Raw genomic sequence first — 57,671 nt, 5'->3', positions numbered from 1 at the left:
TTTACTGAAAAAATACTTTATCTACATTGTATTTCGCTTTCAGCGTATTCACAATATACGTTTCGTAAATTTCTCTCTCCATTGGATCATCTACGATGCACACTTCGATTTTAGTTACTTCGTTTCGATGGTTTTTCATAACTGAGACGTTATCTTCAAAGTGCTTTTTTATTCGCTGTCTGATCTTTCTTGCTTTCCCAACAAACAAGAGCTCATTGTCGGCATTATAAAACATAAAAATGCCACCTTTTTCTCTCGTAATTTGATGGAAATCCGTGAAACCGTAAATATTGCTAGCTTCTGGATCTACTTTTTTGAAAATAGTAAGATCTGGTTTAGGTATTGTAATTTTAATCACTTGCGCTCACTTCCTCATTCATTATTCTTCTAGATACTACCATATATCATTCTTGAACGCCAATGCGCTTCAAAGGGAATGCGTTAAAAACCTTTAGCAAGATCCACTTTATTAAGGAGCACCTCGTTCTGCTCCAGCTTATCGAACGTTTCTAAAAAACAATCGATTCCTTCTTCTGCAGTAGTGATCGCTGAAATATGAGGTGTGACAGTGACTTTCGGATGTGTCCAAAAAAGATCACTTTCTGGAAGAGGTTCTTCTTGAAAAACATCTAAAATTGCCCACTTCACATGCCCTTTAGCCAATGAATGAATCAATGCTTGATTTTTCACTGACTCTCCTCGTCCTACATTAATAAATAGGACGTCATTACATGAATGAAGAACCTCCTCATCGATCATCAACTTCGTATCCTCTGTTAAAGGCATCGTATTTATAAGATAATCCGTATCTTGCAAAACATGATGATAGTCCGAGTTAGACAAAAACACTTCTGTAAAATACTCTTTTGATGTTCCACTTAATGATATACCATACACTTTCACACCAAAGAATGACAGCGTTCTTGCTACCTCTTGTCCGATAACTCCCGTGCCAAAAACGACAGCCTTCTTTTCGTTTAACGGAATAGGAGCAACCATTTTCCACTCTTTATTTTGCTTCTGATGATCATATGTATAATGGTTCTGCACATCTCGTAATAGATAACTTAAACAGTATTCGCTAATTTTTTGACCAAAAGAACTTATCGTTCTCGTTAGTAGAACATCGTCTTTCCATGGAGCGTCTCTCAAAAGCTTATCTACCCCAGCTCCTAGTGAGTGAACCCATTTAATATTCCCAAAATCAAAATTTCCTGGTCGCTTAAACGATACGAAGACATCTGCCCATAAATAATCCTCAGCTGAAACTTTATCCTCTGAGATAAAGCGAAACTGTTTATTTTCTACACCTTCTTTTCTATTAACAATCGCTTCTAATTCCTTGTACATCGGACTAACAAATAAGACGTTGTTTATATTCATGCCATCACCCCTATTAGTTGATATGAAACAACTTCGGTTCTATGATCAACGTTTTTAATGCCCACCTGAATCTATCTTAGAAAGTTTTGGTCTCCTCTGACTTCCAAAGGAAATCATACACCTCTCTTATTCCCCCACAACAATGTGTGTAATTGAGGCAGAACTCTCGCATCGTTAAGTTCCTCATCATCAAGTGTTCTATCAATCAACCATTGATATTTCTTAAATAAATCTTCCGCTAATAATTGATTATTTGTCGTATCGATATCTTCGTTTCCAACTTGTAAATAAAACGAAATGTGCGGATATCGTTTCGTTATCTCTTTTGCATACGCAAAATCAACCTCATCAAATACGACAACTTTTAAACTTGTATGTTGTTGTCTTCCTTCTTCAGTTAATCGTGTAATAATAGAGTCAAGAGCATCGTAATTTGTTTTCATTTTTGAACTAGGAGGTTTAGGAGAAATCGTTAAATCATTTACATCAAGGAACCAATCTTGCCAGACACTTCCTTGCGTTTCGATCGCAACGTCTACGTTGTTTTCGTTAAATATCGTGATCAGTTGCTTAAGGTTTTTTAACAACGCTGGATTCCCTCCTGAAATCGTCACATGTGAGAAGTTACCATGAGCAAGATTGTTTAACTCATCCCAAACCTCCTCTGCTTTCATTTGAACGATCTCTTCTTTCGCACTTCCATCCCACGTAAAAGCCGAGTCACACCACTCACATGAATAGTCACAACCAGCGGTTCGCACAAACATCGTTTTTTTACCGATTACCATCCCTTCTCCTTGAATAGTCGGTCCGAAAATTTCTAATACCGGGATTGAATTACTCAACTTCCATCCACTCCCGTCTCGCCTCTGCATAACTCGTTGGTGTTTCAAACAACCTTACAAATTCTACTCTTGCTCCTTGATCAACACTCATCGTTTGATTGTGCACTAAAGACTCAGACATTTTTTCGTAAATCCAAACGACCATATTTTCTGCTGTTGTGTTCATAGGAGGAAGCGTTTCGTTAATATAGCGATGGTCAAGATGGACTTCTATTTCATTTTTCCAAATCTCTTTAATATCACCAAAATCAATCATTAATCCAATAGAATCAACAAAGCCACTTATCCCAAAAATAACTTTATACGTATGACCATGTAAGTTCTTACACTTTCCTTCGTAACAATGCAAATGGTGTGCTGCATCAAATGTAAATTCTTTGCTTACCATCACTCTTTTGGAATGATATTTTAATTGTTCCTTCTGAATATCTTCATTTATTTTTTCTAAATTCTCGACAATTTTAAAATCGTACATCATTATTCACCCTTCTCTTTCAAATACTTATCCAATCCTTTTTTGCGTAAAATACAGGCTGGACACTCTCCACAACCATCAGCAATAATCCCGTTGTAACAAGTCAGTGTCCTTTCCCGAACAAACCGAAAAGCACCTAGCTCGTCTGCTAACTTCCACGTTTCTGCTTTATCAAGCCACATTAATGGTGTATCTATAACAAACGTATCGTCCATCGCCAAATTCAGAGATACATTCAACGATTTCACAAATATATCTCGACAATCTGGATATCCACTAAAGTCTGTTTCACACACTCCTGTAATAATGTGTTTAGCTCCAATTTGTTTCGCTAAAATCGCTGCAAATGACAAAAATAAATGATTCCGTCCTTCCACAAAAGTTGACGGAAGTTCTCCATCTTTTTCTTCGATATTAATGTCTTCTCTCGTCAGTGCACTAGGAGATAATTGATTCAACAAGGACATATTTAACAGCGTATTTTTTACACCTAATTCTTTTGCTATATCTTGCGCAATGTTAATTTCTAATTGATGACGCTGATTATAGTCAAACGTCACGGCTTCGACTTCTTTGAACTTATCCAACGCCCAAAACAGACACGTCGTGCTATCTTGTCCACCACTGAAAACGACCAGTGCTTTTTCTTTCTTCATTAGTCTCTACTCCTTTATGTCCAAAACCCTATGTTATTTATCTTTTCACATCAAAAAACACCATACCCCTAAGGATATGGTGAAGTAAAAAGTTCCTTAGTTTTTTATAGAGGGTGTGAGCTAGAACCTCTCCCGAAAGTTATTCGGATTTAGATGCAGTTGTCGAATACGAATACGTAGCATTATATCACAATCAGAAACGAGAAAATATGATAATATCATATTGTACCATAAAGAACTGTTTTCCCTTCTCTTGATGATTCATAGGCACACTCGATCAAACGAGTTAACGAAATTGCCGCATTCATATCAAATTCCGCTAAATCCCCTTCTTCTTTGGAAGAGATAAATCTAACGAATTGAGCACTTGGCATGGCCTCAGAATCTGGAACGTCCTCTCTAGGGATGAGGGTTAATTCCTCGTGACCTGGTAGCTGTTTTGATTGTAACCACACTTTGAAATTGTCGTCCGATTCACCGAATATGAGTATCGTTCCCTCTGTCCCAATAATTTCAAATACATTTCCTAATTGAGATGCTACAAAAGATGTGTGCGCAGTACCTATTGCCCCATCCTCAAATTCAATGACCGTTGTCGAATTTTCATCGCTTCCTGTTCCATATATTTCATTCATTAAACAAGTTACCTTCTTTGGGGTCCCGCAAAAGTACGGTAAAAGGTATAGTCCATGACATCCCAAGTCCAACGTAGCTCCTCCGCCTGTTTGAGAAGCGTCGAACCAATAACTAGGCAACATATTTTTATTCAATGCTGCTTGATGAGCTCGTCTAAAGTACATCGCAGAAATTTTCCCTATCGTTCCCTCATCAACAAGTTGTTTTGCATATCGATATGCTCCAATAACTTTCGATTCAAGCGATACGGCGAAAGTCACGTGATTTTTGTCGACAGCAGCTTCGATCTTTTTACAATCTTCCACCGTTAGAGCCAATGCTTTATCAGAAAAAATATCTTTCTTCGCATTCGCACATTGGATGATTATATCTGTATGTGTTGTCGTTGCACATTCGACGATAACAGCATCTACTTCTTTGTCATTTAGTACGGTGTCTAAATCTTTTTCAAAAGGAACGCCAAAACGTTTCGCAAACGCTTTACCTCTCGCTTCATCATCATCCCAAACAACTTTCAATTTCGCTACCCCTGTAAGCAACGCATCCTCAACAAACCCTTCCGTATGAACGTGCCATGCTCCTATCAATGCAAGGTTGACCATAATACCCCTCCCAAATATATTCTGTATATCCGCTACAATATCTAACAAAAATAGCTAATAGTCTTATTATATACGTTTAATCAACTCTTTCAATTTACTAACTGGAAGAATAGGGACTTTTCCTTCCTTAGGAATTTTCGGTGCCTTTATTACTTCTCCTTTTAATGTAAAACCAAATTTACTCTCCCACTGCTTATAAAAAGGAAAAGACGATTGATGAAATAACGTTTTCAAAATCGAGTGTGCTTTCTCCCTGCTTTCATTTATTTCACGTATGTTTTCATTTATACCACCTATTCTCACAATAAGATAATGAATATATATTTGTTCTCTTAAAGATATTGAGTTTGTAAATAATTCATTTAAACGTAAGATTGCAAAAGAGCTGTTAATCTTTTTATGTTCCCAGTCAATTTGAATCATAAGCCTTTGAATAGAACATATTCGCTGATGTCGTTTGTATTTTACAGCTAATTCTAATGATTGTTTTAAATACATGTGAGCATTGCCCCTGTCAGTATTTTTCACGTATAAATAACCCAAGTAATATAAGTTATCGCATAGAAAAAATGGGATGTTTAATGATTTTGCTATGTTAATTGAATGAGTTAACATCCATAAGGCGAGATCCATTTCCTTAAGTTTTCCTATTGTATGTCCTAGAAGTCCTAGAGTAATAGCAACTGTTCGCTTATCTCCAATAATTAATGCTTCTTGCAGATTATGAGTTAAACATGTCTTCGCCTCTTGAAGGTAACCTGCTTTCATGTACACTTTCCCTAAGAGACCTAGGGAAGTTGCAATTCCCATTCGCTCTTTTAAGGCTCGGCTAACTTGGACTCTTTCATTTATCGATTGAAAGGCAAGATGAAGTTCTTCCATCTCAATATAAGTAAGTCCTTTTCCAGCAAATGCTTTAGCTAAAGACGATCGATGATCATGTTTATTAGCAAGACGAATGGTTTCGTTAAAGAGGACCATGGCTTCCGGATATTGTCCCTTTTCAAAGTACAAATTTCCCAATATTCCAGTATATTTCCCTTCTTGTTCAGTTCCTTTCGCCAAGTTAATGCTTCTTTGCAAATAGTCTAACGCTTTATTGTCATCGCCTAAGTATTGATAGACCATTCCTAAATTCCCTGTAACCTCAACCAGCCCTCTCATTTCACTTAATGTTTCAAATATATAAAGGGATTGATGTAATAATTCAAGTGTGTCTTGATATTTCCCTTGAAGCCTCAAGCACTCGGCTAATTGCACTTCATGTCTGCCCTTTTGTTCCAAAGAAACAAAAGAGCTAAATTGATCTAACCATTTTCTGTATGCTTTTTCAGCCTCTCTCCATTTACCAGACATTCGATAAGCATTGGCTAACATAGAAAGGGTATCTGTTTGCTTCTCCAAAGGAATGAAACGTAAAAGCTTATGGCAATAGGTGATGACTTTATCATGCGCATACATGTCTTTTGCTTCCATAAGTGCTTGAATATAATAAGGAATAGCCTCTTTTTCATATCCACCTTTTTCAAAATGGAAAGCTATTTCAGAAGATGCTATTGAATTACTCGAACTTTCGACCATCACTTTTGCAACTTTTGCATGAATGAGTAACGTAGTTGAATCACTAATTTTAAGGTCTGCTGCCTCTCTCATTCGATCATGATAAAAATCGATCCTATCATTTTTATTTTTTTTGAGGATACGTCTTTTCAATAAATCCATTAATAGATGAAGTGTTTTATCTTTGTTATCATTTAGATTGCTGAGAAAAGATAACGAGATTGGTTTTCCAATAACAGATAAATAATTGCAAAGTTCTAGTTGCTCTAAAGGTAGTTTATCCAGTCTTTGCCTCATCATCGTAAGAATTGTAGCATTCAGTTCATTTCTCGATTCGTCTTCATCAGTATGTTTAATAATTTCCTGAATGAATAATGGGTTTCCGTCACTATACTTATGAATCCTTGATGTACTAATTTTAGGTTGTTTATGAAATATTTTTACTAAACGTTCCGTTTCTGATTTAGTGAAAGGAGCCACCTGAATAGAACGTACCTTTTGATTCATATTCAACTTATCGATAACTTGATCGAGATCTGTATGTTTCTTTTCATTTAATCGAAGAGTCGTTATTATCAATAAAGGATTAAGTCGTTTTTTACACATTAATGCTTCTATTAAATTTAAAGATTCTTTGTCTATCCATTGGATATTATCTAAAATCAGTATAGCTGATTTATCTTTAAACAGTGCATGATCTGCGGCATGATACCAACTACGAAGTGACCAGTTCTCTTGTAGTTCTGTCGGTTTCTTTAAAGTTGGATACCGTTGTTTAATTATTGGCATCATTCGAGATAGATCTACTAAATGGTCTTGATCTAAAGTGTCCATGTTTTCTTTCTCAAGATAAGAAATAAAAGGTTCATAAGGAACCCCCTCATCCATCGCAAAACATTGAATAGAAATCAATGGGATCCCTTGACTGAGAGCCCATACAGAAAACTCTTCCAATAGTCGAGATTTTCCAATTCCCGCTTCTCCCTTAACTAACGTTAGGAGACTGTTATTCTCTTTTGCCTTTTCCCAACTTTCTATAAGAAACTGCCATTCTTTTTTTCGCCCAATCATAGGAATATATTGTTTATCAAACGGAACTCTATTAGAATGTTGAGAAATAAGTTGGTCATAAATGGTTATCGTGTCTGAAGAAGGCTCTAGATCAAGTTCACTTCGTAATACTTTTTTTAGGTTATTAAACTGTTTTTTTGCCTTTTCTATATCACCTTTTAATATATGGAGACGGATGATATTTAAATGAAATGACTCAGATAGTGTATCTAAATATAATAGTCGAAAGGCGAAAAGGAGCGCTTGATCAAAATCTCTATTCATCTCATGAATGTTCATAAGTTTTTGTAATGCATTTGTATAACGTAATTTCAACGTGTCACGTCTCTCTTCAACCCATTCTTCTTCTAATCCCGGAAGGAAGTCTCCATGGTAATAGTTAACCGCCTGTATCAAATCCGTAACACGATGACTAGAGGTTAAACTTTCAAAATGAAACACATCTATGTCTAATTGATTTAATGAATGCCAAATAATATATCCATTATTTAAACCTAAATGATTGTCTGCATGAGGAACGATCTTTTTAATGTGAAAAATTAATTTACGAAGATTTGTTAATGCCTGTTGTTCTGTTGTATCTGGCCAGAATTTGAATGCCAGTTGTTTTCTGTTTAATGGTAAGTCTGCATGAAGGAATAAATAAGCCAACAATAATTGAACTTTACCTGTTGGAACTTTATTAAAAGGCTCGTTTTTATAAAAACATTGAAATGTCCCAAGCATTAGGATTTTATACCCCTTCACTTTTCAGCCCTCCATTATTCAATTAATTAGAACAGTATGCATGAGAAAAAATGGTGAATGTAATCGCAAATAGATGGAAGGAACGATGTAGGAACGCTATTTTATGTAAAATAAACTGAAAAGATAAGGAAAGGAGGCTGCCAACAAAAGAAGCTATAATAGGGAGCTTTATAAACACTGATTGGAAAAGTTCACAAAGTTTTATAAACAATTGTTTTGTTGTATCTATTATAAATAACTTGGAGGTGAAGTGGTAGCAAAAATTATACGTGTGTGTTGCTTAAATAGTTATATGAGAATGATTTAATCATGAACATGAAATAACACATCCAATGATTAATATGAGGAGGCTTAAAATGAACAAGAATAAAATTGTTATTTTTAACATTTTGATCATCTTTTTGTTGAGTCTATTAGGTACTTCTGTCGTTGGGGCACACTCGCTTGGTTCCGATGTTTCGAAACAGCTAGCCGACGTTCGGCAAGCAACGGCAAAATACCACAATATCGATGTGGCGTTTAATGATGGGTATGTAACGGATTATCATTGTGTTCCTAACATGGGCATCCACCTAGTAAATCCTGATCTTTTGTTCAATGGCTTCCATGACCCTCTTAAACCTGAGGTTCTTGTTTATGAACCAAAGAAAAACGGTGGATATAAACTTGTTGCTGCAGAATACCTAGCACCGGGTGGCGAACGTCCAACCTTATTTGGCCAAGAATTTGATGATGGTCCTTTCCCTGGTTCTTATGCTCTCCATGCTTGGGTCTGGGAACAAAATCCTAATGGCATGTTTTCCCCGTACAATCCTAAAGTCACTGGTTGCAATTAATTTTCTCAATACTCGTTGCTCATTAACCACAGCTTTTTGAAGCTAGGTAATGGAGTGACGAGTTTTTGTTTATATTCGATCATAAATTAAATCAAATCATTACAAAAACAGAATTATCATTAGCCCTTAGGATATTCCTAGGGGCTATAACTATTTAACACCCTATTGAATGCATCATTTTCATTGAATGTTAGCTTATCTAATGACCATTCATAAAACATCTACATCTACATATTTTTAATACTTTTATAAGAACTTTATAAGTGAAAAATAAGCTTTGTTTGTGATAATGCAAGTATAGAAAGTAACGAGGAGGAATTAAAATGCAAAAGCAACCAATCATACAAATTAAAAATCTCAAAAAGCAAATTGGCAAGACAACAATCATTCACGGAATATCGTTAGATCTATATCCTGGAGAGGTATTTGGATTTTTGGGACCTAATGGAGCAGGAAAAACAACAACAATTCGGATGATGGTCGGCTTAATGAATATCACAGAAGGAGAAGTTTTAATTAATGGTTATAGTGTCGAAAAAAACTTTGAAAAAGCGATTGCTTACGTTGGAGGTATCATCGAAAACCCAGAAATGTATAAATATTTAACAGGGTACGACAACTTAATCCATTATTCTAGAATGATCCCAAAAATTAAAATAGAAAGAATCGAAGAAATTGTAAAATTAGTCGGTCTTGAAAAGCGGATACATGAAAAGGTCAAAACGTATTCTCTCGGTATGCGACAACGTTTAGGATTGGCTCAGGCTTTGCTTCACTCCCCTTCCGTTTTGATATTAGATGAACCAACAAACGGGCTTGACCCTGCAGGAATTAGAGAAATTCGCACGTACATTAGAAAATTAGCCGTGGAAGAAAACATCACTGTCTTTGTTTCCAGTCACCTACTATCAGAAATGCAGTTAATGTGTGATCGCATTGGTATCATCCATCATGGAAAGTTAATTAGTGTAGAAACGGTTAAAAACATGTTAGAAGATAATCAACACCTTTCTGTAAACTTCACCGTATCACCGTTAAAAGAAGCATTAAGCTATGTGAAAAAAACCAATCCAAAAATAAAAGCAGAAATCATCGATCATCGTCTCATCATCTACACTAGTGAAGACCAAATAACGACATTTGCAAAACTGTTCGTCAATAATGGATTTAGCTTAACTGGAATTCACGGAGAACAAAAATCGTTAGAAGAAAAATTTATTCAAATAACAGGGGGCGATCTACATGTTTAATATGTTTCGTTTAGTCCAAAATGAAAACATGAAAATATACAAACGATTAGGAACTTGGATTATGATTGGATTAATTCTGATGATCGTCATCTTCGCAGGTGGAATAACAAAGTATTTATTAGCAGAAAACGTCAATCTTAATTGGGAAGAACAAGTACAAATCGAAAACGCGCAGCTACTTGAACAAATCGAAGAGTATGAAAACATGCCGATGGTTGGAAGTAGCGCCATTCAACCATTAAAAGAAGATGTCATGATCAATAATTATCGACTTGAAAATGATATTCCACCTGTGGAAAATGAGACATTATGGGGGTTTATGTTATCTTCTCCTGATTTCACTGCTTTAGCATCCGTTTTTGTCATCGTTATTAGTGCTGGAATTGTTGCAACCGAATTTTCCACAGGTACGATTAAACTATTATTAATTCGACCAGTTAAACGTTCAAAAATTCTTATTTCTAAATATATTGCCACTCTGATTTTTGCTATCATCATGTTATTAACTATCTTTGTCTCTTCCCTCATAGTTGGCAGTATGTTGTTTGGATTTGATGGAATCAACTTACCTTATCTAGTCTATTCAGGTGGTGAAGTGATAGAAAGAAACATGCTTGTCCAAATCATAACATTCTATGGCTTGAACAGCATTGATATGATCATGATGGTTACCTTTGCGTTTATGATTTCAAGTGTGTTCAGAAGTAGTTCACTCGCAATCGGACTTTCGTTGTTCCTCATGTTTACAGGTCAACAGCTTGTCATGGTATTAAGTGACTATAACTGGGCTAAATATATTTTATTCGCTAACACAAATTTATATCAATATGTTGCTGGAACACCTATCATTGAAGGAATGACTCTTGCTTTCTCCATCATCATACTCAGTGTTTACTTTTTTCTCTTCATCCTTATCTCTTGGTTCACGTTTAATAAAAGAGATGTAGCGGCGTAAATTTAGAAAAACTTAAAAGGAAACCAGCTTTAGGTGGTTTCCTTTCTTTTTCGTTGCGATGTATAATAAAAATAAATCAGATGGGAAGTATTGCTTCCTGTTGACGATAGTTACGAATGATCGAAGAGAGGGATTAGCATGAATGAAGATACTATTTTAATTGTAGAAGATGAAAAAGAAATTGGGGAACTTGTTAGAGACTATTTAAATGCTAGTGGATACAACGTTATTCTCTCTCTAGATGGAAAAGATGGATTAGATCAATTTCATAAAGCGAACCCTATTTTAGTTGTATTAGATGTCATGCTACCGCACTTAAATGGTATTGACGTTTGTCGCGAGATTCGCACTTCCTCCAACGTCCCAATCATTATGATGAGTGCCAAAAAAAGTGAAACAGATAAAATAATAGGGCTTGGCATTGGTGCTGACGATTACATTGCTAAACCATTCAGTCCAGGCGAGCTCGTAGCAAGAATTAAAGCACAGCTTCGCAGATACAAAGATTTTTCGCAAATGAATAAACCTGAAACATCGAGTACCATCACATTCGATAAACTAATGATCGATGAAAAAGGATATATCGTGACTGTTTCAGGAAAGAAAGTTGATCTGTCTGCAAAAGAATTTCAATTATTACACTTAATGGCTAAAAATATGGGCCAAGTTTTTTCGAAAGAACAATTATTCGATAAAATTTGGGGTTTTGATAGTTATGGTGATACAAGTGCTGTGACTGTCTACATCAGAAAGATCAGAGAAAAAATTGAAGAAAATCCTTCCAAGCCAAAATACATTGTCACCGTATGGGGTGTCGGTTATAAATTTGATGGGAGTTCCTTGTAATGGGGTTAAAAACAAGGTTAATCATCGCATTTCTTAGTATCGTCATTTTACCTATTATTACAGCATTTGGAGTTATCTCCTTTTTTTCTTATCAGCTTGATCAACTAAATGAAGAGCAAAATGAAGAAATTGACGACGTTTTATCTGATATCAATGACGTCATTATTGATAATTATCAACACCTGGATGACCCGGAACTTTTTTTCCATCAAATTGGCTCTATTATTGAGCCATATAATGTCGAAATCATCATTACCGCTCAAGATAATGATGTATTGATTGATTCAAGTGAGATAGAAGAAAGTAATGAGGAAGACTTTATGTTCACGATGCGACAATCACAAGTTCAAACATTAGATGGAGACATCATCAATATTGAGATAAAATCAAATTCGTTAGACCTAACCTCCAATCAATCGTACAACAAAATTATTACAACCATTATTGTTAGTATTGGCAGTGGTTTGCTTGTTTTAATAGCGTTAATGATTGGTTGGACACTATATATTTCAAGAACTATTTTAAATCCGCTAAAACAAATTTACACAGCGACGGAAGAAATGACCGAAGGCAATTTAAATTATGAGATTAACTATACAAAAAACGATGAAATTGGTCGCTTTATTAAAGGATTTAACATCATGCGCGATCACTTGAAACAATCTCTTCATAAGCAACAACAGTATGAAAAAAATAGGAAAGAATTAATTGCTACTATTTCTCATGATTTACGAACCCCTCTCCAATCGATCAAAGGATATGTAGAAGGAATCAATGACGGCATTGTTCAAAACGAAGAAATGAAAAAAAGGTATTTGCAAGTGATCTTATCAAAAACGGAACAGTTAAACAGGTTAATTGAAGATCTTTTTGAGTTTTCAAAAATAGATTTAGATCAGCTAGCAATGGAAAAGGTATTAGTAAATAGTAAGGATTACTTTGATCAACTTCTTACAGAGTTTGCAATAGACCTTAATCAAAAAGAAACAAAGTTATTGGTGAAAAAATCTGTGCCCTCTTCCGTTATTCATATTGATAAGAAGCGGATCGAACAAGTTTTTACAAATCTATTGGATAATGCGGTGAGATACGGAGCTTCAGAAATTGGTATTCGTATGTATGAAAGCACTGAAGAAAAAAGACTAGTGATCGTGATTTCTGATAATGGACCAGGGATACCCGAAGAAGATTTGTCTCATATTTTCAATCACTTTTATCGAGGCGAAAAGTCCAGATCAAGAGAGCTTGGTGGCACTGGATTAGGATTAGCTATCGTGAAATCAATCTTAGAAGCACATGATGGAGAAATCACGGTGGAAAGTGTCGAAGGAAATGGAACGACGTTTAAACTGTCTCTCCCTACCATGACTAGCTAACACAAGCTTATCCTTTATTATTCCCTTTACGAACAAATGCTTTATACATGTTCGTAAAGGGAATTCTATATAAATAGTTGTTAAAGACTTTATTTTTTCACATGGAATGGGCATTTCCCCTCGATTGGTTCTGCATCATCCCCAATAAAAAATTGCTTCCATTCATTATGGGTCGGATCACCGTAGTGACTAATGTCCGGATGTGTAGGTAGATTATCCCAAACTTCAACACGCTCTCTCACTTTCTCTCTCGACATCACCCCGCCAGGTTCTGTTCCTTCTAACCCTTGAAATATCCGTCTAGGTTGAAAACCAATTACGAGACTATTTCCAAGGTCTCTTGTTTTTCGCTGCTTATAGGCAGGGGCATTTCCAAAAGCAAAAATTGGTTCTTTTTGAAAATGAAAATCCCATAAATAATGTTCAGGATCCTTCGGCTGGTCACTCGGCCATGATGATTGATCTTCATGATGAAGGTATTGCAAAATCTCCCAAAAATAATCGCGATAATATTGTATACTTTTCTCTTCTTTCTCTGGTTCAACAAATAAAAACAAACCATGTCTAGTAAGTTTAGGGGCGTCAAATAAGCCTAAAAACTCGCTAAGTGTGGCTGGAAGTGTCGACCAGTCTTGATGAGTGATATAGGAATACCTTAATTCCCCTTTGTTCTCCCCCTTCTGACCAAAGTAGCAAGGGAAATCTTTTCTCGTGACGATTTGTCGAAACGTATCGTACTCTTTATTAAACCAATCCGGAAGGGATTCGGAATCTTTGATATCTTTTTGTGTTAATAGACGAGACTGTTGTTGCGTATGCATAAGGTACCTCCCAGTTATATTTGAAATGACATGTTATCGTTATATAGACAAGTTCCCATTAATTGTATGAAATAAACAGAGTAATTAAGTAAAAACGCTTTACATCGATCCTTTTTCATAATGGGGAGAAGTTTATAACTACCTATGAAGGGTACATGTCCTTTTATATTCTTTAAGGAGGATTTAACTTATGGAAATTCCAATGAATTCTAAATCATTATGGCATGAAAACGATAAACGCCACTCATTTCCCATTTTACAAGATCATATCTCCACTGATGTAACCATAATTGGTGCCGGTACAACTGGAATAACTTCCGCTTATCTTCTAGCAAAACAAGGAATCAAAGTCACATTAATTGAAGCTGGAAAAATATTAGATGGGACAACTGGATATACAACTGCAAAAGTAACTTCACAACATGGACCAATTTATCAAGATTTACTCCATGATTTCGGAAAAAATAACGCAAAATTATACTATGAAGCTAATGAAGAAGCGCTAACTTTTATTAGAAAAACAGTTAAAGAACAAAACATAGAATGTGATCTTTCATCAGAAAATGCCCTATTATATACGACAAACGAAAAAAATATAACAAAACTGATTGATGAAGAAAAAGCCTATAAAACATTGGGGATCGACGGGGGAATTGTCAATCTTGGATCTGATTTACCTTTTAGAGTTGTAAAAGCTTTAATGATGCGAGACCAATTACAATTCAACCCTGTAAAATTTTTCGCAGGGCTTATTCCTACAATATTAAAAAATGGCGGAAGGATCTTTGAACATACAAGAGCATCTCATGTAAAAGATAAGAATATCCCTTCCGTTAAAACAACAGCGGGACATACGATTAAAAGTAATTATGTCCTTGTTAGTTCTCATTTTCCGTTCAACGATCAAGACGGTTTATATTTTTCAAGACTTCATGTGGAGAGATCTTACTGCCTTGCCGTTAAAACAAGAAAAAATCCTCCAAGAGACATGTACCTTAGCATTGATCATCCCAGCAGATCATTACGTTACGCTAAATCTGAAACTGGGGAATCACTCCTCCTTGTTGGTGGTGAAGGGCATAAATCTGGAAAGAACTACGGGAAAACTACTGAGCATTATGAACGGTTAAAACAATACACAGAAGAAAATTTCGGAGTGGAAGCCATTCCATTTCGTTGGTCTGCTCAAGATTTAAAAACACTTGATAATATACCTTACATTGGTCCCATTTCCTCTGGAAAAGACAATGTACTTGTAGCTACAGGTTATGGAAAGTGGGGAATGAGTAATGGGGTTGCAGCTGCTATGATTTTGAGTGATAGATTGATGGGAAAGAAAAATCGATATTCTGACTTGTTTGATCCAAGGAGATCAGAAAAAAAGAAAACAAATGCTGCAACTTTTTTAAAAGAGAATATGGATGTCGGAAAAGAGTTTATAGGAGGGAAACTTCATCGTCCAAATAAGGATGTGGACCAACTTTCAATAGATGAAGGAGCGATCGTCCATTACAATGGAAATAAAGTAGGTGCTTATAAAGACTCTAAAGGAGAATTACACCTAGTCGAGACAACTTGCCCCCATATGGGCTGCGATACCTCTTGGAATGATGCAGAAAGATCTTGGGATTGTCCATGTCACGGGTCACGCTTCTCCTATACAGGAGAAATATTAGAAGGACCTGCAGTAAAGCCATTGAAACAAGCTAAAAAAGATAAATAACTTAAAAGATACCTATGCTGCAACGCTGTTTTTCTATAAAAATAAATAAGAAAACGCACAATCACCTTCATCAGTTTTCCGAAGTGATTGTGCGGTACGTTTATTTCTTAATCATATCAAAAGCTTGTTGGACATCTTTATCGCCACGTCCGGAAATATTGATAATGATGATTTGATCTTTCGAAAGCTGAGGAGCTAATTTTTTCGCATAAGCTACCGCATGCGCACTTTCCAATGCTGGAATAATTCCTTCTTTTTTAGCTAAAAGTTGAAATGCCTCTAAGACTTCTTCTTTATTAACGGCATGATATTCCGCACGGCCACTCGTTTTCAAGTAACTATGTTCTGGCCCGATACCTGGATAATCCAAGCCTGCAGCAATCGAATACGTAGGTTGAGGATTTCCATCTTCATCAAGAAGAACTAGACATTTGAAACCGTGAATAACTCCTGGTACCCCGTGCGTTAAGGTCGCTGCTTTATCAGGTTCGACTCCAATTAATCGAACAGAAGGTTCATCGATATAATGTGCAAAAGCTCCAATGGCATTGCTTCCACCACCAGTGACAGCAATCACAGCATCTGGAAGTTTCCCTTCTTTTTCTAAAATTTGTCGTTTAGATTCCTCACTTATGACTGACTGAAAGTGTTTCACCATCGTCGGGAATGGATGTGGACCAACGGCTGATCCAAGTAAATAAAACGTATTTTCGTAGTTTTGAACTAAATCACCTAGTGCCTCATCAACAGCATCTTTTAATCTACCTTGTCCTTTATCTACAGAGACAATCTTTGCACCTAATAATTCCATTCTGAATACATTCAACGCTTGTCTTTCTGTGTCCAGTTTCCCCATATAAATGGTGCAATCCATGCCAAACATCGAACAAGCAGTAGCCGTTGCCACACCATGCTGACCAGCACCTGTTTCCGCAATAATTCTTTTCGCCCCCATACGTTTGGCTAATAATATTTGTCCTATAACATTATTAATTTTGTGAGCACCCGTATGGTTTAAATCTTCTCGCTTTAAATAGATTTTAGCGCCACCATACTCTTCTGTTAAGTTTCGGGCAAAGGAAAGAGGATTTTCTCTTCCAACAAACTCTTTTAAATAAAATTTAAATTCTTCCATAAACTCTGGATCATTTTTGTATTTTTCGAACTGTTCTGCTAACATATCTAGCACTTCTTTTAATTCAGGAGGGACAAAACTACCCCCAAACTCACCAAAATATCCTTGTTTCAATTCTACATCATTCATTTTTTTCACTCTCCTCAGCTATTCTCATCTCTGGAAGGAATCACATCGTGACCACTTCCCTACTATACTATTCACCTCTAAATCGTTATTTTATATTTTAACTAGCTTTGCTGTTGTTGTCAATTTAATTACAATTGTCGATAATGCCTACTTACTAATTTAAATACCTAGGCATTTAAATCTTTTATGTTATCTCTTCATTCCTCAACTGTAACGACTTTATTAGGCGTGACATAATAAAGTTGAGAAGTATCCACCTTTTCTCCAGTCATATGCTCCCATACTCGCGTATAAATGTCTATTTGTCCTTTGTAGTATCTCGTCAGTTCAGGAAGAACGTTCATATCCTTCGGACGATCTGTTTTAAAATCGATGATCTTCCATTTTCCTTCATGTTTGTAAATGAGGTCAATGATACCTGAAACGTATACGGTCTCCATGTTATGATGCTTGACAAGATCATACAAAGAATCACCTTTACGAACGGCTAAAGAAAACGGCACTTCCGTCAGAAGCTGATCTGCTTTTTGTAATTCCAACCATAAATATGTCTGTTCAAAGTTGACCAGTAAGTCTTTTACTTCTTCTTCTCTATCAATGGATAATTCGTGTTTTCGTAAACTTTGAATAATCCTATCTCTAGTAAGTTCCCCTTTTACATACCTCTCGAAAAGCTCATGAATAGCTGATCCCCAACCTTTACCACCACCTTTTTCTCGCTCAATTCCCAAGGTATATATTTCTGGTTTTTCATCTGTAGGACTCATTTTTGCAAAAGAGGTCGTAGCACTCTCGTCCATCCATTCCGAAAGATGAGCTGTTTCCGAATGCAATTGTGATTTTGTAATCGTTTCTAAAGTCGTTTCTTTCTCAAGCTCATTTGCTTCCGTCTTTGCTTCGTCCAATTTTCCTAATCCGTCTAGAAGCATTCGCCATGGATTTTTCGAATCTTTTCCATCGCAGCAACTAATAACTAAACCTTTCTCTGCTCTTGTAGCAGCAACATAGATAATCCGAATTTCTTCTTGAAGCAAATAAGCTCCTTCTTCCTCTTTGAAACTTTCCCACTCTTTCGGTTGAGCAATCGTTTTAGAAGCGTATCCTACTTTTTTAGAGAATTTAAAATAACCTTTTGAAGCTTGTCCCTCCCGCTTAATATGAGAAGAAATATAATCAATGCTATTTGTTTTTTTACCAGGATTCGCTAAAAATACAATAGGAGCTTCTAATCCTTTCGCTTTATGAATATTTAAGATTCGCACAGCATTCCTATCTTCATCTAGATTCACAACTTTCGATTTCGACTCCATCGTTGTTTTAATGCACTGTATCGCATCGTTATATAATGTTCTACCAGTATCCTCTTGTTTCCTTAACGCTTCGATAAGCTGCAAAAACTGTGTATATTCTCTTTTCCCGTAACCTTGCGACAACATTAAAGGATAAAACCCTATATCTTCTAAAATTTTTTCAATGGTAACCACTGGCGAATACATTACTGTCCATTTATTAAACATTCGAAGTTTTGAAAGTGCATGTTGAACAGGGTGAGTATTCGTATCATCCCATGGGCCAGGGGTTTTACTATAGATCGAAAAATTCCCACCAGCTTTTTTCCATTGATAAAGCTGTTCATCAGCTATCCCAAAATAAATGCTACGAAGGGCCGCAACAGTTGCTAAAGAATCTGTCGGATCGACAAATACTTGAAGCAATAGAACGAGTTCGTTAAATGCTTGCGTTCGCCCCATTTCCATTTCTCCACTAACACTAACGGGTATCCCCGCTTCTTCAAGTACGTTTGCATAAACGTCAATGCCAGCATTATATCTTGTTATAATCATACATTCTCGTGGTTCATGGCCTTCTTCCATAAAGGATTGAATCGACAAACAAATATTTTCTGCATCTTTTTCTAAAATGTTTTGTTGGTTTTTCGTAAATTCTGAAGGGATGGAAAGTTGTTTAATTCCTATCGGTTTGTCTGATTTCTCTTCATGATAGGCGTTTAATGAGCGATAAGCTGCTTGATATTTCGACTCTTGTTCCGGAAGATGTTCTACAAAAATTTCATTTAACCGAGTAGTAACCGTATCAACAGTTCGGAAGTTCATCGTCAGCTGCAATACATCGCCACCATGCTCCTTAATTAACTCCTTCACTTTATTGTAAATGTCTATATCTGCCCTTCTAAATCGATAAATCGCTTGCTTTGGATCTCCAACAACAAACAAAGATCCTGGAAGCGGCATACACTTTCTCCAATCTTTCTCGGTTACATCCTCTCCTGTTAAATAAAACATCATCTCCGCTTGAATCGGATCCGTATCTTGAAATTCATCCACTAACAAGCATTGATATTTTTGTTGAAAATATTTTCGAACTTCAGGGTTTTCTTTTAATAGATGACTTGTGTTGATTAAAAGGTCTTGGAAATTCATGAGAGAACGCTGTTTTTTTATACTCTCATAAACCTGTAAAGCACCTTGTAAAAATTCAATGATGATCGGATGAATGTACTCCCGCCATGCTTGTAAAAATGGAGCAATACGATCGTCGAAAAACATCTTAATTTTCTCTTTATAGTCTTTGCTATCCTCTTTTGAAATCCATCTATTTTGCGTAATATTGAAAGCTGTTTTTTTATCAAACAGGTCAAAAATATCCAACATCATCTTATTATTTCGTTTTAAATAGGTATCTTTTCGCAACGCTTCTTGAATTGCTTTTTGTAAGTTGTCAGGTCCTTTTTCGATATGTTCAGGGATCGAACGACTTGCTTCTTTTAACAATGCGATAAATGCATCATAACTTGTCATCTCAGGTTTTTTTTGATGTTCCATGACCCATTCTACATCAGGATAATTTTTCAAAGATTGGAAACGATCCAATAACGTATGTTCTTCTAATCCGATATGTCGAATCTTCTCTAAAACGGATACATTCTCTTCTTGAAGCGCTGTTAGGTACGTATACCAAGCTTCTTCTGCCACAAGAGTGTCTTCCTCTTCTTCTAGTTCCTTAAAAGTAATATCTAAGTTAGCCTCCACAGGTCGCTCTCTTAATAGACGAGCACAGAAAGCATGAACCGTTCCTAGAAAACAGCGTTCCATGTTTTGAATGGCCAGTTCTAGTCTTTGTTTTACTTCTGCATTGTCTTCCTTTTTCCACGTTTTCTCTAATTTATTTTGAAATCTCGTTTTCAGTTCATCTGCCGCTTTTCTCGTAAAAGTAATAGCGACGATATTTTCCACGTTACAGCTATCTATGTAAATTAAATTTACCATGCGGTCAACTAAACTCGTTGTTTTTCCAGATCCTGCTCCTGCTTCCACGAGAAAGTTGCGATCCAAAATATCCGTTATTTTGTTTCGGTCCCGCTGATCCATCACGCCTCTAGTCATAAGCCCTTACCCCCTTAAAGCTACGAACACCGATGGAAGTCTTGTCTTGATGCTTTAAATCGATGTGATCATTATCGTAAGTGGACCTGCGACATACCGATTTATAATCACAAAACTTACAGTCATTGCTATCATCTGTCATTGCAAAGTGTCCATGTTCAATGACGGACAGCAACTTATCTAAAATATCCCGCCCGTTTGTTCGCAACGTCTCCTCTTGAACACGCTCAAATGATTGTCCTAACCCTTTTTTCGTTGGAAATAAGTACGTACTTTTCTGAACTGCTCCTTCTCCTAATGCAAGATGGTTCTCAATGGCTAACGTATAAAGAAGATGCTGAAGTTGACGTCCGCCTTTAAATGAGCTGTTTTTATCATATCCCCAAGTACTCCCTGTTTTATAGTCGATAATATGGTACGTATTATCGTATAACTGATCCACACGATCAATTTTTCCAGCAACACGAAAAGAACCAGATGGAAGAGTAATCGTTGCCGCTTCTTCTCCATTGACACCAAATGTATATTCAAAGTACTTCGGATCGCCATGGATACTATTTTCTTCCTCTATTTTTAAGAAGGTTTCACAAGACTCAATTATTTCTTCTGTTTCTTGAAACTCTACTTTATTATTCGGAGGTGGGACGTGTGTTTTTATTTTTTCTAAGCTGTTTCTCGCGATTTGTTGAATAAATTGATGATGAACGTCCATCGAAGGTTTTTCCGAACGAATTTGCAATTCCACATAAAATGTTTCAAATATTTCGTGAAGTAAACTTCCTCTTGTTGCCGGATCTAACCATTGGTTATGATCATATTCCACTTCTTCAACTGGTTTTATTTTCAATATTTCTTGTAAATAGAATTTGTAAGGACACGTAGCAAGTGTCTCTAGTTTGCCGGCCGATATTGTTTTCTCTTTATTTTTTCTAGGATCATGCATCGACGTATCACTTTCAATTTTACCGTCATAGACAGTGAAAGAACTAGTTTCCCTCGTTTTCTCTGCCTGAAGTCCCATGACAATATGGGGAAACTCATCCAACAGAATAGGTTCGATCGTGATCTCGGAAGTGGTTGTTAGCTTGGTTGACCACCAATCTTTTTGACTAGTAAGAGATGTATCCTTGACCGGAAGCGCTTGTTTTAACCTATCAAAATCGGCTTCTTTTTCTCCGCTTTGAAATCGATAACATTGCAAAAACAAGTGAGACGGGCTTACCAGTCGATTTTCATTTACATCAAACTGACAGTAGCTCAACGTGACATGACCAGAGGAAGATGCCAACACTTGAAGCATACGATACCGTTTGTCCTTTGATTTTTCCGACAATAACGGAATTCTTTTCCCTAGCCTTTGTCGCTCTACATCTAGAAGCAACGGGTTTTCTTTACTGTCCCCAGGAAAGCGCTGGTTGTCTAACCCAACAATAAATACGTTTTCTCTACTGACATAAACCCCTTCTTCGTAGTTAGCCATGTGAAGATGTCCTGGTTTTGGCAACGAAGCACCTACTGATATGCTCAATACAAGTTCCTCGATTTTGTACATACCTTCTTCTATCGTTACTTTTTCATTTGCATACGGAATAATCGTGTCTATTTTATCGAGTAAACTTTCTTTTGCTGCTTGATCATAGGCACCGTTTACTTTACTGTGCTCCTTTACTATGTGTTTCAATCCTCTTAGTAGTGCTTCATACTCCAAATCTTTTTGTGAACGAATCTTAGGTAGAGATTCAAAAATGGTTCGATACCATGTGAATAACCATGATAGATCTTTATGTAATACTTCTAAATAAACACGTTTCTCTTCTTCTTCGACTGTTTTTAATTTCTCTTCTACTTTTTCTATTTCTGCTTGTAATTGTGATGCATAACGAGTTTCTCCCCAGCCTATTCTTGTACTTCGAAGCAATGCGGTCCAACGCATTTTCGATGGTCCTTCTTCTCCTGAATCGAGAAGTCCTTCTTGTAATAAAATAACAAAGGAACGCACACTATATGATTCTTTCATCCAATTTAGAAAAGCCTTAACGAGTTTTCCAGGGCGAGTGAAACATATTGGAATACCTTTACTAAACGTCACGGGAACTTGTTGTACTTCTGCTAGATGATACATTGCTGTTATATATGGATTGCGTTGGCTATAAAGTAAAACGCAATCATCGAAACGGAATGGATGACGAGCTATTTGTCCTATGACTTCCTTTAATTCATGTTCTTCCGTTTTCGTCGTAAACAAGCTCATCTTAACCTCATGACCTTTTACATTTACGTTTTCAGGATCGTATAGATAGCTTAGTGGAGTTGATTCCCCATCATTTGACTGATAAGGTTGCTTCATTCCAAAAACGGGTGCCAAAGGCAAGTGTATAACAATGGTGGGTAAAAAGGTTTCGAGAAATTGTTCTTGTAAATCAGTTAACTGAAGGTTATTTTGCAATAAAAATATTGCTTTTGATTGTTTACCTTTTTCTATTGCTTCGTGAAAAAGCATGAAATCATCTTTTAATTGATGATGTTGTAACATTTGTTCATACTCTCGTAAAACTAGAATGATGTCTTCCCCTTTTTTTATGGAGACGAACGATTTTTCGCTTAATAACTCACTCTTATAGCCTGCCAGTCGTAACTCTTGAATAATGTCATAAACTCCTTGACTCAGCGCTGGTGTCACTTCAAGTTCATGAAAATATGCTAGTTTATCATCAGATTTTAGCTTTTTTAACAAAGAGTACAATAAGTGTGACCCAATTGCACGATTAATATAGTCATTATGTGTTTCTGACGTTTCCATAGCTAAATCGCGAACCGTTTTTATTTTCAAGTTAATCGCTTGATGTCCTTGTTTCATAAGTTGAAATAAGATTTGTTCACCAATAGCGTATGAATCGACAACTAGTATTTTTTCATCAAACACATTTTTTTGACACGTGTGATGCAAAGATTCTATTAAGGATTTCATTGGTTCACCAACACTCCTTCGTCAGTTTTCTTCAATATATTTATAAATTCCATTGCTTCAAAACTGGGTTATAATTGTTACATTAGCACTATATCATTATCCCTGTGATTTTATCGTCGAAATTTGTTGAATAATTGGATTATCATCTGAACTTTCGTGTGTATTACTCTTCAACTTGTCTATCCCAATCAGTCGATCTAGATTTTCTTCCAATTTCATCAATCTTTCATCTTCAAATTCATTACCAACATCATGATTCATTCTTTTAACAGAACCATCTGTGAACTCAACTAGTAAGTTAAAAGAAGGACGATCGTCTATAGTTATAGCTGTTGACAGATATTCCAAATGATGAAAATCAACGTCATTTATGACATTTGCTAATTTTTGAACGTTATCCTCTGACAACTTCCATTGATGTTTACCAAGTTTAGATACACATTCTTCTCCATGCCAAAATACTTTACCTTCAGAAAAAGCCGCTACTTGATATATAGAAGATTCATCATTACAAGCTGTTCGATTTATTACTATTTTTCTAAACAATGTCACTCCTCCTTATTTAACCGTTATTTTCAAATTTCCTCTTATTTATAGTTTAGGGAGGTAAATGACAAAGGGTGTCAGGGGATAGATGTTCGTCTATCTGAAAATGAAGGAGATCTGGACAAAAAAGGGTCCTTTATAGTTGTTGCAGGAAATCAATGTCTGTCGCAATACAGCTTAAAGAACAAAACAACAGTTCAATGAACTGTTGTTTTGTTCTTATCGTTAAGTTATATAAACATACGCTAGAATAGCCGTAAAAAGATTTGGCAAACCAATCAGTACAAAGATCATAGCCATTCCCGTTCTCTCATGTCGTTGCTTTTTAGTTTCTGTATGAAAATTTGCTCTATTTTGATCACCACTACCCGTTGCCCCTGAAAACACACCTGCAAGTATTAAACAAATGACAGTTACTAATCCAGATAAAGTCAACATGATGTTAGGGTCTTGCATAACTAACGATACGATTCCTATTAAAGCAACGATCCCTAGACCAATATACAATGCATTTTTCAAGATATCACTTTTCCCTTTCTGTTCAGTAGAACAAAAGCCACTAACAATGATACGGATCATCCAGAAAATAGTTTCAATTTTACTATTATTCCAGTTTATCCCACAAAGATGATAACGCTTTTTGTTAATGTTAAAAAATATCTTCGAGACGAAGAAATGTCATTCCTTGGGTACATATACGACGCATCCTATTTTAGATGGATGATCTTGTACATAAGCATCTTTTTTATATTTTCGTAACACATGAATGACCATCAAATCTCCGACAGATGCTGTCATCATAAGAATGCCGATGATTGCAAGGAATCCATTCCCATTTAAGTATGCTAGTGTTATTGGAACAACTCCTAAAACAATTGGCAGTAAGATGGCAATACGATAATGAGTTATCTTTAATGGTACTTTGCAATGAGCATAAGGAGCGAGGGCCTTCCATAAAACCCCTAGTTTTACCTCGTTCATCTTTGCTCCTCCTACATTTACATATCCAACTATATGAAGAAGTTCATGAATAAGGATAAGAAAAATCGCTACAATAACGGCATTCAGTAGACTCGTTAATGCAAGGTTCTCAACTCCCCAAATAATGATATAAGGAATAGCAAAAACAGCGATAACGAGAAACCCCCAACCGGTAGCTACCATGTTTGTTTTAACTGGGTCCATTGTTTCATCCACTTTTCCGTATAATTCCCAAGGTTTCATTTCCATCACTATCTTTCCTTTCATTGTTTAAAAATGAGATGTATCTCCTAAACTCTGAACATGAAATGTTTCTCCATCCCACTGAAAAACAGATAGGCTTGTGCCATGAATAAATGGAGGGTCCCACATTTTTTCAGTTGGTATTTCCATCATATAAGACATGATAGCTCTTATAACAACAGCATGTGTGACAACTAGAATACGTTCATGATTATGATTATTGATTAGTTCTTGGATAACTTTTCTCACTCGATGTTTAAAATCAGTTAATCCTTCTCCATTATGTAGTTCGTGATTATACAGATGAGGTGCACGCCAAAAATTAGAAAATTCTACACTGGAATTTCTAGTAATCTCATCTTTGTTTTTCCCTTCCCAATCACCAAAATATATTTCTTTCAAACTACTATTTTTATTGATTGGAATGTCTCTTCCTCTACTAATATGTTCAGCCGTATGAAGTGCCCTTTCACTTGGGCTTGTATAAATAGCGTTGATGTCCGTTGTCTGTAATCTTTTTCCTAACTTAACGGCATTTTCTACTCCTTTGGTTGTAAGCGGGGAATCTTTCCACCCTTGCAACCGGTTTTCTCTATTCCATTCCGTCTCACCATGACGAGTGACATAAATAGTAACCATGATAATCCTCCGTTTTCCCATCATAATATGTTTAAATATCACCTACATTAATGTTAACATCATTTTCCAGCAATTTGTATTGTAGAACAAAAAAACGCATGTAGATGAGAGTCATCTACATGCGGTATAACTTCATGCTGTTTTAGCTTAATTATTAGATTCTCCAACATTGAAGGTAATCTTCCAACAATCCTCGTTATTTATATCTTTATAGAGATGAATAGATGCATTTCGCTCGATATTTTCATCCACTTCTATACCTTGATTCTTCACATATGTAATAAGTGCAGGTTTAGAGTACTTTTCTAAATATAGAACAGATAAATAATAGGTGACAAACGTATATCCGGACTCTGCCCACACTTGTACCTTTATAGGTCTTCCATCTTTTAATTGTGTCATCTCTCCACCAAGTAACACCGAGTCATTCCATTCATATTGCTTCTCGTCTTCTTTAAGCTTTGGCAAGATGTAGTTAACCTCTGACATCATCATCTACACTCCTCAATTAGTTGTTATGTACTAATTTCCTTCCCTTCAAAATTCATTTTAAAAACATGAATTCTCAGAAAATAATCATCCATCTTTAGAGTAATGAAATAGATGACAGAGGTTGTCAGGGGATAAACGTTCGGTGAATCGACATACTATTCCTTTCATCGTTTATCTTTTCGACAATAACAAAAAGTTTTTAAAAATCTTCAGGAAAAAAACCTATCCTGTGAGGTTTACGGTACAAATCACTAGAGTTAGGTTACTTTTTTAATCTGATTTCTTCTTTATAAGCAAGCTAGCCTGTATACAAGGTTAATTAAACTTCAGTAGTATACAAACTAGCCATTTTTTTAACCAAAGCACATATGGTAAATAACTTGAACTACCCGCCATGATAAACAACACGCAATAATTCAACTAAATCATTTTTGGTTACTTGTTTTGGATTACCTGATGTACATAAATCCTCTAAAGCAGAACTTGCCATATCATCAATACTTTGTTCGAAAGCATCTTCCACTATTCCCAACTCTTTAAAACTCGTAGGCAAATTTAGTCGAACATTTAATTCTTTCACTTTGTTTGCTAACTGAAGGACGCCTTCTTTTGCATAAAGTGCTGATGATCCAAGTTCTTTTAAAATTTCAGCGTATTTTTCAATTACTGGTGAACTTAATACCCAGTTATCATAAATACCTCCGTTAAATTGAATAACATATGGAAGGAGAACCGCATTCACTCTTCCATGAGACAAATGAAAGTGATTACCGACAGCATGAGCTAAGCTATGATTAATTCCAAGACCTGCATTGGTGAAAGAAATGCCAGCCATACAAGAGGCAATGTGCATCTTTTTTCTAGCTGTTGCATTTTCTCCATGCTCAAATGCTGTTATTAAATGATGAAAGACAAGTTTGATTGCTTTTAATGCATACATATCGGTGAATTCCGAAGCGTTTTTTGAAACATACGCTTCAATCGCATGGGTTAGCACATCCATCCCTGTATCAGCTGTAATCGATGGGGGCAACGATGTAGTGAGTGCTTCATCCAATATTGCTATATTAGGAATCATTTCATCATTACTTAACGGTATTTTTAACTCATTTTCTTTATCCGTAATGACTGCGTAAGACGTCACTTCAGAACCACTACCACTAGTCGTTGGAATGGCAATAAACAAAGGCTTAATTATTCCTTTACTTGGTACAAATTGTTTTTGTAATTGAAGATAAAAAAATAAAATGGCCTTTGCCACATCGATGGCAGATCCACCACCAATCGTCAATAAAACATCGGGTTTATCTTTCATATAATAAGCCAAACCTTTTTTTACCGTTTCTAAAGATGGGTCTGGCTCAACTTCAGAAAAAATCTCGTAACGAACGTTATTCTCATTAAATATGGATATGATTCGATCTACTAAACCAACCTTTATAATGACTTCATCCGTTACGATCAACGCCGCTTGATTTCGGATACGTTGTAAATAATTCAGAGAATCCGTTCCATAGATTATTTCTGGCCCTAGGAAAAATTTTGTCATATCACACCTCCAGTAAAAACAGAAACAAATCATTGGTAAGTAAAATTTTTTTTATTAATTGGAAACCAAGTAGGAGTGACATTATCTGATGGAAAGACCATCTACAAGTACACATCTCCTACTTCTCGCAAAATCTTTCGTAGATGTAAGTCCTTCACCTGTAGGGCCAGCGATTGTAAATGTGCAATACCCTTCTCCTTTAACACCAATACCTGCATAAGATGGACCATTTTTAACTAACACTGTTGTTTGAATTTTTTTTGCGAATTTTGTTAAATTATCAACATTCTTTGAGTGCATAATCGCTGTATGTCTAAATCCATGTTCCACTTTAACTGCTAAATCAATGGCTTCGTCCACATCATTAACACGAACAACTGGTAAAACAGGCATCATCAATTCCTTTACGACAAAAGGATGATCTCCTTCGACTTCCATCGTAATGGCGCGTACACTTGCATCACAATCAATGCCTAATTGTTTTAAAATATAATCAGCATTTTTCCCAATAAATTGCTTTTTAGGTTGACCATTTTCCATCACTAAGTCCATTAATTTTTGAATATCTTCCTTTTCTGACAGTTCATAAGCACCATGCTTGTTCATAGAAAACAATAAGTAATCGGTCACTTGATCAACAACAATTACTTCTTTTTCAGAAATACATGGGAGATTATTGTCAAAGCTGCACCCATCAATAATGTCTTTTGCCGCTTTTTCAATGTCCGCTGTCTCATCTACCACGGCAGGTGGATTTCCCGCTCCTGCACCTATTGCCTTTTTACCAGTAGATAAAGCCGCTTTTACTACTCCAAGACCACCTGTAGCAACAATCATACGAATCTTCTTATGAGACATCATCAATTCCGCTTCCGCAATTGTAGGTTTTTCTACTGATGTCGTCACGTTGGCAGGTCCACCGGCTTTTATAATTGCATTATTAATAAGCTCAATTGTCTTTAAAGATGTTCGTTTCGAACTGGGATGTGGACTAAATACGACACTGTTCCCTGCTGAAATCATTCCAATTGCATTACAAACGATCGTTTCAGAAGGATTTGTCGTAGGTGTAATAGCTCCTATAACACCGTAGGGAGATAATTCCACAACCGTTAATCCGTCATCACCAGAAAAGGCTAATGATTTTAGATCTTCAAGTCCTGGTGTTTTATTAACAACAACAAGGTTTTTTTGTATTTTATCTTCATAACGTCCCATACCCGTTTCTTCTACAGCCATTTTTGATAGAAGTTCAACATTGTTTCGTACTTCATTACGAATCGCTTCGATAAATATTCCCCTCTGCTCCATCGAAAAAGTTACAAGTTTTTGTTGTGCTTCGTAAGCTGCATTTATTGCTTCTTCCATCGAGGAGTAGATGCCACAACTAGGTTTATTATTGGGGAAATCTATTGTCATTTCTGACAAAACTAGTCTAATGATCTCTTCTAGCTTTTGAGTTTCTTCTGTCAACTTAGATCACCTCTTTGATTAAAAACATGTAATGCTTCTTGTGCAATCATCATATCTTCTTCTACCGATCCACCACTTACTCCAATTCCCCCAACAACTTCATCACCAAGTTTGAGCGGGAAACCCCCGCCAAATGGTACGATCCTATTTTTATTTGTTCCTTGTAAGCCGTATAATTCTGCCCCTGGTTGAATAAGTGACGCTACTTTATCCGTTGTCATTTTTAATGCTACGGAAGTATAGGCTTTGTTTTGAGAAATATCTAAACTCCCTAATAAAGCCCCTTGCATCCGATGTAATAAAACAAGATTCCCTCCGCCGTCTACAACGGAAAAAACGATTGGGACACCTATTTCATGTGCTTTTTGTTCAGCTGCTATCGCCATTTTAATAGAAAAATCTAACGTTAAGGCATGAAACGGTTGTTTAGATGCTGTCATTTTCTCCATGACTTTCTCTTTAATTTTTCCGACAAAGTCCAGATGACTTTCCGCACGGGCGATCATAAATAATGTATCTGACAAGCGATTAACATATTTGATCAGTTCAGGTCGGACTATTGACTCTTTATTCAAGTCTACAATGTGACGCTCTGCCCTTCGAATCACGGATCGAGAAAAATGCAGTTGAGCAGATGCCGTTGTATTTCCTGGAATGATAAACTCAGTTATCGGCCCTAGTTTCTTTTCGATTTGGTCAATAATTTCTTCTAGTCGATCAATATCCTGTTTTTCTACTTTTTCTTTCAATTCATGTATTGATTTTTCATCGCTAGCTAGTTCAGCACCTAGTACAAATAAATGTTTTTGGATGGAGCGTAAGATTTCCTTCAGATAAGTGTCTTTGATTAACGAATAGGCTACACCGATGGCGGCATTTGCCTCATCCAGAGTCCCATAACAGGAAACTCTTAAACTAGCTTTTGATATCCGACTTCCTCCTAAAAGACCTGTTTCCCCTTTATCTCCTTTTTTCGTGTATATGGACATAAGTTGGTCACTTCCTCGATTTCTAGACTTCTAAACTATCTATAATACCAACAATCGCTGCATCAATCGTAGAATCTCCATCGGTAAATGCACTCTTTGCGGCACTTCCATTAGAGACTAATACAATTTCACCAGTTCCTGCTCCCATCGCATCAACGGCTACTTCCGTCCTTCCTTCCTCTTCTTCCCTCACATTAATTCGTTGAACAATAAGAAGTTTTTTCCCTTCTAAATTTTCATCTTTTCTCGTTGCAACAACGAAACCAACAATTTTTCCGATATACATACTCTCACCCTCTATCGTTAGTCAATAATGATTTCCACCGCGAAATCACGAGCTGTTTCTTTCGCAAGAGGAGTGATAATAGTTTGTTGATTAAGAACAAGCACTGATCGATTATCACAGGCTTCTATAACATCCCCTCTCGTTAAAATCCGCTTTCTAAATTGGACTCGCTGTTTGAGAGGTGGTTCAACATCTTTTTTTAAACTAAATGTTCGTTTTTTTACTTCTTCATAAATTTGAGGTGAATCGATCAAATGGATCCCGTAAGATTCAAGATTACATAAATGTTGTGCCATTCGATTCAAATATGCAGGCGGAACTTTCTCAAGTTGAATATCATTTCTTAAAGGGTGCTGCAAGTCACATGCATCTCTGCAAGCGATCATAGGAGTCCCTGATATAATCCCATAAGATAATAGGTTCGAAATAGGAGTATCGGCAACTCCAAGAGATAGTTTAACGGCAGTATTTAATGTTAACGTTGGAACGATAATCATTTGACTGCCAAAATAGATATTACGCAATCCATCGTTTGTTCTTTCTAGGTAAATATTATCTAAATGTAACTCTTCTTTGATCATTTCTGGTTTGAGAGCATATTCGGCACTAATCGAGAGTAAAACTCGAAGCTCCCAGCCTTCTTCTTGCAGTTTTTTTAATTGAGTGATGGATTCATAGAATCCTAATGCTCCTCCAGTAAAAACGACCACTGCTATTTTCATTCGCTCCTCTAGCTTAAGGAGCACTTCTTCGACAATACTTTTTATGAATTGATCATTATTCATTTCATTATCACCTCAGTTTTGCTATTCAAAGCAATCCCTAACGGAGTGATTAGCAGTGGATATGCTGGTTTCACTGTTTCAATTCCAACTTCTGTTTGGAACGTCGTTTGAAATTCATCGAAACATGAAGCCCCACCTACAACATAAATTTTCTGTATATCAAATCCCCTGACATGCCGTTTAATTATCGAAGCCATTTTTTCTACGACGGGTTTGAGAATAGGATATACTTCCTCTTGCTTTAGTACATCTTTCTTTACTATTTCTGCTTCCTCAAACGATATTTTATAATGTCCAGCTAAAACTAAACTCATGTGTGTCCCACCAGTAGGTTCATCTGCTGAATAAATCACTTCACCATCTTTTAATATACTTATTCCTGTTGTTCCTCCACCAACATCCACAACTGCACCGTCCTTTAATCCTAAAACGGATGCAGCTGCTGTAGGTTCATCTACTATATTTGTGACATCCATATTCGCTGATTCAATCACGTTTGCGATCGCCTTTGAATTTCCTTTACTCGTCCCAGGGGGAATCGCTGTCGCGGCTTGGGTAAGAGACACCCCTAGAATATTTTCTAATTTAAGCTTTAATTTTTTTACGATTTTTACAGCTTCGACATAGTCGACAACAAGACCATCTTTTACAACAGATGCAGGAGTTAAAGCACCAACAATTGGTCTTCCTGATTGTTCTAATACGGAAATCACGATATTAGCGGTACCTAAATCTACTCCAATCTTAAGGGGACCAACATAATGTCCGACCTGGTCATGATCTATTGATTTAGCAAACGCTTGTATATAATTATTGACGTTGTTCAGGTTAATCGACATAGGCATTTAACCTTTCACTATTTTTCCTGTATCATTTGTTTGAATCGCCGCACTATTTGCTTCATCAGTATCTAAATGCATTTCCAAAACAAACTGATCTGATACTCTGATTAATACATGATCGAAAACAAGCCGTCTCTTTCCAGAAAATTCAACAGAAACAAAAGACTTATTTTTAATGCCATGCTTTTCAGCAAATGCAGGTGGCATGTGAATATGTCTCAACGCAACAATGACACCTTGTGTCATAACAACGATACCTTTTGGTCCTTTCAAAACAATACCAGGTGTTCCTTCCGTTTTTCCTGACTCCCGAATAGGGATATCCATTCCTAGTCGGTAACTATCTGTCAGAGATACTTCTACTTGTGATTCCTTTCTTAATGGACCTAATATCCTCACATTTGAAATAATTCCTTTATCCCCAATTAACGTCACAGTCTCATTAGCTGCAAATTGACCTGGTTGTTTTAAATCTTTCCACTTCGTCAACTGATACCCTTTGCCAAATAACGTCTCCAAATGGTCTCTACTTAAATGAATGTGCCTATTTGATACACCGATAGGAATGAAAGGTTCCTCCCCCCTATCCCTTAACAGATGCAACACGTCTTGGACAATTTTGTCTCGTAAGTCATTGTCATAAGCCATTGGTTTACCAGCTCCCATCGATGTTCACTCTTTCATTCCATGCTTTTAGGGAGTAATTTTTCTACATCTTTATGAGGTCGAGCAATGACATGGACAGCGATAACTTCTCCAACTCTTTCTGCTGCAGCGGCACCGGCTTCTGTAGCTGCTTTCACTGCACCGACATCTCCTTTTACCATCACAGTAACAAGAGCCGAACCAATTTTTTCATATCCTATTAATGAAACATTTGCTGATTTTGTCATCGCGTCGGCCGCTTCAATCGCACCAATTAATCCTTTTACTTCAATCATTCCTAAGGCTTCACCCATTGTTCTCTCCTCCAATTTCCTGATAATGTAGACACATAGATCTCAATTCTCCCTTATTCCTCGGGCATTTTGGATCTCCACATAGATTGCATTCTGCTTTCATATTTAGTATGCTTTCCTCTTCATAGCCTTGTACTTCTTTCTTTTCATTCGATTCCAACGATTTTGAATCGTTTTCTTCCGATACACCCTCTTCATCTGCATCGGAAGTTGTGTCTTTTTCATCATCTCCTGCAATCTCTGGTTCTTTTCCTTCACTAGCTTTTGGTGTTCGATCATCTGATACCGCTATCGGTTCATTTTTAGGAAAAATCATGCTTTTTATTTCTTCATTTGGACGGGAAATCATATGTTTACTAAAGACAGTATTTATTTTACTTGCAGCGATTTCTGCTGCTTGTAAAGCAGATTGCACCGCTCCAACATCCCCATCAAATTTTACTGTTATTAACCCACCACCTTTGGCTCTTTCATAACCTATAATTCTTACATTAGCTGATTTCACGGCGGCGTCAGCTGCTTCTAATGCTGCAGTCATACCAACTGTTTCAATCAATCCTAAAGCCTTCATGGATGGAAATCCCTCCTCTCCATCAAGATAATTTCATCCGTTTAATCACTTCTTTGACAATGAAGGCGATGTCTTTATCTGTAAGCTCATCATCCTTAAGTCCTTCATGGGAAACGACATTTTTAAGTTCGGACTTATCCATACTTTTAAATGGAATCCCTTTAACAAGCCTTGCTGCATTTGCTCCCAAAGCTCGTTGCTTCCATGTTTCGTTATTCTGATTAATTTTATAAAGAGGTATTTTAGGTTCTAGTTTAGAATAATGCAGAATCATGTCCCCGTTTCTTCCTATACCAATGCCAACACCTAATGGAGAACTATTAGCAGCTATAAACCCTAACTCAATCGCAGATTCCTCTTCTTTTTCAACTAGAAAGTACGGAAGCCCTTCTTCTTCAATTCCAAACAAAACTTGTGAAACATCAACAGCCTTCTCCTCATTTCCGCAATAACAAATGTGAATCGAAGGTAAGTGGGCAGGTTCATTATTATCATGTGACACGATCACTGCCCCCTTTTGCTGTGACCTAAAATCAACCCTGTTGCGACAGCATTTCTTGGTCCTTCCAAACCTCGAATATTCCCTCTCCCAGCAACTACTCCATATTGAGATAATTCACTCGTTACTAATTGAGGGATTTCAAAATCAAGCGCTGATCCACCTACTAATACAACAAACTCAATATCTCTAATGTTTCCTGTTGGACAGACCATGGAAAGTGCCCTGATCGCATTTGTCACAAACACTCTTTTTTTCGCATCTTTTCGGACAATTTTAATTTTCTCCACAGACTGTTGACCAGGAACTGCTAGCATTTCTCCTTCTTTCAATATAACCACTCTTGAGAACACATCTGGCGATAACGGTTTATCAAAAAATTGTACGGTGCCATCTTCATGACGAATATGAAACAAACTTTCTACTTTTGCTAACGGATACTTTTTGATATCTTCCGCTAAATCTAAATCATCTAATCCAAGTTCAGAATTAATGATTAATGTCACCATATTTCCTGCTCCAGCTAAGTGAATTGATGTTGTTGTCCCATCTTTCACCATAACAGAAGCGTCTGTTGATCCAGCTCCCATATCAAGAATTGCTAACGGGACACTCGTTCCTGGAGTCGTAAGCGCTCCGCGAATGGCCATATCAGCTTCTACTCCTCCAACTTCTACCTCAATAGAAAGTTCAGAATGTAGTTTTTCTGCGATCCGTTGCATTTGAAGTTTATCCGCTTTCACCATTGCGGCAATTCCAACAGCATTTTCCATTGAAAACTCTTCTGCCATGCCTCCTTTGACCTTTTGGGGGACAAATGTATCAACGGCTAACAAATCCTGAATTTTAATTTCATTAGGGTTCTGTCTCGTTAAGTCAGACATCACTTGTCTTACTCTTTCAAGCATTCCACCTGCATTTGTACCTGGTTCTCCTTTCACATCTTTAATTGGTTTTACAGCGTTTAATATTTCCATAATTTTCTCTGCACCATCGTCTACTTCCACCGTTTCTTGACGACGTTCTCCAACAAAATGTATTTTCCCAGCAGGAATGCTTCTTGCCTTTACGTCCCCTTTCGGAGTTTTAATAACTACCGCAGATCGATTTCCGATTAAAGCTCTCGCAACTGGTACGATCATTTTCGTCTCTTCACTAGATAATTCAAAAACAGTTGCAATTCCATACGGGTTAGCCAATTCATCAATCGTTCCACCTGCTTGCGCCACTTCAATTGCTGATCGCATTCCAATCGGGACTTTTTCTATTAAACTTACTTCATCAATAATCGGAATTTTTTTACTAAGTCGATTGTAAATGAGCACACCATCATCTTTTTGTGCGATAGCCCCTTGAATTTTGATGCCTTTTTCGGTTGCATCATTGATTAATCTTGCAGCATCAGCAAAATCTATTTCTTTCCCGATAACGACAATGATATTTTCATCAATATTGGAGTTGGACATGTCTTTTATATTTATAGTTATTCCAACCCCTAACCCTAATCCTCCCGGGGTTGCAGGATTGTGACCGATCATTGTAGACTCGGTAATGATCGTTTCTGTGATTGTCTCCATTGCCACATCACCGATAACAGGTGCCGCTTCATTAATCCTCACGAGATCCAAGTCTTCTATTTTAAGATTATTATTTTTTAAAGCTAGTTTTAAAGACGCTAAAACACCATGAATATTTTGCTCTGTTCCCTTTACTCCTGTAGTGCCGACAATACCACTTGCTAAAAAACGTAACTGATTATTATCTGACACTTGAGCTAAAGCTACTTCTGTTGTTGCATTACCAATATCTACTCCTGCAATTAACTGCATAGCATTACCTCCAGCTCATACGTTCAATAAGCTAATCAGTTTTTAACTGCTCTCTTTTTTCATAAACTTCTGCTGCTTCCCTAACAAATTCCGCACTGATGTTTGCTCCGAATTTATTTTCTAATTCAGCTGCAATATTCAGTAAATCTTGTTTTGAAGAACGTTTTGGTCTTAAAGCATTGTAAATTTCTAAAATTCTATCATCTGGTACACTAATTAATTCAGCTGCTCTTCGTAAATTATTAGCGAATGGTTTTCGACCAACAGAATCAGCAATTTGAGCTTGCAACTCTAATGTTTCTGGAGAAATTCGGACATCATCTGGTTTAATATCACCATTTAATACACGTTCCAATGTGATATCGTCCATCATCTTTCCAGTTTGTCCTTTTAGAAGTTCTGGTCTATTTGTCGATAGAGGATAGTCTTTCTGGGTAACCTTTTGACCATTGGTCGATTTGCTATTTTTAAACGTCGACTTTTTGTAATCCGTACCATCGGAACTTCCAAGTGAAACCATAACCTCTTTAATAATCTGTTCTATTTGATCTTGTTTCATAGCCTTCACCTCCGGTTTATTGAAATTTGACTTCTAATTCGATCGGTTTCGCATTCAAAACTACACTTTCTGTTTCTTTAATGTGAAGAAGAGCTGCCTTGGCTTGATATTTAGGTCTAGCCATTTGATCATTCCTAGTAGGAACGGGATTAGGAGATTCTCCTTTCGCATATTTCGCAGCATTTTTACCAATTGAACGATACGTTTCTAAATCAAGTAATGGAGCTTGTGGGAACAATTCTAAATTGGCAAGAGGAAGCAAATCCTTTTGATGAATGACCGTTGTTCCCTTCGATTGAATCCCAATACCAATACCAGAACCACTAAGTTTTGCACCGTCGTGAGCCATGAAAGCCACATCTGAAGTTCGCAAAACTCGAACAATTCTAGGGCTTAGACCCTCTTCTTCGATACCAGCAATGAGTTCACGTAAAACTTCATCATGTGGAATGTTTTCAATTGTTTTCGTTTGATGAATACCAAATGCTGGAGCAATTGAAATGACCACTTCATCTTTTCTTGTTCCTTTATGTGCTTCTCCTTTTTCAATAAGTTTAAGTTTATTTGTAGCTACTGAAGTCTTTGTAAGTGTTTGTGTTGAACCATCATTTGTTTGATAGTTCTTCAATACTTCTTCAATGACTTCTCGAATTAATTCTTTGTTAATTTCCATTAATTCCACCCCTTTCCTTATTTACTTGAAATCTTCAGGGCTAATCGCACCTGGAATATCTTTTATTTCGTTCCATCTTTCTTCACTCATCTGATAACCAGTTCCAGGACCACTGTAATCATTAATATCATTCACAGCACTAATGACATAAAAATCTTTATCAAGAATCGCTGATGTATGAAGATAATCACCAGAGACACGTTGTTTAAGCATATTTAAGACATTTTGTGCCACATCATTAAATCCTCGTTTACTTAGTGCCTTTACAACATCTATTCCAGTGATTCCACGGTTCATCATATCTTCCACTGCTCGTAAATCTTCAACAACGTTCCGATCTGGCATGTCTTTACTACCGTGAGCATACGTTGCTGCCTCTACTTCTTCATCCCTTATTGGAGTAAGCCCTAATTCTTCAAAGACTGCTTGGATCGCTTTTGCACCTTTGTTTCTGATACTAACAACTTCTTCTTCTGTTACAGGTCTTAAGCCACCGTCAACTTTCAAGTCTCGTTGCAAAATATTGTAATCATCGTAATCATCTGCATCGAAATTAGATCCAGCAAACATATTGTCATAGTTAGGCGTAGCACTATACCCGGAGAAGATGAAGTCTGTTCCAGGTAACATTTGCATTAGTGTTCGTGCCGTTCTTCTTATATCTGAATGGGAGAACGTTTGGTCGTTTCCTGAAGCAACTTCCATATCTAACATCGTTGTAATAAGGTTTTCTGCTAGAACTGCTCGAATACCCGAAGGAACAGATCCAGGAATACCTATACAACTGATTGACCCATTTTGAAGTCCTTGGACTCCAGCACCTTTTGTGATAAAGACACAACGTGCCTCTAAGTAAAGCATCGATTTTCCTTCCGCATATCCCATTTGTACTTCAGAACCCGTTCCTGATGTAAAACGCATTTTTAATCCTCTAGATGCGTACGCAGAAGCTAAAAATCCTTTAGACCAAGGTGTGTCATCGCCATCCACAAATACTTTTTCTGTCCCATAGACAGAAACCGTTTCAGCATAACTTGTTAAGCCTTTCATACCTAATACAAGTTCCGTTGCTTCTTCTACCGCACATTGCGTTAAAATGCCGCCACGTCCAACTTGCGAACCAACCAGAAGCGCAAGCGCATTAAATGGAGCGTAACGCCCAATCCCAACGGTTGTTTCATGTTCATCGAATCCTCTTAAACCAGCTTCCGCTGAGTCAGCTGCTATTTGGACAGGATTATCTTTGACGTTCGTAACGTGGCATTGATTTGATGGCGTTTTTCTAGCCCTCATTTTCATTACTGCCATCATTAATTCTACGACACCCATCTTACTTACTACTTCACAAATTTTTGCTGGTGTCATTGCCGTTGATAAAGGAATGATCGTTTCTCTTGGTACGTGGATATCAACGAGCATTTTTGCGAATTCCAATGAATCAATCGCCATTACTTCTTCGGATTTTTCTAGGTTAATTCCGTAATCCGCGATAAAACGATCATTAAAATCAAAATCATCTCGTCTTTTACCATCTAATTCCACAACGAGACCATTCTCAATTTTTATACTTGGTTTTGGATCGTTAGGGCTATCCATCGCAATCAGACCAACTTCTGGCCATTCTTTTACGAATCCGTCTTTATTTACTGGTCGTTCTGCTAATACTTTAAATCGTTTCGATTTCATCTTTTTCCCTCCTTTATCTGATAGTTCATTAAATGTAAGGTACCGTGACGGATTTCGGTTCACTTCCAAGGCTACCTAAAAGGGTGATTCCAACTTCTCTTGCAGCAATCAAAGCTTGGCGTACAGCTCCTGAATCACCACTAAATGTTAAGATAACCTCATTTGAAAAACTTGTCCCATTTGCTGGTGAGCTATAGCTTATGACATCCACGTTTGCAGCTTTCACAATAGTATCTGCTAACACGACACCAATAGCTGCTGGTGCACCTACAACTAACCCGAATGATTTACCAAGTGGCGCATTAAATGCTTTTTCACACGCATAACTTGCTCTTGCGGTATATTGCAACTCTATGTGGCCTGCGTCATTGGCATAAACGTCTCCAAATGTCTTATCTAATTCCTTTAACGCAACTTCCACCGCTCTTCTAGCATCGGCTACATCTTCTGCACCGAAGATAATTAAACTTCCATGGCCTGCTCCACCTTTTGTATCTCGAGGAAGTTCAATCGTTAAAATTTCCGTATTGGTTGCTTTTACAGCCTCATCGGCTGCCATAATGTGAGGACCAGCTCCAACACGAGCACCAAGAATTCCAATAGAGCGGAATTTTTTATCTAAATTCATGGCTTCGTGGACAGAAGCGTCCACATTGGCAATAATTAAACCGATTGTATCGCCAATAGCGGTTCCAACAAACTCCGTTAATCCAGACGCTTTCATTGTGTTAGGTTTACTAGTAGGTTCTTTCGGTGATGAGGAATCTACCTTTTTCATAACTTCTTCCATGATTTGCTCCATTAACTCATCCTTCATTTTCGTACACCTCCATTAAGTTTTCTTACACTATAATTGTTTAGGTAATATTGCTTCCACATCTGTATGAGGTCTTGGAATTACGTGAACCGCGACTACTTCTCCGACCTTTGCACCTGCCGCAGCACCTGCATCCGTTGCAGCTTTAACAGCCCCAACATCTCCACGAACCATGACAGTAACTAACCCAGATCCAATTTGTTGATAACCTACTAATTCGACATTCGCTGATTTAAGCATCGCATCTGCTGCTTCAATTGCTCCAATCAACCCTTTTGTTTCTACCATTCCTAACGACTCTCTCATCATAATAATTCCCTCCTTCATGATTTATTAGAAAAGCACAAAATTTCAGTTCTGTGCAGATCTAATCGTGTCGAACATCTTTTACCCATCATTACCTAGCATTTTTCGAAGCAGAAAGTTCTGCCATACTATTAAATGTAATCGCTTTCAATATTTTTATCGTTGTAGTTAATTGTTTGAATAGTATAAAAATTTGTTTACTATCTGCTCAACAAGTAATTTTTTACCCTTCTAACTGGCAAATATGATATTTTTTTGTGTTTCGAAAAATATTTTTTGAGACATTTTTAGGAAATTGTTACGCTAACGTGGGCGAATAATGCGTTTTCGTGGTTAAAATTTGAAAATTGTTACACAGCGCACTCCTTTCCAACACGTTTATGTTCCAATAAGGAGATAGGAAGGGGGCACCAAAAATATATCGTGACAATCATACAATATCTTTTTCCTCATCGATTCATTGCTCGCTAAGCCGAAAATCCACATAAAAAGATGATGGGAAAGGTGTATAAACACCTTTCCCATCATCCATAATAAAATTGACAAAAAAGTATCATGTCGTTTTTATAAATATGATTTCCCATTGAATACATAGTTATTTTTAACTAAACTTCTTTTACTTTGTTCTACCTCTTTCCGATAATTTGACGGAGTTACACCCACTATTCTTTTAAAAACTTTGCTAAAATAGTTAGGCTCTTGATAAGAGAGTTCCAATGCAATATGAATCACATGCATATCTGTATATTCTAAAAGCTCTTTTGCTTTTTCAATTTTCCTCTCCATCACATATCCGACAAAGTTCATGCCAACTTCCTTTTTAAATAACTTGCTTAAATAATGCGGGCTTAAATGAACGTAGTTTGCCGCTTGAACTAGCGTAATCCCTTGTTTATAGTTCAATTCAATATAGTTTAAAACAGCTTGAATTTCATTCTGATCATGGGAATATCCTGATAAAACTATTTTCTCAAACATTCCATCTAGTAGTTCTATTAATTTTTCTTTAAAATTATAGATCGTTAATTCGTTACTAGAAATAGACCAATTTTGATTCGAATCGATATTTTTCAACTTTTTAGATTCATAAATTTTAAACATACTCTTCGCAATCACTTGAGAATTTTCTTTAAATTGTTCAATATTCCGCCAATTCTTAATCACTTCATTTGTTAATTTGGTTAACTGTTCTTTTGCTTGACGATAGTTTTCAACTTGAATAAAATAGAGCAATTCTTCCAACTGCTCTCCTTCGAGAAACTGTTTCGAATGTGTCAGGTTTTTATACCGTTTTAATTTAGCTAAGAAATCATTTTGTTGAATAGGTTTGTTTAAATAATCTTCTGCTCCATATTTCAATGCCTTCTCAATCATCAATTCGTCATCGTAAAATCCTAATAAGATAATCATACAATCTCTGTTATACCTTTTTAGCGATTGTAGAACTTCGATTACGTCCATCCCCGCTAAATTGATGTCTAGAAATATCAAATCAGGTTGCTGGTATTGACAAATTCTTAATAAATTTTTCGTATTATTCGCTTCACCAACGATTGTTACTTCTTCATACGCTTGATTCAGAAAATACTTTATCGCTTCAATTTCTAAATACTCGTCATCCGCTAAAAGTATTTTCAACATATGTCACACTCCTTTGAATCGTTGGCAGTTTAAATATGACAGTCGTTCCATTCAACTGATTGTGGATAATTTCCAACTGGTGTCCGTCACCAAAGTGATCACGCAAAAACATATTTACTGTACTAATACTAATTCCTTTCGCTTGATTTTTCTTACAATTATCTTCCGCAAGAGCGTTTTCATATTGATCATGTGTCATGCCAATCCCATCATCTTTCACTTCAATCATAGTAAATTCATTAGAAGAATATGCATGAATTTGCACCATGCCTCCTTCTTCTTTCGGTTCTAAACCGTGGACGATTGCATTATCTACGATGGCTTGGAGAATAAGTGATGGAATTCTTGTTTTTTCTACATCTGCAGCAATACGAATTTCACTTCGTATTCGATCCCCATATCTTTCTCTTTGAATGCGTAAATATCGGTCAATTTGACTAATTTCATCCTTTAGCATCACAAGTTTATTGATATTTTGTAAGGTATATTGTAAATATTCTGCTAACACAAACACGATATTTTGCGTTCTGTTCGCATTTTCAATAATCGTCAGACGAGAAACAGTGTTCAATGTATTTAAGATAAAATGTGGATTAATGAGCGGTTGCAAAGCATTTCTTTCTTTTTCTTTTAACTCTTCATTTATTAAATCTCTCGTTTCCATTTGTTCAATTAAATTTAGTGTTTTTACATTTAATTCTTCATAAATACGTCGAATCACATCTTTTTCGACCATATCGTTAATAACAAGCGACATCATTTTTGCAGCTGAAGAAATTTTTTCAAACTTAATAACAGAAATCTCATTAAAAGATTCCATAATTTTTTCGTCTTGTTGCCACTCTGTACTCCCTGGAGTAATATATTCCAATCGAGATATTTCATGTTCATCTAGCTTCACTTGACCTGCTAGGACAGAACCTACAAATTGTCCTTTTACACTTATAGGAATAGCAAAATCTACTAGACCTGTATGACAACGATAAATATATGGTTTATCCTTACGAGCTCCTTCCAATCCCCCAAAAGCATCACACTGATAACATTTTTCACGTAAGTAGGATTCCTCTCTTATTAAATTACAAAACTTAGAGAAGTTACTATATTTAGTGATAGGAATTCCGCGAAAATCAACAGTTACGACAGCTAATCCCGTTGCTTCACCAAAACTATCTTGAATACGTTGTAATAAATCAATATCAATCACTTCTCGAAGGTTTAACACTTCCACTTCTCCCCACCTACTTCATAAGAAATTTTACATTTTTTAAGAAAACGTGAACGATTAGTAGTAACCGATTGATGTAAAGTCCTGTTATGTAAGCGCATTATTTTACTAATAAAAAAAGAGGGAAATAGACTTATCAATTTAGAAAACTAAAAACCGTTATATCCATTTTTCTAAAAGACTTCAGTAGGTGCTTTTAAGTATCACTATTTATTTGACGAAAACCTATCTCATTAATTGTCTTAAATAAACGTGAAAGGAAATATCAAAAAGAAGGTAATAATGTTCTATAGATAATGTGCGAATGAGGGCATCTTCCTAGCGAAAACGAAAGTATATCAATATATTTCTATTTATATGACCTTCAATTATGGAGGTATATGCAAGGTCAAAAAATAAAGTGGTGGGTACGGAGATTATTCTTAAATGTCATATTCTAAAATGACCAACGAGTGTATACTATGAAACTTTCATAGTAGGCTTAATAAAGGATATTTCTTTTTTTTATTATACTACATTCTTCCTCTAATTACATTGTCTACTTTTTATTGAATTAGGTTTTATATGTATGCCTTAATTTTATACTGTAGCGTCCGTAAATCATCGCCCCTCCCACCATCTTCCATTCCTCATAAACAAGTATAAGGAAACATTTCATATAAATATTATATCAGTTAAATATGCCAATCTAAATAATCAAAACACTCCTCTAAAGATTTCCTTCCCCTTCCCTTTATTTCGGGATTAATACCAGTTAAATCAGGACTATTATCTTGAATCTATCTTTTCTATCGTCTTACAATACTATTAAATGATATATTATAACTATGACTTATTAACTATAAATATTCTTTTATTTGTAATAATATATTGATTTAATTTGATTTTTTCTAACAAAAAAGGAAAGGAGGAAACAATCTATTACATTCATGGATATCAAGCTATCTCTAAAAAAAATGAGTTGGGGAGAGTTAAAAATGAAAAATCTAAAGATGAAAATGAAACTAGTTGTCATGTTTTTAATTACGGGCTTTATTCCAATAATTATTTTATCTTTTTTAATCATTAATCAAGTCGCTTCACAAATGGAAGAAGAAACGATTGATTATATTGCTAATTTCCATGAATTAATTGAAAATCGTATCAATGATTTTTATGAGAAAGCGGAAGCTGATGGAAATATTCTCGCAAGTACAGCTGATATTGCTGAGGGATTAGAGATCATAAGTGAATTTGGGGACGAATCATCTGAATGGCAGGACCAATATGATTTAATAGAACAACTTACGTTGACTGCTACGGAAGGATACGGTTATTTAGATATTTTCATTACTGATCCAACGGGAACGATCGTATTATCATCAACACAAAAAGAATTATTGGAAAATGAACGTTTATCAAGTGATATTATGACTCAATCATTGCAAGGGGAACAAAGCTGGTCACCTTTGTATTATGACGAAAGATTGGATAGGAATATTATCATTTTATCCACACCAATACGATCATTAAATCAAACAAATAACATTGTTGGTTCGGTTAATATAACATTTCGTGAAGAAAGAATAGATCAGATGGCTCATTCAGGTATAGAGATGTTAGGGACGACAGCAGATTCTTATATTATTGATGGTGATGGAACATTACTGACAAATACAATGTTAGGCGACTATCAAGAAAATGCTGTTTTAAACCATACCCTGTCAACTGAAATAATAGATTCAAATAAGCAAGCTGTTCATGATGGAAATATGGAGTTTTCTTATGATGGAATCTATGATGACTATTTAGGCAATTCCGTAATAGGAAGTTCAGGAATAGTAAGAGTAGGGAATCAACCAGCAGTTCTATTCGTTGAATTAGATGAACAAGAAGCATTAAGTGGAAGTATCGCTGTAAGAAATACTTCCATCATACTTGTTGTGGTTGTATCTATTATAGGTTTAGTCATTGCTATTTTCTTAGCTACGTCGATTAGTCGTCCATTACGAACAGCAAGAGATCATGCATTAACGGTCTCCAAGCTAGATATCTCCCATGACTTACCTGATAAGTCCCTTCAATCGAAAGATGAAACTGGCGAATTAGCTAACGCGTTACAATTAACAATTACGAATCTACGAGATATGATAGCAAATATTAATGAGGCTGCTGAAAATGTCGCAGCGACTTCTGAAGAACTAACAGCTACTTCTCAACAATCTGCTAGCGCAGCAGAGGAAGTTTCCTCAGCGATTCAAGATATTGCTGATGGTGCACAAAGTCAAGCGACGAATACCGAAACAGGAGCAGAGAAAGCAAAAATAATGGGTGACAGAATCAGGGATGATCAATTATTTATGGAAGAACTAAATAAAACATCGGACCAAGTAAGCGAAGCTGTTGAACAAGGGTTACACGAAATAGAAAACTTATCCCAAGCAAGTAAGCATAGTGAAAAAACAGTATTTGCTGTTCAACAAGAAATTGAAAGAACAAATGAAAGTTCAAACAAAATAGGTAATGCTAGTCAAGTGATTGCTTCCATCGCAGACCAAACCAACCTTTTGGCATTGAATGCTGCAATAGAAGCTGCAAGAGCCGGAGAAGCAGGTAAAGGGTTCTCCGTTGTTGCTGATGAAATTCGGAAATTAGCAGAAAAATCTAGTGAATCGACGAAGGTGATTGATTCTATGGTGGCAGATCTACAAGCTCATTCTAACGAAGCTGTAGAAGTGATGAAAGAAGTTTTATCGTCCTTTGCAGACCAACAAAAAAGTTTTTCAACTACCGAAGAAAGGTACGATAAAATTGCCTCTTTAATTGAAGATACGAAAAAAATATTAGTTAACTTAAATATTTCTGGTGCTGATATGGAGAAAGCAAAAGATGACATTGATAATTCTTTGGAAAATTTAGCTGCAATAGCAGAACAGAATTCTGCTTCAACTCAGCAAGTTGCCGCTTCGGTCGAGGAGCAAACAGCTTCTACAGAAGAAATATCTAGCTCGAGTGAAAGTCTTGCTAGTCTTGCTGAAGGTTTAAGAAATTTAATAGCAAAATTTAAATTATAAGATTATAAGAACTTCCTAAAGCTTGAACGTGGAATGGTTATATTAATATTGTATATATTCATTGAAAGACCTCATTTAGAGGTCTTTTCGCGTTGATAGATCACATTTATTGTGTGATCCCCCTTCCCATCGCACCCGAATAAAAGAATAATCGTTTTAATATAATATAAATTAACATACAACATGAGCCGCTACAAAGGGTTACGAAACAACTTTGTAGAAGTAGTAAATATGAAAATAAAAAATAAAAATAGAGGAAGGAATGTTAATGATGAAAACACCTAAGATAGTAATCCCTCTTGTCGGCTCATTATTTCTAATAGCAGGTTGTTTTGAAAATAAATTAGATGCAAATGAATTCGTCGTCAACGACATCAAACTTGGGGATTCACTCGATGAAGTAGAAGAAAACCTTGGAATCCCAAGTAATCAAGATAGTTCGGAAATAAATGGGACAGAGTTTTTGTCCTATGATTATGATCTTGTTGATCTGATTTTTCGAGAAAATATTGTTGTAGGGATCACGTCAGAAGATGAAGAATTTGAAACAGAGCAAGGAATTGCAATTGGAAGCGATCGAACAACTGTTGAGGAAGCATATGAAGAGAAGAAACAAATTAGTGATGCTTATGGCATGATGGTAAAAGACGGAGATATCCTTTTACATATGATGTTTAATGAGGATGACGTAACATCTATTCATTTGTCTGATTTAGACGAGATGGCCGATTATTTAGAAAAAGATTTTGGGTTTGATATTTATACAGCTTTTGAAGATCATACGAGTGAAATGGAACTGAAACCAATAAATTCATCTGAAATGATTTATGATTATTTAGAAGAATCGGTTCAAAAGGAAATCGAAATAGAAGACAAACAAGGACCTCTTACCGAGGCGGAAACGAATGAAATGGAATGGTATGGAGAAATGCTCGCTCTTTCAAATATTGAAGACATTGAGCCTCTAGTTGATGAAGCGATTGCTTCTGCTGATGAACGCAAATCATTGGTGGAAGAGGAACAACTAATTATGGAACAATCATTTTCGATTTTTCAAGAAGCGGAAGCATTCACAGAAGATATCAATGACGAAGATGCTAAAAACTATGCTGATGAATTCGTCATAATCATGAACAATCGTTACGATACGTATGAAGAATTGTATGACACTTATCTTCAATCTATTGAAGAAGACATCCTCTTGTATGAAATGGTGAAAGATGAAGAAGTAGAACTTGAAGAGCTTCAAGAACAGCATGAAATGGTCAATGAAATGTATAATGAAATCTCTGAATTAAATGAACAATTTAATCAATTAACAGCGGAATTTAATGATACGAAGCTAGCATTTTACAATGAAGCTGGAGTTTTAGAATAATAGCGATTTTGATTAAATTACTTTTCAATGTAATAGGAACAACCCACTTAAAGAGGTACAAACAACGTCTACTAACGATGTTCATACCTCTTCTTTATTTTGAGTGAGTCAGCTTTACTCTTACGATTGTTTTTTCAAAGAATATTGCTTTTGATTAATCTCACTTACTACTCGGATCATTTTTACCGAATCGATCCATGAGGTAAAACAGCATGGATTCCTTTCACACCATTTACTACTTGGGTAACGCGTAAATCAACGGCCACACTTGCCAATGCTGTCGCTTCCGTTTTTCTCAGATGATGGTGTTCGATCATTAATTCAACCATGTCATTAAGAGCCATTGCTGCCGCTTCATTTAAATCTTCATGAAAACCAAATGTAATCCAACCTGAAGGTGTATTTGCGCGAGGTCGTTTTAACGACATGTCTTCCTTGACGGTTAATGTCAAATCGACACGGTCCATCGGACATTCTATTGCTGTTCCAGACACTTCCCCATCTCCTTGAAGAGCGTGACCATCTCCAACTGAAAACAGCGCTCCATCAACAGATACCGGTAAATATAGCTTGCTACCTTGAACTAACTCTTTGCAATCAATATTACCTCCGCAGTATCTCGGTGGTGGTGTTGCATGAACACCTGGTTCTAAAGGCGCCACGCCTAACAATCCCATAAAAGGAGAAAGACCTAAGTGAAACTTTCTCTTGCCTATGTAGCAACTGCCTGTCATCGTGGTATGGTTTAATTCCCAATTCAAGGAAACTAGATCATCTTCTGCAATATCGAGTTTGTCATTTTCCCAATTACTTACCCCACCTGCCCAGTTTTGACCGTATGAACCTGGTACAATTTCATTTAATCGAACTTCTAGAACACTACCAGCCCTTGCACCTCTTACAAAAATCGGTCCTATCATCGGATGCCCGCATTTCTCCTCTTTCTCTTTTGAATCAAAAAACTTTCTTGCTTCCCCCTTTGATTTCGCATAGCCCCATTGAATGTCAGGTGTTGTTAAATGAAGCGAATCTCCAGAATCAATCGCTAAAATAGGACGATAATCATGATTAAACGAACCATGTAAATGATCTGTTTTCAAACCTAATTTATGTATCATCATCATTCTCCTTTTTCGAAAAAATATAGTTAGCACTTTCTTTTTGTTTTGTTCTTTTATTCTAGGGAATCAAACTTCAAAGATATATGAATGGTAGAATAAAATACTTGTCCTTCATTCTTTATCATACCTTTATTGAAGCTTATATAATAGACATCCATGATTGTTAAAAAATTAATTTCAAATAAAACGATGACAATCTATTCATTCAAATTTTCTTCCACTTGGAAGTGTTCACCTAAAACTTCTGTTAAATAATGAAATGGAGTCGTTTCTACTTGCCCATATTCTTTCTCTGTATATAAATGAGTTGCATTCGGTAATTCATGTTTCAACTGCTTTCTCAATTTTTCACCTGATTCATCAGCATCAACAAAAATATAAACGTCTAATTCTTCCACGGGCAAAATCAATTCCTCTAATTTTTCGTCGCTAAGTGTTCCGTAAGTACAAATGATCTCCACCTGTTCTTTTAGCACTTGCTTCACGCGCTTTCGATCACTCTTCCCCTCAACGATCAATATTTTATCGCTCATTTTCCATCATCCCTTTTAAATACTGTTAGTCATATTCTGCCCTGAAAATAGAACGTTGATCGCTTTTAACTTTATCTTGTTTGGGAAACATCATCTTTCCCTTTCCTCGGAGAAATTAGCAAGTCTTTTCAGGTTATCGGCTTACGGAGTCTAGTCATAATCCTAACTTCTGCCGAACGAAACGTTCACAAATTTGTCACACTATTTTTATGAAATAAGGGTAAAAATATAACTAAGAATAGAATTAATTAGTTAACCCCTTTGGAGACTCAGCCATGCGGTTGGTTCCCATAAAAACCAACACTTCAAAAATAATCTGATAAGGACTAGAAACGGGATTGAAAATAATAATGATCTAATCACCGTTAACTAGATGAGAGCCATATCAAAAACGATTATATTTGAACACTGCAAAAGAGGAAGAATCATGTAGGCTTGGTAGTTGTTCCATGATCATTAGTTGAAAAAATGTTACGTTGATCCGCTAGCCGATATGTAAGGCACTTTATTTTCGGAAAGATCAACAATTTCATTTAAAACTAATCATGCAACGCTTCTAACCCAATGATTGAACCTTATATGCAGAATGGTGATCAACGGAAGCAACTCACTTTTCATCTGTATAATAATGAAAAGTAAGGAAGCTGGCCTTAAAAAAGCCGTTGGTGTGATGAAATCAGAGTCGAAAAGTGAAATGGTTGAGTCCCCTAAGGTGTTAACTTAAAAGTCATCCTCTATAAATTAGAGGATGGCTTTTTCATTCACCTAAACATGAAAATAGGTCCGCTTTTCATTGAAAGAATTTAATTCGATTTACAAAAATATAAAAAAGCAAGATTCATTTCAATTTACCTCCTGAGAATGCTATTGATATATTTAAAAAGGAGGTACTTCTAATTTGTATAATAATAAAACAATTGCAGGAACGGACATTAACGAAGTGAAAAGGCTCAATAATAAGTCTGGGTTGACTTTCAATGAAGCAAAAATTGCCTTAACAAAACAAAAGAACACCCAATCAGAAAAACCAAAATCATAAATAATTCTTTTATAAAAAGGAGGTGCCTTCATTCCAAATCGCAGAGGAAGCACCTTCTTTATTAACCTTTCTCGAAAAAAACTGGTGCATACGCATAAATAGCCGGTGTCCCTCCCGAATGAATAAACAAGATGTTGTCACTTGGTTGGAAATAATCATTTCTAACAAGATCAATGAGTCCAGCCATCGTTTTGCCTGTATAAACAGGGTCTAATAGTATCGCTTCATTTCTTGCGACTAATTTGACCGCTTCTACCATCTCATTTGTTGGCAATGCATATCCTGGACCAACATAATCATCAAAACACAACACCGTGTGCCGTTTGATTGGTTCATCAATGTTAAGATGAGTTGCTGTACCTTTAGCTAGCTCGTACACATTCTCTTCTTGGATTAATTTTTCTCTACTAACATTGATCCCGATCACCTTTGTTTTGCTTTTCAGTCCTTGAAAACCAGCAATTAAACCTGCATGCATTCCTCCACTACCACTCGTGCACACGACATAATCAAAATAATAATCGAGCTCTTTTCCCTGCTTTTCAATTTCTTCTGCACATGCTGCGTAACCTGTTATTCCTATCACATTGGATCCTCCAACGGGAATAACGTATGGTTTTCGTCCTTCTTTCCGCATAGCCACTGCTGTTTTTTCCATTTCGGCGTAAACATCTGTTCCATTAGGTACAATTCTAAGTGATTCGGTCCCCAAAAGCTGATAAAGAAGAAAATTCCCATTCGTTTGTGTATCAAATTGGTGCACTTCATTTTCTTCTAAAATAAGAATACATGTTAAGTTTTCCTTTACACATGCTGCTAATGTTAATCGACAATGATTCGATTGTATCCCACCAGCCGTAATGATCGTGTCCGCCCCTTTTGCTTGAGCATCTGCAATAAGAAATTCTAATTTTCTAGTTTTGTTACCACCCTCGGTTAGGCCTAGTAAGTCATCCCGTTTTATAAAAATATTTGGTCCACCCAACGACTCAGCTAACCGACTTGCTCTTTCCATTGGTGTTGCTGATTTTGTATAACAGTTTCTAGGATACTGCTTGTAATTCATCTGCAAACCCTTCTTTCTCTATCACTTTTTCATATTTCAATTGCCAAATTTATACACATATAATAAGATAAAAGATACGTTTAAACCTTTCTTCGAATAGTATTCATTTTCTTTCTCATTTTTAAAAAAATAGATTTTACTAATGGTAAAAAAATAGGGAGGTAATAAAAATGAAAGAGAAAAGCCTATATATTGGGATTGGATTATTGATTGGTGTCGGAATTGGTTTTGTTAGTTTTTCAAACTTAAAATTGACGAATATTGGTAATATTGAAAAACTAACGGTCATTCAAGTCTTAGATAAGGATCCAAAAAACACTTCTACGTCCGAATGATAAATAGTAGCCATGTTATAAATGATTTTAATAGAATGTTCGAGTTACTTTTTTGAAAACTCGGTTCTTATTTATCCTTTAATAATTTGAATAACATATATTGTAATCAGATGATCTTTATAAAAAAATATCCATGGAATAACTATTTCGATTACCTTAATTTTTTGGCTTATATCGACTATTCAACAAATTTCTTCAATCTCCTGCAATATTTTTATGAATCGTCGTTTAAAAAACTGGAAGAACAAAAAGGAGTAACTTTAAATAAACATTACGTAAATAAATCGCGATTAGGCCGATTCATTTCTAATTCCTTCGATGAACCGCTCCAATCTCGCCAATTAGACCGATTCATTTCTCCTTCCTCCGATGAACCCCTCCAACTTGATTGTTATATACAGTCTTATAAATATTATCTAAACAAAGAGAAAGTTGTAAGGGCTATGACATCTCCCTTACAACGAATGATTATTCTTGTAAATCCGTAAATCCCCTCAATGTTAGCTTAGCAACTACTTCATACCCATTTCCTTGACCTAATGGCCTAACGATAACCGTTCCCATGTTTGGAATTTGCCCCAAACCAACCCCTTCTGGAAAACTATGGGCAATAATCAAGGTATTAGTCCCTTGAGACGGTGAAGTTTCCAAAACAGAGTCTACCTGTTGAATGATTCTTTGTTGTTCTTCAAAAGTAATGTTTTCAAACAACCGATAAACTTGAAACCAAAATGGCTCGACTCGAACATTCTCCTGTCCAAAAGCTAAGTTAGCTGTTTCTATACTTCTACAGAAAGGACTCGTCTCCACGGGAAATTGGACTGGAATATCTAAATTGCGAAACCCTTCCCCATAGGTGACTGCTTGTCTTCTTCCTGTCTCTGAAAGATTTCTTTGTGTTGCGCAATCTTGAAGATCGGAATCGGCTTGATCAACTCCTACCGTTGCTTCTCCGTGCCTAGCATAGAAAATATATCCACCTTCTCTGAGAGAACTTAACAAAGATCGTGTTGCCAATTCCTCATCATGATCTGGAATGTTTCCTTGTCTGTCATTTGGTGATTGGTTTTTCGGCATGGACGCTTCAGCAGTTAACATCTTATAACGACATGCTAGTGCCTTGTTATAATATTCTTGTTCTCCATATTGATAATATAAACATAGGTTGTTTTTGGATCCATTTTTTAACCGTTCATAATACGTTGCTTGTGATTGATAATAATCTGCAAGTTGTTCAGGGTGTTCCATATTACCTTTGTGTGACTGGTTAATCATTTGAACTTCTCCTTTCTAATAATCATTTCTAGACGTTATTAATGTATGTCATTCGCCTTGAATTGTTAAAAATCAGATGAAGATCGTTGGGTAAAAGACTGTTACCACAACCACATTGGCATAATTTGGAGTGTTTACCCTCGTCTATTAATCCCTTAGGATAGATAATAGTAAGACCATACTTTTAACAAAGGAAGGAAGGATTGTATTCTATGAAAAAAATATTCAAAGGTTTCGTAGCATTAACGGTAGCGTTTGGCCTCTTTGCAGCTTCAGCAAATGCAACTGAAGCAAGAGGTTACAGTCATTTTGATGAGCCACCGTTTGATTCATACAAAGTATCTAAAGGAGACTCATTCTTTTATATTGGTCAACGTTACGGGGTTCGCACGCAAAAATTGATGGATTTAAACCCTGATGTCGATCCTTATAACATGCAAATTGGCTCGTCTATTAAACTAGTAGACAATAAAGTTTCAAATGATAGCAATGACAACTCCAGTTTTGCCAATGCTTACGAACAAGAAGTACTAAAATTAGTCAATCAAGAAAGACAAAACCGAGGTATACAATCGTTAAAAATGGACAATCAAGTGGGAAAAGTTGCACGTGCAAAATCGCAAGATATGAGTGATAATAACTATTTTAGTCATACCTCTCCAACTTATGGTTCTCCATTTGATATGTTGAGACATTACGGAGTCAATTACCGAGCAGCGGCAGAGAATATTGCAGCTGGGCAACGATCTCCTCAGCAAGTAGTTAATTCTTGGATGAATAGTCCTGGTCATAGACAAAACATTTTAAATGGCACTTATACGCATATTGGTATTGGATACGTGAATACTAATTCGCAATATAGCCATTATTGGACACAACTATTTATCTCTAAATAAGTTTGATCTGGCGACTTAATGATAGAAGCATAAAGCCTAAAATAAAAGAAGATACCCAACCTCATAATGGTAGGGTATCTTCTTATTTAACTATTATATCAGTTATTTCCTGGACTCATACTATCTCATTAAGCTCGGTAACCATAATGACAACTGTGGAAAAATCACGATGATGATGAGTACAATGATAAACAGTACAAAAAATGGAATGACTCCCCTGATTACCATTTCAATTCTTTCTTTTGCAATTCCACTGACCACGTATAAATTCAATCCAACCGGTGGGGTAATCATCGCTAATTCCATATTTACTATCATGATGATTGCAAAATGGATAGGATCAATTCCAAAATGAATTAGTATTGGAAACAAAACTGGTAAAGTAATTAAAATAATAGATAGCGACTCCAAGAATGTTCCTAAAAGAAAGAATAATAAATTTACTACAATAATAAATATCCATTTGTTCATATCACTTTCCGCAACCCAAGCCCCTACCGCTTGAGGAACTTGAGAAGTAGTTAAATATAACCCAAACAATTTGGCCGAGGCAATAATTAAAAATATCATCGATGTTATGTTAATCGTTTCTGTTAAGATCGGACGAATATCTTTTAAACTCATCCCTTTATAAACAAAGGCAGAGATGACAACAGCATAAGCAACAGCTAAAACGGAAGATTCGGTTGGCGTTGCTGCGCCCGTATAAATACTTCCTAGTATGATAATCGGTAGGAAAGCCCCCCAAATTGCTCTAACCGACTTTTTCACCCGTTCAGCCATCGGTGCTTTCTTATCTCTATCAAACCCTTGTTTTTTCGCATAGAAAATTGCAGAAACGATAAGAGTAACACCTAATATAATTCCAGGTATCACACCAGCCATAAAAAGCTCTCCTATCGATTCTTCCACAGTTATACCATAGACAATCAACGGAATACTTGGAGGCAGTAGAATTCCTAAAGTACCTGCTGTTGCCACTAATCCCATCGCATACTTTTTGTCATATCCAGCATAAGTCATCGCTGGAATCATGATTGCACCTATAGCCGCAGCCGTTGCTGGACTAGATCCAGAAATAGCACTAAACATCATACACGCAAGAATGGTCACAACGGCTAACCCACCAGGTAAGTGGCCTACCCATGATCTTAAAGCATCAATTAATCGAACTGAAATTCCACATTTTGCTAAAATCACACCGGTTAAAATAAATCCCGGAATCGCCATTAGCGGAAAACTACTAAGAGAGGAGAACACCCTAACTGGTACCAGATTCATATTAAAGTTATCTTGCATTAAGACCAGACTCGTCGCCATAAACAAGCTGATAGCAACAGGCACTCGCAAGAACATTAAAATAAAAAACGTGAGAAATAATAGAATAATCATATTATTCTCCCACCCATCTTATCGAATGCATTAACCTTTCAATGAATCGCAGTAGGAACATGAAACCAGCTATCGGTAAAACCAAATATACAATCCAAAGCTCTATACCAACATCCAAGGAAACCATGCCCGAAGAAAAACTTCCAACCACTAATTGATATCCATAGTAGGTAAAAAAGAAACAAAAGAGAACTCCTACTATATTTGCAAAAATATCGACATATCTTTTATATGCTTTCGGTAGACGATCATAAAGAAAGTTAATTTGAATATGGTTATTATTCCTCAAAGCGATGGGGGTGCCGAATAAAACCCCCCATACAATCAGATACGTAGAAATTTCCACTACCCAAGATTTAGGGTCATTAAAAACATATCTCATAACTACTCCATATAAGATGAGAAGAATTCCTAATGTTAAGAATGTCCCAGCCAAAACATCCTCAATCAAAGCCCACCATTTTTTAGCACGACTCATCCTAACCCCTCCTCTTTAAGACAAGAACATCCATTTTTCTGTATCCTTTAATTCTACTATTTGTATGATATTTTCTTTTAGTTTTCTAAGGATCTAATTCCTTCAATTAAATCTTTAGTAATAATTGATTCAAATTCCTCATAGAGAGGATCCAAAGTGTCGATAAGTTTCGCACGTTCTTCTTCTGTTAATTCAATTACTTCTAAGTTTCCTGCAGCTTTAATCTTTTCGAAACTTTTTTCATTTTCTTCTTGTGTAATTTTATTTGCAAATTGAGTCGCTTCTTCGAGTGCTTCATCCACTTGGTCACGAACATCTGTAGGCATCTCATCCCAGAAACTTTTGTTCACTAAAATAGCCCAGTCGATCCTACCGTGATTGCTAACTGTTAAATAATCTTGCACTTCCTCATAGTTTAGCGTATCGATATTATTAAATGTATTTTCCGTTCCATCAACCGTTCCTTGTTGCAAGGCAGCATAACTTTCACCCAATGAAATGGTTGCCGTTCCAGCACCTAACTTTTGATAAAAGGAGTCCAGTACGCTGCCAGCTTGAACGCGAAAATTAAGACCTTCGAAATCTTCAGGTCCTCTCAAAGGCTGGTCGCTAGTCGTAAATTGCTTAAATCCATTTTGCCAAAATGCTTTCCCCTCAAGATTATTTCTAATTATCTGCTCTGAATTCAATAAATCTTCCGCTAACTCACTTTCAAAGAATGTCATCACATGGTCATGGTCTTTGAACAAAAAAGGTAAGTCGACATATTGCCAACGAGGATCAAATGTAACCAGCTTCGTTACTGCAGGGGCTATCATCTCAAGGTTTCCTCCTACGATTGCCTCAAAGGATTCATCATCATTATATAATTGTGCAGCAGGGTATACTTCAACCTTCACCCGACCGTCTGTTTTTTCATCAACTAAGTCTGCAAATTTATCTGCAGCCATTCCTTTCACACTCATTGCAGCGTTTACAAATGAAAATCTAATTGTAAATTCCTCTTCCGTTACGCTTTGATTTTTCGTTTGTTCTTGCCCATCTCCTACCGATCCCTCTCCACCACATGCAATAAGTCCACTTAAAATCATTGTAAAAAAAGAAAACTTTAATAGTTTGTTCAACATTTCACTCACTCCTCCTAAAAAAAATGATATTACATATCCTATAAAGATTTTTTCTCGCTCAAATCTACTTATCTTCTTAGCAGTTTCCTTAAACTCTTGATTCTTAAGTCTTATCCTCTATCTTCTTGAGCAATGATACTTACCTTTATTGTACAACGAAAAAAAGGCATCTTTCTCTCAAAATTGTGAGGGAAAAATGCCTTTTTTGTATTTACTTTAGTAAACTTTTCAAAATAGCTCTTCATAGGTCTATTGACGACCTCTCTTGCGACCGTCTTTTAATAGAACCAGCTCGCTTTGGTCACAAGACGACCTCTCTTGTGACCGTCTTTTACCAAAATCTACTCAACTTGGTCAGAAATGCGTAGATGACATGTTTATTGGGCACTAATCGGTTGCTTTAGTGACCCTAAATTCCATTTTATTGCATTTTAGGGGCATTAATTACTTGCTCTAGTAACCCTAAATACTTAAATGGCGCATTTATAGGGCACTAATCGGCTGCTTTAGTTACCTTAAATTCCTTTTTATTGCATTTTAGGGGCATTAGTTGCTTGCTCTAGTGACCCTAAATACGTAAATGGCATATTTATAGGGCACTAATCGACTGCTTTAGTGACCCTCTTTTTCCAAAATAGCTCTTCATAGGTCGCTAGTTGACCTCGCTTGTGACCGTCTTTCATCAAAATCAGCTCATGTCTGGCACAAGACGCCCTGTTATTGCTTGTTCACACATCCAATAACTCGCCGCCAAACTTCAAACCCAAAACCAACATCCTCAAAAACCAAAACACAAAAAAAGACACCCTCATAAATGAGAATGTCTTAAATGCCCAGCGGCGTCCTACTTTCACAGGGGGAGATCCCCCAACTATCATCGGCGCTGGAGAGCTTAACTTCCGTGTTCGGCATGGGAACGGGTGTGACCTCTCCGCGATCGTCACTGGACATATGAAATTGACAGGTC

The 57,671-nt window shown here is 36.3% G+C and carries 52 protein-coding genes, 1 rRNA gene and 1 riboswitch; of the genes, 11 read left to right on the top strand and 42 right to left on the bottom strand.

Annotation, left to right across the window (positions count from 1 at the left end):
* Nucleotide 1: 1 nt before the first annotated feature.
* The 7 genes from QDN89_RS14140 to QDN89_RS14110 all read right to left on the bottom strand — a co-directional run bounded on the left by QDN89_RS14140 (nucleotide 2) and on the right by QDN89_RS14110 (nucleotide 7,975).
* A complete protein-coding gene (locus QDN89_RS14140; protein WP_280770805.1) occupies nucleotides 2–358 on the bottom strand; it encodes a nucleotide excision repair endonuclease in 357 nt (118 codons plus the stop codon).
* Nucleotides 359–441: 83 nt separating this feature from the next.
* On the bottom strand, nucleotides 442–1,383 hold the full coding sequence (locus QDN89_RS14135) for a D-2-hydroxyacid dehydrogenase (protein WP_280770804.1): 942 nt from the start codon (nucleotides 1,381–1,383) through the stop codon (nucleotides 442–444).
* A 113-nt stretch (nucleotides 1,384–1,496) separates the two neighbouring features.
* Entirely contained in the window at nucleotides 1,497–2,258 is a 762-nt protein-coding gene (gene queE / locus QDN89_RS14130) for a 7-carboxy-7-deazaguanine synthase QueE (RefSeq protein WP_280771036.1), read from the bottom strand.
* The gene (gene queD, locus QDN89_RS14125) at nucleotides 2,221–2,703 is read right to left on the bottom strand and encodes a 6-carboxytetrahydropterin synthase QueD (RefSeq protein WP_280770803.1); all 483 of its coding nucleotides are present in this window, start codon (nucleotides 2,701–2,703) and stop codon (nucleotides 2,221–2,223) included. Before queD ends, queE begins: the two co-directional genes overlap by 38 nt.
* A 2-nt stretch (nucleotides 2,704–2,705) precedes the next feature.
* Nucleotides 2,706–3,359 (bottom strand): 7-cyano-7-deazaguanine synthase QueC, encoded by a 654-nt coding sequence (gene queC / locus QDN89_RS14120; RefSeq protein WP_280770802.1) that lies wholly within the window; start codon nucleotides 3,357–3,359, stop codon nucleotides 2,706–2,708.
* A gap of 90 nt (nucleotides 3,360–3,449) precedes the next feature.
* A riboswitch (PreQ1 riboswitch) is annotated at nucleotides 3,450–3,495 on the bottom strand.
* Between the two features lie 82 nt (nucleotides 3,496–3,577).
* Nucleotides 3,578–4,597: a Gfo/Idh/MocA family protein gene (locus QDN89_RS14115; RefSeq protein WP_280770801.1), complete on the bottom strand. Its 1,020-nt coding sequence runs from the start codon at nucleotides 4,595–4,597 to the stop codon at nucleotides 3,578–3,580.
* A 66-nt stretch (nucleotides 4,598–4,663) separates the two neighbouring features.
* The gene (locus QDN89_RS14110; protein ID WP_280770800.1) at nucleotides 4,664–7,975 is read right to left on the bottom strand and encodes a tetratricopeptide repeat protein; all 3,312 of its coding nucleotides are present in this window, start codon (nucleotides 7,973–7,975) and stop codon (nucleotides 4,664–4,666) included.
* A gap of 356 nt (nucleotides 7,976–8,331) precedes the next feature.
* Between QDN89_RS14110 and QDN89_RS14105 the strand changes: the two genes are divergently transcribed.
* The 5 genes from QDN89_RS14105 to QDN89_RS14085 all read left to right on the top strand — a co-directional run bounded on the left by QDN89_RS14105 (nucleotide 8,332) and on the right by QDN89_RS14085 (nucleotide 13,238).
* A complete protein-coding gene (locus QDN89_RS14105) occupies nucleotides 8,332–8,811 on the top strand; it encodes a hypothetical protein (protein WP_280770799.1) in 480 nt (159 codons plus the stop codon).
* A gap of 323 nt (nucleotides 8,812–9,134) precedes the next feature.
* Complete coding sequence (locus tag QDN89_RS14100; RefSeq protein ID WP_280770798.1) at nucleotides 9,135–10,061, top strand: ABC transporter ATP-binding protein; 927 nt, start codon at nucleotides 9,135–9,137, stop codon at nucleotides 10,059–10,061.
* Nucleotides 10,054–11,016 (top strand): ABC transporter permease, encoded by a 963-nt coding sequence (locus tag QDN89_RS14095; protein WP_280770797.1) that lies wholly within the window; start codon nucleotides 10,054–10,056, stop codon nucleotides 11,014–11,016. Before QDN89_RS14100 ends, QDN89_RS14095 begins: the two co-directional genes overlap by 8 nt.
* Before the next feature lie 138 nt (nucleotides 11,017–11,154).
* Nucleotides 11,155–11,862 carry a winged helix-turn-helix domain-containing protein gene (locus QDN89_RS14090; RefSeq protein WP_280770796.1) on the top strand — a complete coding sequence of 236 codons (708 nt, stop codon included), beginning with the start codon at nucleotides 11,155–11,157 and terminating at the stop codon, nucleotides 11,860–11,862.
* Nucleotides 11,862–13,238, top strand: a complete 1,377-nt coding sequence (locus tag QDN89_RS14085) for a sensor histidine kinase (RefSeq protein ID WP_280770795.1) — start codon at nucleotides 11,862–11,864, stop codon at nucleotides 13,236–13,238. Before QDN89_RS14090 ends, QDN89_RS14085 begins: the two co-directional genes overlap by 1 nt.
* Before the next feature lie 89 nt (nucleotides 13,239–13,327).
* Here QDN89_RS14085 and QDN89_RS14080 read toward each other — a convergent pair whose 3' ends face one another.
* Nucleotides 13,328–14,059 (bottom strand): YqcI/YcgG family protein, encoded by a 732-nt coding sequence (locus QDN89_RS14080; protein ID WP_280770794.1) that lies wholly within the window; start codon nucleotides 14,057–14,059, stop codon nucleotides 13,328–13,330.
* Between the two features lie 190 nt (nucleotides 14,060–14,249).
* On the opposite strand from QDN89_RS14080, the gene QDN89_RS14075 reads away from it, so the two are divergent.
* The gene (locus QDN89_RS14075; protein WP_280770793.1) at nucleotides 14,250–15,782 is read left to right on the top strand and encodes an FAD-dependent oxidoreductase; all 1,533 of its coding nucleotides are present in this window, start codon (nucleotides 14,250–14,252) and stop codon (nucleotides 15,780–15,782) included.
* 100 nt (nucleotides 15,783–15,882) lie between these two features.
* Here the strand turns inward: QDN89_RS14075 and trpB are convergent, their stop codons facing one another.
* From trpB to QDN89_RS13945, 26 genes are all read right to left on the bottom strand, one after another.
* On the bottom strand, nucleotides 15,883–17,046 hold the full coding sequence (trpB, locus tag QDN89_RS14070; protein WP_280770792.1) for a tryptophan synthase subunit beta: 1,164 nt from the start codon (nucleotides 17,044–17,046) through the stop codon (nucleotides 15,883–15,885).
* A 197-nt stretch (nucleotides 17,047–17,243) separates the two neighbouring features.
* Complete coding sequence (locus QDN89_RS14065) at nucleotides 17,244–20,450, bottom strand: UvrD-helicase domain-containing protein (RefSeq protein WP_280770791.1); 3,207 nt, start codon at nucleotides 20,448–20,450, stop codon at nucleotides 17,244–17,246.
* Nucleotides 20,443–23,418, bottom strand: a complete 2,976-nt coding sequence (locus tag QDN89_RS14060; RefSeq protein WP_280770790.1) for a PD-(D/E)XK nuclease family protein — start codon at nucleotides 23,416–23,418, stop codon at nucleotides 20,443–20,445. Before QDN89_RS14060 ends, QDN89_RS14065 begins: the two co-directional genes overlap by 8 nt.
* A 96-nt stretch (nucleotides 23,419–23,514) precedes the next feature.
* Nucleotides 23,515–23,964, bottom strand: a complete 450-nt coding sequence (locus tag QDN89_RS14055) for a DUF6438 domain-containing protein (protein ID WP_280770789.1) — start codon at nucleotides 23,962–23,964, stop codon at nucleotides 23,515–23,517.
* Between the two features lie 225 nt (nucleotides 23,965–24,189).
* Nucleotides 24,190–24,483 carry a DUF5316 domain-containing protein gene (locus QDN89_RS14050; protein WP_280770788.1) on the bottom strand — a complete coding sequence of 98 codons (294 nt, stop codon included), beginning with the start codon at nucleotides 24,481–24,483 and terminating at the stop codon, nucleotides 24,190–24,192.
* Between the two features lie 159 nt (nucleotides 24,484–24,642).
* Nucleotides 24,643–25,194, bottom strand: a complete 552-nt coding sequence (locus QDN89_RS14045) for a DUF3267 domain-containing protein (RefSeq protein ID WP_280770787.1) — start codon at nucleotides 25,192–25,194, stop codon at nucleotides 24,643–24,645.
* Between the two features lie 21 nt (nucleotides 25,195–25,215).
* The gene (locus QDN89_RS14040; protein WP_280770786.1) at nucleotides 25,216–25,827 is read right to left on the bottom strand and encodes a histidine phosphatase family protein; all 612 of its coding nucleotides are present in this window, start codon (nucleotides 25,825–25,827) and stop codon (nucleotides 25,216–25,218) included.
* Between the two features lie 147 nt (nucleotides 25,828–25,974).
* The gene (locus QDN89_RS14035) at nucleotides 25,975–26,319 is read right to left on the bottom strand and encodes a hypothetical protein (RefSeq protein WP_280770785.1); all 345 of its coding nucleotides are present in this window, start codon (nucleotides 26,317–26,319) and stop codon (nucleotides 25,975–25,977) included.
* Nucleotides 26,320–26,704: 385 nt separating this feature from the next.
* Nucleotides 26,705–27,868, bottom strand: a complete 1,164-nt coding sequence (locus QDN89_RS14030) for a 1-propanol dehydrogenase PduQ (RefSeq protein WP_280770784.1) — start codon at nucleotides 27,866–27,868, stop codon at nucleotides 26,705–26,707.
* Nucleotides 27,869–27,949: 81 nt separating this feature from the next.
* Nucleotides 27,950–29,341 (bottom strand): aldehyde dehydrogenase family protein, encoded by a 1,392-nt coding sequence (locus QDN89_RS14025; RefSeq protein WP_280770783.1) that lies wholly within the window; start codon nucleotides 29,339–29,341, stop codon nucleotides 27,950–27,952.
* The gene (locus QDN89_RS14020) at nucleotides 29,338–30,330 is read right to left on the bottom strand and encodes a cob(I)yrinic acid a,c-diamide adenosyltransferase (protein ID WP_280770782.1); all 993 of its coding nucleotides are present in this window, start codon (nucleotides 30,328–30,330) and stop codon (nucleotides 29,338–29,340) included. The genes QDN89_RS14025 and QDN89_RS14020 overlap by 4 nt, the downstream gene beginning before the upstream one ends.
* Nucleotides 30,331–30,352: 22 nt before the next feature.
* Nucleotides 30,353–30,616 carry a EutN/CcmL family microcompartment protein gene (locus QDN89_RS14015; RefSeq protein ID WP_280770781.1) on the bottom strand — a complete coding sequence of 88 codons (264 nt, stop codon included), beginning with the start codon at nucleotides 30,614–30,616 and terminating at the stop codon, nucleotides 30,353–30,355.
* A gap of 17 nt (nucleotides 30,617–30,633) precedes the next feature.
* Nucleotides 30,634–31,401 carry a flavoprotein gene (locus tag QDN89_RS14010; protein WP_280770780.1) on the bottom strand — a complete coding sequence of 256 codons (768 nt, stop codon included), beginning with the start codon at nucleotides 31,399–31,401 and terminating at the stop codon, nucleotides 30,634–30,636.
* A complete protein-coding gene (eutJ, locus tag QDN89_RS14005) occupies nucleotides 31,398–32,240 on the bottom strand; it encodes an ethanolamine utilization protein EutJ (protein WP_280770779.1) in 843 nt (280 codons plus the stop codon). Before eutJ ends, QDN89_RS14010 begins: the two co-directional genes overlap by 4 nt.
* Before the next feature lie 6 nt (nucleotides 32,241–32,246).
* A complete protein-coding gene (locus QDN89_RS14000) occupies nucleotides 32,247–32,909 on the bottom strand; it encodes a phosphate propanoyltransferase (protein WP_280770778.1) in 663 nt (220 codons plus the stop codon).
* A gap of 14 nt (nucleotides 32,910–32,923) precedes the next feature.
* Nucleotides 32,924–33,202, bottom strand: coding sequence for a BMC domain-containing protein (locus tag QDN89_RS13995; RefSeq protein ID WP_280770777.1), 279 nt, complete (start codon nucleotides 33,200–33,202; stop codon nucleotides 32,924–32,926).
* Nucleotides 33,195–33,773 (bottom strand): BMC domain-containing protein, encoded by a 579-nt coding sequence (locus QDN89_RS13990; protein ID WP_280770776.1) that lies wholly within the window; start codon nucleotides 33,771–33,773, stop codon nucleotides 33,195–33,197. The genes QDN89_RS13995 and QDN89_RS13990 overlap by 8 nt, the downstream gene beginning before the upstream one ends.
* Nucleotides 33,774–33,795: 22 nt before the next feature.
* Nucleotides 33,796–34,275 (bottom strand): glycerol dehydratase reactivase beta/small subunit family protein, encoded by a 480-nt coding sequence (locus QDN89_RS13985; RefSeq protein WP_280770775.1) that lies wholly within the window; start codon nucleotides 34,273–34,275, stop codon nucleotides 33,796–33,798.
* Between the two features lie 2 nt (nucleotides 34,276–34,277).
* Entirely contained in the window at nucleotides 34,278–36,101 is a 1,824-nt protein-coding gene (locus QDN89_RS13980; RefSeq protein ID WP_280770774.1) for a diol dehydratase reactivase subunit alpha, read from the bottom strand.
* Nucleotides 36,102–36,132: 31 nt separating this feature from the next.
* Nucleotides 36,133–36,660, bottom strand: coding sequence for a diol dehydratase small subunit (locus QDN89_RS13975; protein ID WP_280770773.1), 528 nt, complete (start codon nucleotides 36,658–36,660; stop codon nucleotides 36,133–36,135).
* Nucleotides 36,661–36,676: 16 nt separating this feature from the next.
* Nucleotides 36,677–37,333, bottom strand: coding sequence for a propanediol/glycerol family dehydratase medium subunit (locus QDN89_RS13970; RefSeq protein ID WP_280770772.1), 657 nt, complete (start codon nucleotides 37,331–37,333; stop codon nucleotides 36,677–36,679).
* Between the two features lie 21 nt (nucleotides 37,334–37,354).
* On the bottom strand, nucleotides 37,355–39,019 hold the full coding sequence (locus QDN89_RS13965; protein ID WP_280770771.1) for a propanediol/glycerol family dehydratase large subunit: 1,665 nt from the start codon (nucleotides 39,017–39,019) through the stop codon (nucleotides 37,355–37,357).
* A gap of 28 nt (nucleotides 39,020–39,047) precedes the next feature.
* A complete protein-coding gene (gene pduB, locus QDN89_RS13960) occupies nucleotides 39,048–39,836 on the bottom strand; it encodes a propanediol utilization microcompartment protein PduB (protein ID WP_280770770.1) in 789 nt (262 codons plus the stop codon).
* A gap of 30 nt (nucleotides 39,837–39,866) precedes the next feature.
* A complete protein-coding gene (pduA, locus tag QDN89_RS13955; protein ID WP_280771035.1) occupies nucleotides 39,867–40,142 on the bottom strand; it encodes a propanediol utilization microcompartment protein PduA in 276 nt (91 codons plus the stop codon).
* A gap of 564 nt (nucleotides 40,143–40,706) precedes the next feature.
* Nucleotides 40,707–41,783 (bottom strand): response regulator, encoded by a 1,077-nt coding sequence (locus QDN89_RS13950; RefSeq protein WP_280770769.1) that lies wholly within the window; start codon nucleotides 41,781–41,783, stop codon nucleotides 40,707–40,709.
* Nucleotides 41,758–43,014: a PocR ligand-binding domain-containing protein gene (locus QDN89_RS13945; protein ID WP_280770768.1), complete on the bottom strand. Its 1,257-nt coding sequence runs from the start codon at nucleotides 43,012–43,014 to the stop codon at nucleotides 41,758–41,760. Before QDN89_RS13945 ends, QDN89_RS13950 begins: the two co-directional genes overlap by 26 nt.
* 974 nt (nucleotides 43,015–43,988) lie before the next feature.
* On the opposite strand from QDN89_RS13945, the gene QDN89_RS13940 reads away from it, so the two are divergent.
* Both QDN89_RS13940 and QDN89_RS13935 read left to right on the top strand, forming a co-directional pair.
* Nucleotides 43,989–46,064 (top strand): methyl-accepting chemotaxis protein, encoded by a 2,076-nt coding sequence (locus tag QDN89_RS13940; RefSeq protein ID WP_280770767.1) that lies wholly within the window; start codon nucleotides 43,989–43,991, stop codon nucleotides 46,062–46,064.
* Nucleotides 46,065–46,332: 268 nt separating this feature from the next.
* Nucleotides 46,333–47,442: a YkyA family protein gene (locus tag QDN89_RS13935; RefSeq protein WP_280770766.1), complete on the top strand. Its 1,110-nt coding sequence runs from the start codon at nucleotides 46,333–46,335 to the stop codon at nucleotides 47,440–47,442.
* A 182-nt stretch (nucleotides 47,443–47,624) separates the two neighbouring features.
* On the opposite strand, the gene QDN89_RS13930 is transcribed toward QDN89_RS13935, so the two are convergent.
* On the bottom strand, nucleotides 47,625–48,560 hold the full coding sequence (locus QDN89_RS13930) for an acetamidase/formamidase family protein (protein ID WP_280770765.1): 936 nt from the start codon (nucleotides 48,558–48,560) through the stop codon (nucleotides 47,625–47,627).
* A 200-nt stretch (nucleotides 48,561–48,760) separates the two neighbouring features.
* The gene (locus QDN89_RS13925) at nucleotides 48,761–49,096 is read right to left on the bottom strand and encodes a toprim domain-containing protein (protein WP_280770764.1); all 336 of its coding nucleotides are present in this window, start codon (nucleotides 49,094–49,096) and stop codon (nucleotides 48,761–48,763) included.
* A gap of 898 nt (nucleotides 49,097–49,994) precedes the next feature.
* Between QDN89_RS13925 and QDN89_RS13920 the strand changes: the two genes are divergently transcribed.
* Nucleotides 49,995–50,135, top strand: a complete 141-nt coding sequence (locus QDN89_RS13920) for a hypothetical protein (protein WP_280770763.1) — start codon at nucleotides 49,995–49,997, stop codon at nucleotides 50,133–50,135.
* 61 nt (nucleotides 50,136–50,196) lie between these two features.
* Here QDN89_RS13920 and cuyA read toward each other — a convergent pair whose 3' ends face one another.
* Entirely contained in the window at nucleotides 50,197–51,201 is a 1,005-nt protein-coding gene (gene cuyA / locus QDN89_RS13915; RefSeq protein WP_280770762.1) for a D-cysteate sulfo-lyase, read from the bottom strand.
* A gap of 170 nt (nucleotides 51,202–51,371) precedes the next feature.
* On the opposite strand from cuyA, the gene QDN89_RS13910 reads away from it, so the two are divergent.
* A complete protein-coding gene (locus QDN89_RS13910; RefSeq protein ID WP_280770761.1) occupies nucleotides 51,372–51,536 on the top strand; it encodes a hypothetical protein in 165 nt (54 codons plus the stop codon).
* A 468-nt stretch (nucleotides 51,537–52,004) separates the two neighbouring features.
* Here the strand turns inward: QDN89_RS13910 and QDN89_RS13905 are convergent, their stop codons facing one another.
* Entirely contained in the window at nucleotides 52,005–52,811 is an 807-nt protein-coding gene (locus QDN89_RS13905; protein WP_280770760.1) for a histidine phosphatase family protein, read from the bottom strand.
* A 212-nt stretch (nucleotides 52,812–53,023) separates the two neighbouring features.
* Here QDN89_RS13905 and QDN89_RS13900 point away from each other — a divergent pair, with 212 nt between their 5' ends.
* On the top strand, nucleotides 53,024–53,707 hold the full coding sequence (locus QDN89_RS13900) for a CAP domain-containing protein (RefSeq protein WP_280770759.1): 684 nt from the start codon (nucleotides 53,024–53,026) through the stop codon (nucleotides 53,705–53,707).
* A gap of 120 nt (nucleotides 53,708–53,827) precedes the next feature.
* Here the strand turns inward: QDN89_RS13900 and QDN89_RS13895 are convergent, their stop codons facing one another.
* The 4 genes from QDN89_RS13895 to rrf form a co-directional block, all read right to left on the bottom strand.
* On the bottom strand, nucleotides 53,828–55,099 hold the full coding sequence (locus QDN89_RS13895; RefSeq protein ID WP_280770758.1) for a TRAP transporter large permease: 1,272 nt from the start codon (nucleotides 55,097–55,099) through the stop codon (nucleotides 53,828–53,830).
* A 1-nt stretch (nucleotide 55,100) separates the two neighbouring features.
* Nucleotides 55,101–55,577, bottom strand: a complete 477-nt coding sequence (locus QDN89_RS13890; RefSeq protein WP_280770757.1) for a TRAP transporter small permease — start codon at nucleotides 55,575–55,577, stop codon at nucleotides 55,101–55,103.
* A gap of 77 nt (nucleotides 55,578–55,654) precedes the next feature.
* On the bottom strand, nucleotides 55,655–56,704 hold the full coding sequence (locus QDN89_RS13885) for a DctP family TRAP transporter solute-binding subunit (protein WP_280770756.1): 1,050 nt from the start codon (nucleotides 56,702–56,704) through the stop codon (nucleotides 55,655–55,657).
* Between the two features lie 831 nt (nucleotides 56,705–57,535).
* Nucleotides 57,536–57,652 (bottom strand): 5S ribosomal RNA (gene rrf, locus QDN89_RS13880).
* Nucleotides 57,653–57,671: the final 19 nt, after the last annotated feature.

It is taken from the genome of Salipaludibacillus daqingensis (genome assembly GCF_029891575.1).
Classification (GTDB): Bacteria; Bacillota; Bacilli; order Bacillales; family Salisediminibacteriaceae; genus Salipaludibacillus; species Salipaludibacillus daqingensis.
This window is presented reverse-complemented; position numbering and strand designations above follow the sequence as displayed.

Bases quoted from the DNA above. Each gene is read 5' to 3' on its own strand.
- QDN89_RS14105 (WP_280770799.1), top strand. From the start codon at position 8,332: ATGAACAAGAATAAAATTGTTATTTTTAACATTTTGATCATCTTTTTG.
- eutJ (WP_280770779.1), bottom strand. From the start codon at position 32,240: ATGTCGATTAACCTGAACAACGTCAATAATTATATACAAGCGTTTGCT.
- queD (WP_280770803.1), bottom strand. From the start codon at position 2,703: ATGTACGATTTTAAAATTGTCGAGAATTTAGAAAAAATAAATGAAGAT.
- QDN89_RS14135 (WP_280770804.1), bottom strand. From the start codon at position 1,383: ATGAATATAAACAACGTCTTATTTGTTAGTCCGATGTACAAGGAATTA.
- QDN89_RS13995 (WP_280770777.1), bottom strand. From the start codon at position 33,202: ATGGGTGAAGCCTTAGGAATGATTGAAGTAAAAGGATTAATTGGTGCG.
- QDN89_RS13975 (WP_280770773.1), bottom strand. From the start codon at position 36,660: ATGAAACAAGATCAAATAGAACAGATTATTAAAGAGGTTATGGTTTCA.
- QDN89_RS13910 (WP_280770761.1), top strand. From the start codon at position 51,372: ATGAAAGAGAAAAGCCTATATATTGGGATTGGATTATTGATTGGTGTC.
- cuyA (WP_280770762.1), bottom strand. From the start codon at position 51,201: ATGAATTACAAGCAGTATCCTAGAAACTGTTATACAAAATCAGCAACA.
- QDN89_RS13885 (WP_280770756.1), bottom strand. From the start codon at position 56,704: ATGTTGAACAAACTATTAAAGTTTTCTTTTTTTACAATGATTTTAAGT.
- QDN89_RS14080 (WP_280770794.1), bottom strand. From the start codon at position 14,059: ATGCATACGCAACAACAGTCTCGTCTATTAACACAAAAAGATATCAAA.
- QDN89_RS14065 (WP_280770791.1), bottom strand. From the start codon at position 20,450: ATGACTAGAGGCGTGATGGATCAGCGGGACCGAAACAAAATAACGGAT.
- QDN89_RS14095 (WP_280770797.1), top strand. From the start codon at position 10,054: ATGTTTAATATGTTTCGTTTAGTCCAAAATGAAAACATGAAAATATAC.
- queE (WP_280771036.1), bottom strand. From the start codon at position 2,258: ATGCAGAGGCGAGACGGGAGTGGATGGAAGTTGAGTAATTCAATCCCG.
- QDN89_RS13940 (WP_280770767.1), top strand. From the start codon at position 43,989: ATGAAAAATCTAAAGATGAAAATGAAACTAGTTGTCATGTTTTTAATT.
- pduA (WP_280771035.1), bottom strand. From the start codon at position 40,142: ATGAGAGAGTCGTTAGGAATGGTAGAAACAAAAGGGTTGATTGGAGCA.
- pduB (WP_280770770.1), bottom strand. From the start codon at position 39,836: ATGAAGGATGAGTTAATGGAGCAAATCATGGAAGAAGTTATGAAAAAG.
- QDN89_RS14115 (WP_280770801.1), bottom strand. From the start codon at position 4,597: ATGGTCAACCTTGCATTGATAGGAGCATGGCACGTTCATACGGAAGGG.
- QDN89_RS14010 (WP_280770780.1), bottom strand. From the start codon at position 31,401: ATGAATAATGATCAATTCATAAAAAGTATTGTCGAAGAAGTGCTCCTT.
- QDN89_RS13935 (WP_280770766.1), top strand. From the start codon at position 46,333: ATGATGAAAACACCTAAGATAGTAATCCCTCTTGTCGGCTCATTATTT.
- QDN89_RS14075 (WP_280770793.1), top strand. From the start codon at position 14,250: ATGGAAATTCCAATGAATTCTAAATCATTATGGCATGAAAACGATAAA.
- QDN89_RS14020 (WP_280770782.1), bottom strand. From the start codon at position 30,330: ATGTCCATATACACGAAAAAAGGAGATAAAGGGGAAACAGGTCTTTTA.
- QDN89_RS13895 (WP_280770758.1), bottom strand. From the start codon at position 55,099: ATGATTATTCTATTATTTCTCACGTTTTTTATTTTAATGTTCTTGCGA.
- QDN89_RS14085 (WP_280770795.1), top strand. From the start codon at position 11,862: ATGGGGTTAAAAACAAGGTTAATCATCGCATTTCTTAGTATCGTCATT.
- QDN89_RS14045 (WP_280770787.1), bottom strand. From the start codon at position 25,194: ATGGAAATGAAACCTTGGGAATTATACGGAAAAGTGGATGAAACAATG.
- QDN89_RS13890 (WP_280770757.1), bottom strand. From the start codon at position 55,577: ATGAGTCGTGCTAAAAAATGGTGGGCTTTGATTGAGGATGTTTTGGCT.
- QDN89_RS13970 (WP_280770772.1), bottom strand. From the start codon at position 37,333: ATGGAAATTAACAAAGAATTAATTCGAGAAGTCATTGAAGAAGTATTG.
- QDN89_RS13930 (WP_280770765.1), bottom strand. From the start codon at position 48,560: ATGATACATAAATTAGGTTTGAAAACAGATCATTTACATGGTTCGTTT.
- QDN89_RS13980 (WP_280770774.1), bottom strand. From the start codon at position 36,101: ATGCAGTTAATTGCAGGAGTAGATATTGGTAATGCAACAACAGAAGTA.
- QDN89_RS14035 (WP_280770785.1), bottom strand. From the start codon at position 26,319: ATGATGTCAGAGGTTAACTACATCTTGCCAAAGCTTAAAGAAGACGAG.
- QDN89_RS14090 (WP_280770796.1), top strand. From the start codon at position 11,155: ATGAATGAAGATACTATTTTAATTGTAGAAGATGAAAAAGAAATTGGG.
- QDN89_RS13990 (WP_280770776.1), bottom strand. From the start codon at position 33,773: ATGAAGGCTTTAGGATTGATTGAAACAGTTGGTATGACTGCAGCATTA.
- QDN89_RS13925 (WP_280770764.1), bottom strand. From the start codon at position 49,096: ATGAGCGATAAAATATTGATCGTTGAGGGGAAGAGTGATCGAAAGCGC.
- QDN89_RS13905 (WP_280770760.1), bottom strand. From the start codon at position 52,811: ATGATTAACCAGTCACACAAAGGTAATATGGAACACCCTGAACAACTT.
- queC (WP_280770802.1), bottom strand. From the start codon at position 3,359: ATGAAGAAAGAAAAAGCACTGGTCGTTTTCAGTGGTGGACAAGATAGC.
- QDN89_RS14040 (WP_280770786.1), bottom strand. From the start codon at position 25,827: ATGGTTACTATTTATGTCACTCGTCATGGTGAGACGGAATGGAATAGA.
- QDN89_RS13965 (WP_280770771.1), bottom strand. From the start codon at position 39,019: ATGAAATCGAAACGATTTAAAGTATTAGCAGAACGACCAGTAAATAAA.
- trpB (WP_280770792.1), bottom strand. From the start codon at position 17,046: ATGAATGATGTAGAATTGAAACAAGGATATTTTGGTGAGTTTGGGGGT.
- QDN89_RS13950 (WP_280770769.1), bottom strand. From the start codon at position 41,783: ATGTTGAAAATACTTTTAGCGGATGACGAGTATTTAGAAATTGAAGCG.
- QDN89_RS14000 (WP_280770778.1), bottom strand. From the start codon at position 32,909: ATGGGAGCTGGTAAACCAATGGCTTATGACAATGACTTACGAGACAAA.
- QDN89_RS14015 (WP_280770781.1), bottom strand. From the start codon at position 30,616: ATGTATATCGGAAAAATTGTTGGTTTCGTTGTTGCAACGAGAAAAGAT.
- QDN89_RS14100 (WP_280770798.1), top strand. From the start codon at position 9,135: ATGCAAAAGCAACCAATCATACAAATTAAAAATCTCAAAAAGCAAATT.
- QDN89_RS13900 (WP_280770759.1), top strand. From the start codon at position 53,024: ATGAAAAAAATATTCAAAGGTTTCGTAGCATTAACGGTAGCGTTTGGC.
- QDN89_RS14060 (WP_280770790.1), bottom strand. From the start codon at position 23,418: ATGAAATCCTTAATAGAATCTTTGCATCACACGTGTCAAAAAAATGTG.
- QDN89_RS14030 (WP_280770784.1), bottom strand. From the start codon at position 27,868: ATGACAAAATTTTTCCTAGGGCCAGAAATAATCTATGGAACGGATTCT.